The organism is Burkholderia sp. GbtcB21 (genome assembly GCF_019091065.1).
GTDB lineage: Bacteria > Pseudomonadota > Gammaproteobacteria > Burkholderiales > Burkholderiaceae > Burkholderia > Burkholderia pyrrocinia_C.
The window spans coordinates 230,687-287,135 of record NZ_JAGXKA010000007.1; the positions used below are offsets into that span (position 1 = coordinate 230,687).

General features: G+C 66.9%; 54 protein-coding genes (2 of these 54 cut by a window edge). 42 read left to right on the forward strand and 12 right to left on the reverse strand.

The window, feature by feature from the left end:
- A protein-coding gene (locus tag KVT39_RS18450; RefSeq protein WP_175748704.1) for a CoA ester lyase crosses the window boundary here: on the reverse strand, positions 1-158 show its 5' end (the start). It extends 850 nt beyond the left edge of the window; only the first 158 of its 1,008 coding nucleotides appear in the window; the start codon lies at positions 156-158; the stop codon falls past the left edge of the window.
- Between the two features lie 180 nt (positions 159-338).
- Positions 339-1,325, reverse strand: coding sequence for a malate dehydrogenase (locus KVT39_RS18455; RefSeq protein ID WP_034180017.1), 987 nt, complete (start codon positions 1,323-1,325; stop codon positions 339-341).
- A 288-nt stretch (positions 1,326-1,613) separates the two neighbouring features.
- Here KVT39_RS18455 and KVT39_RS18460 point away from each other — a divergent pair, with 288 nt between their 5' ends.
- The 7 genes from KVT39_RS18460 (at position 1,614) to gltA (ending at position 7,538) form a co-directional block, all read left to right on the forward strand.
- Positions 1,614-2,438 carry a GntR family transcriptional regulator gene (locus tag KVT39_RS18460; protein WP_081938389.1) on the forward strand — a complete coding sequence of 275 codons (825 nt, stop codon included), beginning with the start codon at positions 1,614-1,616 and terminating at the stop codon, positions 2,436-2,438.
- Between the two features lie 170 nt (positions 2,439-2,608).
- The gene (sdhC, locus tag KVT39_RS18465) at positions 2,609-3,025 is read left to right on the forward strand and encodes a succinate dehydrogenase, cytochrome b556 subunit (RefSeq protein ID WP_034180016.1); all 417 of its coding nucleotides are present in this window, start codon (positions 2,609-2,611) and stop codon (positions 3,023-3,025) included.
- 4 nt (positions 3,026-3,029) lie between these two features.
- A complete protein-coding gene (gene sdhD / locus KVT39_RS18470; protein WP_034180015.1) occupies positions 3,030-3,398 on the forward strand; it encodes a succinate dehydrogenase, hydrophobic membrane anchor protein in 369 nt (122 codons plus the stop codon).
- A 3-nt stretch (positions 3,399-3,401) separates the two neighbouring features.
- Positions 3,402-5,177 (forward strand): succinate dehydrogenase flavoprotein subunit, encoded by a 1,776-nt coding sequence (gene sdhA / locus KVT39_RS18475; protein ID WP_034180014.1) that lies wholly within the window; start codon positions 3,402-3,404, stop codon positions 5,175-5,177.
- A gap of 21 nt (positions 5,178-5,198) precedes the next feature.
- A complete protein-coding gene (locus tag KVT39_RS18480; RefSeq protein WP_011658352.1) occupies positions 5,199-5,900 on the forward strand; it encodes a succinate dehydrogenase iron-sulfur subunit in 702 nt (233 codons plus the stop codon).
- 10 nt (positions 5,901-5,910) lie between these two features.
- Complete coding sequence (locus KVT39_RS18485) at positions 5,911-6,183, forward strand: succinate dehydrogenase assembly factor 2 (protein WP_031400668.1); 273 nt, start codon at positions 5,911-5,913, stop codon at positions 6,181-6,183.
- A gap of 53 nt (positions 6,184-6,236) precedes the next feature.
- Positions 6,237-7,538 (forward strand): citrate synthase, encoded by a 1,302-nt coding sequence (gene gltA / locus KVT39_RS18490; protein WP_014899964.1) that lies wholly within the window; start codon positions 6,237-6,239, stop codon positions 7,536-7,538.
- An 89-nt stretch (positions 7,539-7,627) separates the two neighbouring features.
- Here the strand turns inward: gltA and KVT39_RS18495 are convergent, their stop codons facing one another.
- Complete coding sequence (locus tag KVT39_RS18495) at positions 7,628-8,593, reverse strand: AraC family transcriptional regulator (RefSeq protein ID WP_217589929.1); 966 nt, start codon at positions 8,591-8,593, stop codon at positions 7,628-7,630.
- A gap of 71 nt (positions 8,594-8,664) precedes the next feature.
- Here KVT39_RS18495 and KVT39_RS18500 point away from each other — a divergent pair, with 71 nt between their 5' ends.
- The 6 genes from KVT39_RS18500 (at position 8,665) to iaaH (ending at position 15,122) form a co-directional block, all read left to right on the forward strand.
- Complete coding sequence (locus KVT39_RS18500) at positions 8,665-9,054, forward strand: VOC family protein (protein WP_217589930.1); 390 nt, start codon at positions 8,665-8,667, stop codon at positions 9,052-9,054.
- A 109-nt stretch (positions 9,055-9,163) separates the two neighbouring features.
- Entirely contained in the window at positions 9,164-10,414 is a 1,251-nt protein-coding gene (locus KVT39_RS18505) for a DUF1479 domain-containing protein (RefSeq protein WP_217589931.1), read from the forward strand.
- A 209-nt stretch (positions 10,415-10,623) separates the two neighbouring features.
- On the forward strand, positions 10,624-11,382 hold the full coding sequence (locus KVT39_RS18510) for a dimethylarginine dimethylaminohydrolase family protein (RefSeq protein WP_111020487.1): 759 nt from the start codon (positions 10,624-10,626) through the stop codon (positions 11,380-11,382).
- A 105-nt stretch (positions 11,383-11,487) separates the two neighbouring features.
- Positions 11,488-11,952: an Lrp/AsnC family transcriptional regulator gene (locus KVT39_RS18515; RefSeq protein ID WP_217589932.1), complete on the forward strand. Its 465-nt coding sequence runs from the start codon at positions 11,488-11,490 to the stop codon at positions 11,950-11,952.
- A gap of 94 nt (positions 11,953-12,046) precedes the next feature.
- Positions 12,047-13,585, forward strand: coding sequence for an amino acid permease (locus KVT39_RS18520; protein ID WP_217589933.1), 1,539 nt, complete (start codon positions 12,047-12,049; stop codon positions 13,583-13,585).
- A 115-nt stretch (positions 13,586-13,700) separates the two neighbouring features.
- A complete protein-coding gene (iaaH, locus tag KVT39_RS18525; RefSeq protein ID WP_217589934.1) occupies positions 13,701-15,122 on the forward strand; it encodes an indoleacetamide hydrolase in 1,422 nt (473 codons plus the stop codon).
- A gap of 10 nt (positions 15,123-15,132) precedes the next feature.
- On the opposite strand, the gene KVT39_RS18530 is transcribed toward iaaH, so the two are convergent.
- Positions 15,133-16,038, reverse strand: coding sequence for a LysR family transcriptional regulator (locus KVT39_RS18530; RefSeq protein WP_152855590.1), 906 nt, complete (start codon positions 16,036-16,038; stop codon positions 15,133-15,135).
- A 138-nt stretch (positions 16,039-16,176) separates the two neighbouring features.
- On the opposite strand from KVT39_RS18530, the gene KVT39_RS18535 reads away from it, so the two are divergent.
- The 5 genes from KVT39_RS18535 to KVT39_RS18555 all read left to right on the forward strand — a co-directional run bounded on the left by KVT39_RS18535 (position 16,177) and on the right by KVT39_RS18555 (position 21,670).
- On the forward strand, positions 16,177-17,559 hold the full coding sequence (locus tag KVT39_RS18535) for an MFS transporter (protein WP_217589935.1): 1,383 nt from the start codon (positions 16,177-16,179) through the stop codon (positions 17,557-17,559).
- Between the two features lie 8 nt (positions 17,560-17,567).
- Entirely contained in the window at positions 17,568-17,966 is a 399-nt protein-coding gene (locus tag KVT39_RS18540) for a DUF4440 domain-containing protein (RefSeq protein ID WP_217589936.1), read from the forward strand.
- A 156-nt stretch (positions 17,967-18,122) separates the two neighbouring features.
- Positions 18,123-19,469, forward strand: a complete 1,347-nt coding sequence (locus KVT39_RS18545; protein ID WP_217589937.1) for an aromatic ring-hydroxylating dioxygenase subunit alpha — start codon at positions 18,123-18,125, stop codon at positions 19,467-19,469.
- Complete coding sequence (locus KVT39_RS18550; protein ID WP_034180004.1) at positions 19,447-19,929, forward strand: aromatic-ring-hydroxylating dioxygenase subunit beta; 483 nt, start codon at positions 19,447-19,449, stop codon at positions 19,927-19,929. The genes KVT39_RS18545 and KVT39_RS18550 overlap by 23 nt, the downstream gene beginning before the upstream one ends.
- Before the next feature lie 43 nt (positions 19,930-19,972).
- Positions 19,973-21,670, forward strand: a complete 1,698-nt coding sequence (locus KVT39_RS18555) for an NAD(P)/FAD-dependent oxidoreductase (protein WP_217589938.1) — start codon at positions 19,973-19,975, stop codon at positions 21,668-21,670.
- A gap of 12 nt (positions 21,671-21,682) precedes the next feature.
- Here KVT39_RS18555 and KVT39_RS18560 read toward each other — a convergent pair whose 3' ends face one another.
- Together KVT39_RS18560 and KVT39_RS18565 are read right to left on the reverse strand one after the other, a co-directional pair.
- On the reverse strand, positions 21,683-22,408 hold the full coding sequence (locus tag KVT39_RS18560; RefSeq protein WP_175748670.1) for a glutathione S-transferase: 726 nt from the start codon (positions 22,406-22,408) through the stop codon (positions 21,683-21,685).
- A 113-nt stretch (positions 22,409-22,521) separates the two neighbouring features.
- Complete coding sequence (locus tag KVT39_RS18565; RefSeq protein ID WP_105393650.1) at positions 22,522-22,854, reverse strand: cupin domain-containing protein; 333 nt, start codon at positions 22,852-22,854, stop codon at positions 22,522-22,524.
- Between the two features lie 398 nt (positions 22,855-23,252).
- Here KVT39_RS18565 and KVT39_RS18570 point away from each other — a divergent pair, with 398 nt between their 5' ends.
- The 8 genes from KVT39_RS18570 to asd all read left to right on the forward strand — a co-directional run bounded on the left by KVT39_RS18570 (position 23,253) and on the right by asd (position 29,942).
- Complete coding sequence (locus KVT39_RS18570; RefSeq protein WP_105393649.1) at positions 23,253-24,074, forward strand: hypothetical protein; 822 nt, start codon at positions 23,253-23,255, stop codon at positions 24,072-24,074.
- Positions 24,075-24,106: 32 nt separating this feature from the next.
- Complete coding sequence (locus KVT39_RS18575) at positions 24,107-24,865, forward strand: Tat pathway signal protein (protein ID WP_217589977.1); 759 nt, start codon at positions 24,107-24,109, stop codon at positions 24,863-24,865.
- A 233-nt stretch (positions 24,866-25,098) separates the two neighbouring features.
- A complete protein-coding gene (gene leuC / locus KVT39_RS18580; protein WP_034179998.1) occupies positions 25,099-26,508 on the forward strand; it encodes a 3-isopropylmalate dehydratase large subunit in 1,410 nt (469 codons plus the stop codon).
- Positions 26,509-26,511: 3 nt separating this feature from the next.
- Positions 26,512-26,658 (forward strand): entericidin A/B family lipoprotein, encoded by a 147-nt coding sequence (locus KVT39_RS18585; protein ID WP_034179997.1) that lies wholly within the window; start codon positions 26,512-26,514, stop codon positions 26,656-26,658.
- 68 nt (positions 26,659-26,726) lie between these two features.
- Positions 26,727-27,377: a 3-isopropylmalate dehydratase small subunit gene (leuD, locus tag KVT39_RS18590; protein WP_034179996.1), complete on the forward strand. Its 651-nt coding sequence runs from the start codon at positions 26,727-26,729 to the stop codon at positions 27,375-27,377.
- Between the two features lie 77 nt (positions 27,378-27,454).
- Positions 27,455-28,522, forward strand: coding sequence for a 3-isopropylmalate dehydrogenase (gene leuB / locus KVT39_RS18595; RefSeq protein WP_217589939.1), 1,068 nt, complete (start codon positions 27,455-27,457; stop codon positions 28,520-28,522).
- A 96-nt stretch (positions 28,523-28,618) separates the two neighbouring features.
- Positions 28,619-28,738: a hypothetical protein gene (locus tag KVT39_RS38035; RefSeq protein ID WP_021158720.1), complete on the forward strand. Its 120-nt coding sequence runs from the start codon at positions 28,619-28,621 to the stop codon at positions 28,736-28,738.
- 82 nt (positions 28,739-28,820) lie between these two features.
- The gene (gene asd, locus KVT39_RS18605) at positions 28,821-29,942 is read left to right on the forward strand and encodes an aspartate-semialdehyde dehydrogenase (protein ID WP_034179994.1); all 1,122 of its coding nucleotides are present in this window, start codon (positions 28,821-28,823) and stop codon (positions 29,940-29,942) included.
- Between the two features lie 102 nt (positions 29,943-30,044).
- Here the strand turns inward: asd and flgE are convergent, their stop codons facing one another.
- Entirely contained in the window at positions 30,045-31,289 is a 1,245-nt protein-coding gene (gene flgE / locus KVT39_RS18610; RefSeq protein WP_217589940.1) for a flagellar hook protein FlgE, read from the reverse strand.
- Between the two features lie 26 nt (positions 31,290-31,315).
- Between flgE and KVT39_RS18615 the strand changes: the two genes are divergently transcribed.
- Entirely contained in the window at positions 31,316-31,513 is a 198-nt protein-coding gene (locus tag KVT39_RS18615; protein ID WP_217589941.1) for a hypothetical protein, read from the forward strand.
- A 182-nt stretch (positions 31,514-31,695) separates the two neighbouring features.
- On the opposite strand, the gene KVT39_RS18620 is transcribed toward KVT39_RS18615, so the two are convergent.
- Positions 31,696-31,911, reverse strand: a complete 216-nt coding sequence (locus KVT39_RS18620; RefSeq protein WP_217589942.1) for a hypothetical protein — start codon at positions 31,909-31,911, stop codon at positions 31,696-31,698.
- A gap of 289 nt (positions 31,912-32,200) precedes the next feature.
- Between KVT39_RS18620 and KVT39_RS18625 the strand changes: the two genes are divergently transcribed.
- From KVT39_RS18625 to KVT39_RS18680, 12 genes are all read left to right on the forward strand, one after another.
- Positions 32,201-34,297, forward strand: a complete 2,097-nt coding sequence (locus KVT39_RS18625) for a FimV/HubP family polar landmark protein (protein ID WP_217589943.1) — start codon at positions 32,201-32,203, stop codon at positions 34,295-34,297.
- Complete coding sequence (truA, locus tag KVT39_RS18630; protein WP_217589944.1) at positions 34,297-35,109, forward strand: tRNA pseudouridine(38-40) synthase TruA; 813 nt, start codon at positions 34,297-34,299, stop codon at positions 35,107-35,109. Before KVT39_RS18625 ends, truA begins: the two co-directional genes overlap by 1 nt.
- Positions 35,106-35,804, forward strand: coding sequence for a phosphoribosylanthranilate isomerase (locus KVT39_RS18635; protein WP_217589945.1), 699 nt, complete (start codon positions 35,106-35,108; stop codon positions 35,802-35,804). Before truA ends, KVT39_RS18635 begins: the two co-directional genes overlap by 4 nt.
- A 54-nt stretch (positions 35,805-35,858) precedes the next feature.
- The gene (trpB, locus tag KVT39_RS18640) at positions 35,859-37,052 is read left to right on the forward strand and encodes a tryptophan synthase subunit beta (protein ID WP_034179990.1); all 1,194 of its coding nucleotides are present in this window, start codon (positions 35,859-35,861) and stop codon (positions 37,050-37,052) included.
- Between the two features lie 9 nt (positions 37,053-37,061).
- Complete coding sequence (locus KVT39_RS18645) at positions 37,062-37,913, forward strand: site-specific DNA-methyltransferase (RefSeq protein ID WP_217589946.1); 852 nt, start codon at positions 37,062-37,064, stop codon at positions 37,911-37,913.
- A 41-nt stretch (positions 37,914-37,954) separates the two neighbouring features.
- Entirely contained in the window at positions 37,955-38,770 is an 816-nt protein-coding gene (trpA, locus tag KVT39_RS18650) for a tryptophan synthase subunit alpha (protein ID WP_034179988.1), read from the forward strand.
- Between the two features lie 62 nt (positions 38,771-38,832).
- Positions 38,833-39,705, forward strand: coding sequence for an acetyl-CoA carboxylase, carboxyltransferase subunit beta (gene accD / locus KVT39_RS18655; RefSeq protein WP_006755101.1), 873 nt, complete (start codon positions 38,833-38,835; stop codon positions 39,703-39,705).
- Between the two features lie 100 nt (positions 39,706-39,805).
- The gene (folC, locus tag KVT39_RS18660) at positions 39,806-41,116 is read left to right on the forward strand and encodes a bifunctional tetrahydrofolate synthase/dihydrofolate synthase (protein ID WP_175748663.1); all 1,311 of its coding nucleotides are present in this window, start codon (positions 39,806-39,808) and stop codon (positions 41,114-41,116) included.
- A gap of 29 nt (positions 41,117-41,145) precedes the next feature.
- On the forward strand, positions 41,146-41,982 hold the full coding sequence (locus KVT39_RS18665; RefSeq protein WP_217589947.1) for an SPOR domain-containing protein: 837 nt from the start codon (positions 41,146-41,148) through the stop codon (positions 41,980-41,982).
- 6 nt (positions 41,983-41,988) lie between these two features.
- Positions 41,989-42,483, forward strand: a complete 495-nt coding sequence (locus tag KVT39_RS18670) for a CvpA family protein (RefSeq protein WP_034179985.1) — start codon at positions 41,989-41,991, stop codon at positions 42,481-42,483.
- A 51-nt stretch (positions 42,484-42,534) separates the two neighbouring features.
- Positions 42,535-44,067 carry an amidophosphoribosyltransferase gene (gene purF / locus KVT39_RS18675; RefSeq protein WP_034179984.1) on the forward strand — a complete coding sequence of 511 codons (1,533 nt, stop codon included), beginning with the start codon at positions 42,535-42,537 and terminating at the stop codon, positions 44,065-44,067.
- Between the two features lie 244 nt (positions 44,068-44,311).
- A complete protein-coding gene (locus tag KVT39_RS18680; protein WP_131949297.1) occupies positions 44,312-45,502 on the forward strand; it encodes an O-succinylhomoserine sulfhydrylase in 1,191 nt (396 codons plus the stop codon).
- 135 nt (positions 45,503-45,637) lie between these two features.
- Here the strand turns inward: KVT39_RS18680 and KVT39_RS18685 are convergent, their stop codons facing one another.
- Genes KVT39_RS18685 through KVT39_RS18695 form a run of 3 tightly spaced genes read right to left on the reverse strand, consistent with a single transcriptional unit; the run spans position 45,638 to position 48,732 of the window.
- Positions 45,638-46,600, reverse strand: a complete 963-nt coding sequence (locus KVT39_RS18685; RefSeq protein ID WP_217589948.1) for an NAD-dependent epimerase/dehydratase family protein — start codon at positions 46,598-46,600, stop codon at positions 45,638-45,640.
- Entirely contained in the window at positions 46,587-47,633 is a 1,047-nt protein-coding gene (gmd, locus tag KVT39_RS18690; protein WP_217589949.1) for a GDP-mannose 4,6-dehydratase, read from the reverse strand. The genes KVT39_RS18685 and gmd overlap by 14 nt, the downstream gene beginning before the upstream one ends.
- 31 nt (positions 47,634-47,664) lie before the next feature.
- Complete coding sequence (locus tag KVT39_RS18695) at positions 47,665-48,732, reverse strand: acyltransferase (RefSeq protein ID WP_105390804.1); 1,068 nt, start codon at positions 48,730-48,732, stop codon at positions 47,665-47,667.
- A 492-nt stretch (positions 48,733-49,224) separates the two neighbouring features.
- Between KVT39_RS18695 and KVT39_RS18700 the strand changes: the two genes are divergently transcribed.
- The 3 genes from KVT39_RS18700 to KVT39_RS18710 are packed head-to-tail and all read left to right on the forward strand — an operon-like array spanning position 49,225 to position 55,398.
- A complete protein-coding gene (locus tag KVT39_RS18700; protein ID WP_217589978.1) occupies positions 49,225-51,417 on the forward strand; it encodes a hypothetical protein in 2,193 nt (730 codons plus the stop codon).
- A 49-nt stretch (positions 51,418-51,466) separates the two neighbouring features.
- A complete protein-coding gene (locus KVT39_RS18705; protein WP_105390806.1) occupies positions 51,467-52,933 on the forward strand; it encodes a flippase in 1,467 nt (488 codons plus the stop codon).
- Positions 52,930-55,398 carry a glycosyltransferase family 4 protein gene (locus KVT39_RS18710; protein ID WP_217589950.1) on the forward strand — a complete coding sequence of 823 codons (2,469 nt, stop codon included), beginning with the start codon at positions 52,930-52,932 and terminating at the stop codon, positions 55,396-55,398. The genes KVT39_RS18705 and KVT39_RS18710 overlap by 4 nt, the downstream gene beginning before the upstream one ends.
- Positions 55,399-55,801: 403 nt before the next feature.
- On the opposite strand, the gene KVT39_RS18715 is transcribed toward KVT39_RS18710, so the two are convergent.
- A protein-coding gene (locus tag KVT39_RS18715) for an acyltransferase (protein ID WP_217589951.1) crosses the window boundary here: on the reverse strand, positions 55,802-56,449 show its 3' portion. 528 nt of this gene lie beyond the right edge of the window; 648 of the gene's 1,176 nt are visible here — the last part of the coding sequence; the start codon falls outside the window, past its right edge; its stop codon occupies positions 55,802-55,804.

Sequence of the window (56,449 nt, forward strand, 5' to 3'; positions counted from 1 at the left end):
CAGTCGAGCGTGATGTCGAATACGGGGCCCGTTTCGGCCTGCAGCGCGAGCGACTTGCGCATCAGCTTCTCGCTGCCCGCGTAGTGATCGCAGCATGGCAGGATCGCGGGCGGGGACGCCCCGTCGTACAGCACTTGTGCAGGAGTGAGCGCGGCCATCTCTTCTACGTCAGGGAAGCGGGTCAACGTGGAGAAAATCGGATTCGGGCGCGTTCTGGGCCGATGCGCGGGGCGCACGAGGCGGCAAAACGTGCCCGGATCGGATCGGGCGGCAGGGCCGGCGGCTTGCCGGCCCTGCGATGACGGGCTGCCCGGAGGCGGCCCGTCGCGGTGCCGAATTTAGTTCTTCAGCAGGTGGGCGACGCCATCGCGCTCTTCGAGCAGCTCGGCCAGCGTGCCGTCCATCTTCTCGCGCGAGAACGCGTCGATTTCCAGGCCTTCGACGCGCTTGTACTCGCCGTTTTCGCAAACGACCGGCACGCCGTAGATGATGTCTTCGGGGATGCCGTACGAGCCGTCCGACGGGATGCCCATCGTGACCCACTTGCCGTTCGTGCCGAGCACCCAGTCACGGACGTGGTCGATCGCCGCGTTGGCTGCCGACGCCGCCGACGACAGGCCGCGCGCTTCGATGATCGCCGCGCCGCGCTTGCCGACGGTCGGGATGAACGTGTCGCGGTTCCACACGTCGTCGTTGATCAGCTTCAGCATCGATTCGCCTTCGGCGGTCGCGAAGCGGAAGTCCGGGTACATCGTCGGCGAGTGGTTGCCCCACACGGCGAGCTTCTCGATCGACGCGACCGGCTTGCCCGACTTGGCGGCGAGCTGCGACAGCGCGCGGTTGTGGTCGAGGCGCAGCATGGCCGTGAAGTTCTTCTTCGGCAGATCCGGTGCCGACTTCATCGCGATGTACGCGTTCGTGTTCGCCGGGTTGCCGACGACCAGCACCTTCACGTCGCGGCTCGCGACTTCGTTCAGCGCAGCGCCCTGAACCGTGAAGATCTCGGCGTTCGCCGACAGCAGGTCCTTGCGCTCCATGCCCTTCGAGCGCGGACGTGCACCGACCAGCAGCGCGACGTCTGCATCCTTGAATGCAACCTTCGGATCGTCGGTGATCACGACGCCCGCGAGCAGCGGGAACGCGCAATCGTCGAGTTCCATCACGACGCCTTTGACGGCGGCTTGGGCTTGCGGGAGGTCGAGCAGTTGCAGGATGACCGGCTGGTCCTTGCCGAGCAGGTCGCCGTTCGCGATGCGGAACAGCAGGGAGTAAGCGATTTGACCTGCGGCGCCGGTGACGGCAACGCGCTTTGCGGGCTTAGCCATTGAAAATCTCCAGGACGGGTGAAGCGTTGGACGCTAGCGAAAACGCCATTCTATGCGCGTTGTGCGTAACGTTGCATTGAAGCAGGGCGGAGGACTCGCGATGGCAGACGCGGTGAACCTGGAGACGGCCGTGGCACGTAGCCTGGGACGCGCTTTTGCACCCGCGAACCCTTGCTCGACCGGGAGTGTAGGAGCCGTCACGCGCAAAGTCAAACGGTATCATATGTCTTATATAAGACAGATGTTTTGCGGAAATTGAGTGGACGAAAAAGTGCGGTTTGTGATGAAATGCGCGCCATGACATCGAACCAGGCGAATACCGCGAATCAGACCGGCGCAGGCGGCCCAGGGCAGCCGGGCGCGAGCGATTCCGCGCCTTCGCCCGCGGCGTCTGCGTCGCCGACGTTCAGCCCGTTATACCAGCAGATCAAGTCATTGATCACGCAAAGTCTCGAAACCGGCGAATGGAAGCCGGGCGAGATCATTCCGAGCGAAGTGGAGCTCGCGGCCCGTTACAAGGTCAGCCAGGGCACCGTTCGCAAGGCGATCGACGAACTGGCCGCCGAAAACCTCGTGGTCCGGCGGCAGGGCAAGGGTACTTTTGTTGCAACGCACAACGAGGATCGCGCGCAATTCCGCTTCCTGCGTCTGCTTGCCGACGACGGTGCCGAGCACCCGCACGTGAGCCGCCTGCTCGAATGCCGGCGCCTGCGCGCGCCGGCCGAGATCGCGCGGCAGCTCGACCTGAAGCCGGCCGATCCCGTCGTGCAGGTGCGCCGCCTGCTGGAGTTCGACAGCGAGGTGACGGTGCTCGACGAGATCTGGCTGCCGGGCGCGATGTTTCGCGGGCTCACGTTCGAGCGGCTGAGCGAGTACAAGGGGCCGCTCTATGCGATGTTCGAGACGGAGTTCGGCACGCGGATGATCCGCGCGACGGAGAAGATTCGCGCGGTCGCGGCGGATCCGGCGGTGGCCGACCTGCTGCACGTGCCCGCGGGTTTTCCGTTGCTGTCGGTCGAGCGCGTGTCCTATACGTACGGGGATCGGCCGGTGGAAGTGCGGCGCGGCTGGTATGTCACAACCGGGTACTACTATCAGAATGACTTGAGCTGACGACGGTTCGGCTCAAGCCGAGTGCATTCGCGTCTCCCACGCTCGCGAAGCACGTTTCGGGCCGCCTTTGTTCTCGTTCGCGCAACTATCCAGAGCAGACTTTCGCTGCAGCGCGATATAAAAAGGCGCTAAAATCGCGGATTAGTGTGACAACATAGTAGGGGTCTAGCATGACTGACGCAGTAAGAAAACCGAGACCGGAATACCGGAACATCGGATTCGGCGATATCACGATGAAATATCGCATGCCGCTGGCAGCGACTTTGTCGATCCTCCATCGAGTCAGCGGCGCGCTGCTGTTCTTGTTCCTGCCGTTCCTGCTGTTCCTCTTCGATCAGAGCCTGACGTCCGAGCTCAGCTTCGAAGTCTTCAAGGCCTTCCTCTCCAACATCGTCGTCAAGCTGATCGTCCTCGCGTTGTCCTGGGCTTTCTTCCACCATTTCTGCGCCGGCATTCGCCACCTGCTGATGGACGTCAACCACGACGCCGTCACGAAGGAAAGCGGCAAGCGGACGGCAGTCGTCGTCTTTGTCGTCTCGATCGCGCTGACGATCGCCATGGCACTCAAACTGTTCGGAGCATTCTAAGAAAATGGCAGCCAATAACCGAATCGGCTCGAAGCGCCTCGTCGTCGGCGCACACTACGGCCTGCGCGACTGGCTTGCGCAGCGCATCACCGCCACGATCATGGCGGTCTACACGGTCATCCTGCTCGTCCTGTTCTTCGGCGCGCACGACTTCTCGTACGAAGGCTGGGCGTCGATCTTCTCCGCGCAATGGATGAAGCTCGCGACCTTCGTGATGCTGCTTTCCCTCTTCTACCACGCATGGGTCGGCGTGCGCGACATCTGGATGGATTACGTGAAGCCCGTCGGTGTGCGCCTGCTGCTGCAATCGCTGACCATCGTCTGGCTGCTCGCATGTGCGGGCTACGCCGCGCAGATTCTCTGGAGAGTGTAAAGAATGGCTGCAATCAAAACTTCCCTCCCGCGTCGCAAGTTCGACGTAGTGATCGTCGGCGCGGGCGGCTCCGGCTTGCGCGCGGCGCTGCAACTGTCGCGCGCGGGCCTGTCGGTCGGCGTGCTGTCGAAGGTGTTCCCGACGCGTTCGCACACGGTGGCCGCGCAGGGCGGCATCGGCGCATCGCTCGGCAACATGAGCGAAGACAACTGGCACTTCCACTTCTACGACACGATCAAGGGCTCCGACTGGCTCGGCGACCAGGACGCGATCGAATTCATGTGCCGTGAAGCGCCGAACGTCGTGTACGAACTCGAGCACTTCGGCATGCCGTTCGACCGCAACGCGGACGGCACGATCTACCAGCGTCCGTTCGGCGGCCACACCGCGAACTACGGCGAGAAGCCGGTCCAGCGCGCTTGCGCGGCCGCCGACCGTACCGGTCACGCGCTGCTGCACACGCTGTACCAGCAGAACGTCGAGGCAAAGACGCAGTTCTTCGTCGAATGGATGGCGCTCGACCTGATCCGCGACGCGGACGGCGACGTGCTCGGCGTGACGGCCCTCGAGATGGAGACGGGCGACGTCTACATCATGGAAGGCAAGACGACGCTGTTCGCGACGGGCGGCGCAGGCCGGATCTTCGCGGCATCGACCAACGCGTTCATCAACACCGGCGACGGCCTCGGCATGGCTGCGCGTTCGGGCATCGCGCTGCAGGACATGGAGTTCTGGCAGTTCCACCCGACCGGCGTGGCCGGCGCGGGCGTGCTGATCACCGAAGGCGTGCGCGGCGAAGGCGGCATCCTGCGCAACGCGAACGGCGAGCGCTTCATGGAGCGCTATGCACCGACGCTGAAGGATCTGGCGCCGCGTGACTTCGTGTCGCGCTCGATGGACCAGGAAATCAAGGAAGGCCGCGGCGTGGGTCCGAACAAGGATCACGTGCTGCTCGACCTGTCGCACATCGGCGCCGAGACGATCATGAAGCGTCTGCCGTCGATCCGCGAAATCGCGCTGAAGTTCGCGAACGTCGATGCGATCAAGGAACCGATCCCGGTCGTCCCGACGATCCACTACCAGATGGGCGGCATCCCGACCAACATCCACGGTCAGGTCGTCGGCACGTCGCGCGATCACAAGGAACCGGTCAACGGCTTCTACGCAGTGGGCGAGTGCTCGTGCGTGTCCGTGCACGGCGCGAACCGCCTCGGCACGAACTCGCTGCTGGACCTCGTGGTGTTCGGCCGTGCGGCCGGCAACCACATCGTCGAGCACGTGAAGAACCAGAAGGAACACAAGCCGCTGCCGGCCGATGCAGGCGAATTCTCGCTGGCGCGCCTGAACAAGCTCGACAAGTCGACGTCGGGCGAATACACGCAGGACGTCGCAAACGACATCCGCGCGACGATGCAGAAGCACGCAGGCGTGTTCCGCACGTCGGCGCTGCTGAAGGAAGGCGTCGACCAGATGGCCGGCCTGGCGGCGCGCGTGGAAAGCATCCACCTGAAGGACAAGTCGAAGGTGTTCAACACCGCGCGCGTCGAAGCGCTCGAGCTGGAGAACCTGATCGAAGTCGCCCGCGCGACGATGGTGTCGGCGGAAGCGCGCAAGGAAAGCCGCGGCGCGCACGCACACAGCGACTACGAACACCGCGACGACGAGAACTGGCTGCGCCACACGCTGTGGTACAGCGAAGGCGATCGCCTCGACTACAAGCCGGTCCAAATGAAGCCGCTGACGGTCGAATCCGTGCCGCCGAAGCCGCGCACGTTCTAAGCCGAGTCAAAGGAATCCGAAATGGCAAAACGCATTTTTGAAGTCTACCGCTACGATCCGGACAAGGACGCAGCGCCGCGCATGCAGACGTACGAGCTCGAGATCCAGCACGAGCGCATGCTGCTCGACGCACTGGTCAAGCTGAAGGCAGTGGACGAGACGCTGTCGTTCCGCCGTTCGTGCCGCGAAGGCGTGTGCGGTTCGGACGCGATGAACATCAACGGCAAGAACGGTCTCGCGTGTCTGACGAACCTGAACGACCTGCCGCAGAAGATCGTGCTGCGTCCGCTGCCGGGCCTGCCCGTGGTGCGCGACCTGATCGTCGACATGACGCACTTCTTCAACCAGTATCACTCGATCAAGCCGTACCTGATCAACGACGCGCCGCCGCCGGAGAAGGAACGCCTCCAGTCGCCGGAAGAGCGCGACGAGCTCGACGGCGTGTACGAGTGCATTCTGTGCGCGAGCTGCTCGACGTCGTGCCCGAGCTTCTGGTGGAACCCGGACAAGTTCGTCGGCCCGGCCGGCCTGCTGCAGGCTTACCGCTTCATCGCGGACAGCCGCGACACGGCCACCGGCGAGCGTCTCGACAACCTGGAAGACCCGTACCGTCTGTTCCGTTGCCACACGATCATGAACTGCGTCGACGTTTGCCCGAAGGGCCTGAACCCGACGAAGGCGATCGGCAAGATCAAGGAACTGATGGTTCGCCGCGCGGTTTAAGGCCGGAGCAATGAGCGACGATTCGCATCAATCCGACCCGCACCGTCGCGCGCGCCTTCGCTGGCGCGCGCGGCGGGGTCTGCTGGAAAACGACATCATCTTCGAGCGTTTCTTCGGCAGATACGAGCATGACCTCACCGATGCAGACGTAGGCGCGTTGTCGCGCCTGCTCGATCTGAGCGACAACGACCTGATGGACTTGCTCCTCGCGCGCAAGGAACCAGAGGGCGACCTAGACAGCCCGGATATCCACCGGCTGTTGGAGATGCTGCGCAACGTGTAACGCGTTACGCCCGTTATCGAATCCCGTTTCTTTATTTCGATTGAGGATGTGCCATGACTCCGTCTGATGTTAAAGCCACGCTATCGTTCAGCGACAACTCGCCGAGCGTCGAACTGCCGATCTACAAGGGCACGATGGGCCCGGACGTAATCGACATCCGCAAGCTGTACGGCCAGACCGGCAAGTTCACGTACGACCCGGGCTTCATGTCGACGGCAGCTTGTAATTCGGCGATCACGTACATCGACGGCGACAAGGGCGAACTGCTGTACCGCGGCTACCCGATCGACAACCTCGCGCAAAACGCGGACTTCCTCGAAAGCTGCTACCTGCTGCTGAAGGGCGAACTGCCGAACGCAGCGCAGAAGAAGGAATTCGTCGACACCGTCACGAAGCACACGATGGTGCACGAGCAGATGCACTTCTTCTTCCGTGGCTTCCGCCGCGACGCGCACCCGATGGCGATCCTGGTCGCCGCGGTCGGCGCGCTGTCCGCGTTCTACCACGACTCGCTCGACATCAACGACCCGCGTCACCGTGAAGTGTCGGCGATCCGCATGATCGCGAAGCTGCCGACGCTCGTCGCGATGGCGTACAAGTACAGCATCGGCCAGCCGTTCGTGTATCCGAAGAACTCGCTGTCGTACAGCGCGAACTTCATGCACATGATGTTCTCGAACCCGTGCGAAGAGTACAAGGTCAACGACGTGCTCGTCCGCGCACTCGACCGCATCCTGATCCTGCACGCCGACCACGAGCAGAACGCATCGACGTCGACGGTCCGCCTGGCCGGTTCGTCGGGCGCGAACCCGTTCGCATGTATCGCGGCCGGTATCGCATGTCTGTGGGGCCCGGCGCACGGTGGTGCGAACGAAGCCGCGCTGAACATGCTCGAGCAGATCGGTTCGCCGGACAACATCCCCGAATTCATCAAGCAGGTGAAGGACAAGAATTCGGGCGTGAAGCTGATGGGCTTCGGCCACCGCGTGTACAAGAACTACGACCCGCGTGCGAAGCTGATGCGCGAGACGTGCTACGAAGTGCTGAACGAACTGGGCCTGCACGACGACCCGCTGTTCAAGCTCGCGATGCAGCTCGAGAAGATCGCGCTGGAAGACGAATACTTCGTGTCGCGCAAGCTGTACCCGAACGTCGACTTCTACTCGGGCATCGTCCAGCGCGCGCTGGGCATCCCGACGTCGATGTTCACGTGTATCTTCGCGATGGCACGTACGGTCGGCTGGATCGCGCAGTGGAACGAAATGATTGCGGATCCCGAGCAGAAGATCGGCCGTCCGCGCCAGCTGTTCATCGGCGATACGCCGCGCGAAGCGAAGCCGATCAACGCACGTTAAGTCGTGTGCGGCGCGACGGCCGGCAGGCCGCTCGCGTCGGGCAATCGCAACGCCACGACACCCCGACGGTTCAGCCCGTCGGGGTGTTTTCATTTGCGCGCCGGATCGGCGCGGCGCTCCAGCGACGGCGGCCGCGTATCGAGCGCCGGCGCGTCTTCGTCGGGCGCGTGGCCGTGCCGCAGGAAGAACTGCCGGTACGCGCCCGGCGTCATCCCGCGCGCGGCGAGGAACTGGCGGTTGAAGTTCGCGGCATTCGGAATGCCGCAGCGCGCGGCGACCGTCGCGATCGGCCAGTCGGTGCCGACGAGATGGCGGCATGCGTGCGCGAGCCGCAGCCGCTGCACGTAGCGACCGACGCTTTCGCCGAGATGCCGGACGAACAGGCGCTGCAGCGTGCGCTCGGACATGTGCGCGGCAGCGGCGAGTGCGTCGATACGCAGCGGTTCGTGGAAGTGCCGGTCGATCGCGTCGAGCACGCGATCGAGGCGCTCGGCTTCGGGCGCGGCCGCGTCGGCGTGCGGTGTCGTGCCGTCGGGCCCGCGGTACGCATGCGCGGTGGCGAGCGGCTCGCCGCCGGCTTCCGCGAGATCGGCGAGCGTGTCGAGCGCGGCCGCGAGTCTCACGCGCGGAGCAGGATCGAGCAACTGCGGCAGCCGTGCGCGCATCGCGCGGGCCGTGTCCGCGTCGAAGCACAGACCCGGCGCCGCGCGCCGCAGCAGCGAGCGCAGCGGTGCGTATTCGGGGCAGCAGTCGGCAAGCCGCCGCACCCAGTCGCCGTCGAACCAGACGACGAGCGCGACTTCGGGCGCATCGCGATCGATGCGCGCGTTCGACGACCAGGTGTGCGGCAGGTTGGGCGGCACGAGCACCAGATCGTCGTCCGCGTAGCGCGCGACGTGATCGCCGATGAAGCGCTGGCCGCGGCTGTTGAGCGTCAGCGTCAGTTCGTATTCGGGATGGCGGTGCCATTCGAACGGTATGCGCGCGAGCTGGCGGTGGTACACCCGGATCGAACAGCCGGGAGCGAACGTCACGTGCTCGTACTGCGGTTTCATCGCGGCCTCCGGGTGGCGCGGGCTGCGCGCCGTGGCATGATCGTGAGCGATCGTCACCACGGAGCGATGCCATGTTTTCACATGTTTGCGTGGGCGTCGGCGATACGACGCGCGCCTACGATTTCTATGCGCCGCTGTTCGCGGAACTCGGGTTGCGCCTGAAGTTCCGCGAGCCGGACGGCTGGTCGGGCTGGATGCCGGCCGACGCCGACCGGCCGCTGTTCTTCTTCGGCCATCCGCTCGACGGCCGCGCACCCGAGCCGGGCAATGGCCACACGATCGCGTTCGACGCGCCGACGCGCGCGCACGTCGACCGCTGCCACGCGCTCGCACTGCGACAAGGCGGCACCTGCGAAGGGCCGCCGGGCCTGCGGCCGCATTACCACCGCAACTACTACGGCGCATATTTCCGCGACCCGGACGGCAACAAGCTCTGCGTGGTCTGCCATCGTCCCGAGTAACGTACGGTTGTCAGGATTGTATCGATAGTTGGCCGGATAGCGGTGATGGCGGTCGTGCGCCGGCCGTACGCTGGCAGCACATCACGACACGCTTCAGCGAGGAGACACGATGCAACTGACGATTGACGATCTGCCCGCCGCGATCCGCGCGGCGAAACAGGCGCTGCGCGCCGACCTGCCCGGTTATGCGGCCACGTTCCGCGAGCTGGAAGGCGACATCGCGCGGCAGGTCGACGCGATCCGCCGCGCGCATGCGCATGGCCTCGACGTGATTCCGGTCGTGCCGTTTGCGGATATTGCGGGCGGCGCCGTCGATCCGCACGCGATTGCCGCGATCCGCGCGCATGGTGCGGTCGTGATTCGCGGCGTGTTCGATGCGCGGCAGGCGCGCGACTGGAACGACGAGATCGGCGCGTATCTGGATTCGAACCGTTTCACCGACCGGCTGCATGCGCGCGCCGAGGATCGCTATTTCGGCAATCTCGCGTCGGGCAAGCCGCAGATCTACGGCGTCTACTGGTCGAAGCCGCAGGTGGCCGCGCGCCAGTCGCCGGCGCTCACGCAGGCGCGCGTGTTCCTGAACCGCCTGTGGCGGCATGCGGACGGCGCGCGCACGCATTTCGATCCCGACCAGGTGCCCGCCTACGCGGACCGAATTCGCCGCCGGCCGCCGGGATCGACGTCGCTCGGGCTGTCGCCGCATGTCGACGGCGGCTCCGTCGAACGCTGGCTCGGCGCGAACTTCCGCCAGGTCTATCGCCACGTGCTGGCCGGCCGCTGGCGCGATTACGACCCGTTCGATGCCGCATTCCGTCCCGACGTCGAGGAGATTCCGTCGCCGGCCGTGTGTTCGATGTTCCGCACCTTCCAGGGCTGGACCGCGCTGACACCGCAGGGGCCCGGCGACGGCACGCTGCAACTGATCCCGGTCGCGAACGCGATGGCCTATGTCGTGCTGCGCGCGCTGCAGGACGACGTCGCCGACGACGATCTGTGCGGCGCGCGTCCCGGCCGCGCGCTGTCGATCCGGCCCGAATGGCACGCGCTGCTGCTCGACGGGCTGGTGCCGATCCCGCACATGGAGCCGGGCGACGCGGTGTTCTGGCATGGCGACGTCGTGCATGCGGTCGAGGATGCGCATCGCGGCAGCGGCGACAGCAACGTGATGTACATCGCGGCCGCGCCAGGCTGCGCGAAGAACGACGCGTACCTGCGGCGCCAGTTGCCCGCGTTCTTGCGCGGCGAGAGCCCGCCCGATTTCCCGGCCGATCATTTCGAGATCGAATTCGACGGGCGCGGCGGGGAGGGCGATCTCACGGCGCTCGGCCGTTCGCAGATGGGGTTCGGGCCCGGCGCGTAACGGGCGCGCCGCATACGAAAGCGGTCGTTCGCGATGCGGCGAACGGCCGTCTGCCGAATCCGCTGCGTGCCGCGCGCAATTCGACGCAATCGGCTGTCGGCGCAGCCGAAATCGACGCGAATTGCGCAATTTGGCTTCCGATAATGGTCCGGACACAATGCCGCTGCCCCGTGCGCCGCACGGGCGTGGCGATGACCAAGGAGGAGTCGATGCAATTCACGCAAGCGATCGTTCGCCGTCCCGCGCCGTCCTGTGGCGCGGGCCTGACCACCGCCGAACTCGGCGCACCCGACTACGACAAGACGCTCACGCAGTTCCACGCGTATTGCGACGCGCTGCGCACGCTTGGCGTCGAGCTGACCGAGCTGCCGCCGCTGGACGCATTCCCCGATTCGCATTTCGTCGAGGACGTGGCCGTCGTGACGCCGGAATTCGCGGTGATCACGCGTCCCGGCGCGCCCGCGCGGCGCGGCGAGACGGCGCACATCGAAGCGGCGCTCGCCGCGCATCGCGACCTGCTGCCGATGCAGGACGGCCGTCTCGACGGCGGCGACGTGATGCTGGTCGGCAAGCGCTTCTACATCGGCCTGACCGGCCGCACCGACGCCGAAGGCATTGCCGCGTTCGAAGCGCTCGTGTCGCGCTACGGCTATTCGGTCGTCGCGGTGCCGGTCGGCGCCGGCCTGCACCTGAAGTCGGTCGTCAACGCGCTCGGCGACGACACGCTGCTCGTGACCGAAGCGCTGGCCGCGCACCCGGCGTTCGCCGACTACCGCCGGATCGCGATTTCGGCCGCCGACGAATACGCGGGCAACACGCTGCGCGTGAACGGCACGCTGATCACGCCGGCCGGCTATCCGCGCGTGCACGATGCGATCGCGTCGCTCGGGCTGCCGCTGCACGTGATCGACACGAGCGAGTTCCGCAAGATGGACGGCGGCCTGACCTGCCTGTCGCTTCGGTTCTAGCCGATTGGCGATTGGTGTGCAGCCGCTTCGGCCGGATAATGTGGCCCCCGCGCGGACAAGGAGACGTTCCGCGCACCAGCCACGACCCGACCGGAGCGAACGCGGATGACCGACAAGAAGATGCAGCTCGACAAGATCGATCTCCGGATCCTCGACATCCTGCGCACCGACGGGCGGATTTCATACCGGAAGCTGTCGGAGCTCGTGAACCTCACGCCGCGGCCCTGCCAGGCGCGCGTGGAGCGGCTCGAGGCGCTCGGCGTGATCGAAGGCTACCGCGCGGTGATCAACCCGCCGCGCGCGACCAAGCCGATCGTCGTGATCGCGCAGATCGTGCTGGCCGATCACGGGCGTTCGCAGGCGCCGTTCGAGGATGAAATGCGGGCGAATCCGGCCGTACTCGATTGCTGGCTCGTCAGCGGCACGTTCGATTTTCTCGTGCGGCTCGCATGCGAGGATCTCGACGAGTACCGTCGGATCGCGAACGCGTGGCTGGAAAGCCCGCGGTACCGGATCGAGAAGATCGTGACGACGGCCGAACTGCAGGCGATCAAGCGCAGCGTCGTTTGACGCGGCCCGGGTAGGCCCGACCACGCAAGCCAGGCTTCAATGCGAATGACTGGCTCAATCGTTTTGCATTCCGAATAAAATCAGGATGAGCACTATGGATGCTTTGCAAGCGGCAGCGCAGACGGCCGCGCCGTCCGGGACGACGCTGAAGCGCCGTCTGCAGGGCCGCCACATCGCGATGATCGCGATCGGCGGCTCGATCGGCACGGGGCTGTTCGTCGCGTCGGGCGCGTCGGTCGCGCAGGCGGGGCCGGGCGGCGCGATCGCCGCGTATCTCGCGATCGGGATCATGGTCTACTTCGTCGTCACGGGGCTCGGCGAGATGGCGGCGCTGATGCCAGTGTCGGGCTCGTTCGCGATCTACGGCGAAAAGTACGTCGACGAAGGCTTCGGCGTCGCGCTCGGCTGGACCTACTGGTATAGCTGGGCCGTGACGATCGCGATCGAGCTGGTCGCTGCGCAGATCGTGATGCGCTACTGGTTTCCGGCCGTGCCGGGCGTATGGTGGGGCGCGACCTTCCTCGTGCTGATCTTCCTGCTGAATACGCTGTCGGTCCGTGGCTTCGGCGAATCGGAATACTGGTTCTCGCTGATCAAGGTCGTCACCGTGATCGCGTTCATCGCGGCCGGGCTGCTGATCGCGGCCGGCGTGCTAGGCAGCGGGCATCCGGTCGGCTGGCGCAACTTCACGACGGGCGACGCGCCGTTCGTCGGCGGCGTGCACGCGATGATGAGCGTCGCGCTGATCGCGGGCTTCTCGTTTCTCGGCACGGAACTGGTCGGGATCACGGCCGGCGAATCGGAAAACCCGCGCAAGACGATCCCGCGCGCGGTGAAGCAGATCTTCTGGCGGATCATGCTGTTCTACGTGCTCGCGATCTTCGTGATCGGCCTGCTCGTGCCGTACACGGATCCGAACCTGCTGAAGAGCGACGTGACCGACATCGGCGTGAGCCCGTTCACGCTGGTATTCGGCCACGCGGGCTTTCCGCTCGCGGCCGGCGCGATGAATCTCGTGATCCTGACGGCCGTGCTGTCGGCCGGCAATTCCGGCACCTACGCGGCGACGCGGATGCTGTACAACCTCGCATCGGAAGGCCGTGCGCCGGCGATGTTCGCGACGCTGTCGCCGGGCGGCGTGCCGCGCAACGCGCTGTACGCGACGATGGCCGTCGGCGGGCTGTGTTTCCTCACGTCGCTGACCAACAACCAGAGCATCTATCTGTGGCTGTTGAATACGGTGGGCATCACGGGTTTCATCGCGTGGCTCGGCATCGCGGTCTGCCATTACCGGTTCCGCAAGGGCTTCCTGAAGCAGGGCTACCGGCTCGATCAACTTCCGTATCGCGCCAGGTGGTTTCCGTTCGGGCCGCTGTTCGCGATCGCGATCTGCATCGTGATCTCGCTCGGGCAGGATTACCAGGCGTTCTTCGCGGCCCGCATCGACTGGATGGAAGTGCTGTCGATCTATGTGTGGATTCCGCTGTTCGTCGCGATCTGGTTCGCGTATCGCCGTGCACGCAAGAGCCGGCTCGTGCGCTACGAGGAGATGGACATCGGGCCGTGGCTGACGCGCTCGGTCGAGGCCGTCGACGCGGCTGCGGACCCGCGCGAGCGATCGCGCGGCGCGTAGTGCGCGGCGTGCGGCCGGCCGCACGCCGGGATACCATCGCGGTTCGCGCGGCGTGTCGCTCAGGGCCTGCGGCACGCCGCGTATTTCCCGATCGATTCCGCGTCCAGCACACAACATGACAACACAGCCGAACCGCGTTTCTTCCCAGTCACTTGCTTCCGGCGCCAGCGTGCGCGAGATAGCCGATGCGGTGCGCACGGCCGGACGGCGTGCCGTCGATGTCGCCGGCGACGCACTCGCGCGTCTCGCGGCGATCGCGCCGCTCAATGCGATGGTGCACGTCGATGCCGATCTCGCGCGCCGCACGGCCGAGCGTGTCGATGCGCGCGTCGCGCAAGGCGACGCGCTGCCGCTTGCCGGCGTGCCGTTCGTGATCAAGGACAACCTCGATACCGTCGCGATGCCGACGCTCGGCGCGAGCCCGGCGGTGAGCGGCTATCGTGCGGCGGAAGACGCGCTCACGGTGCGGCGCCTGCTCGACGCCGGCGCGGTGCCGCTGGGCAAGGCGAACATGCATGAACTCGCATTCGGCATCACGAGCGGCAACGGGCATTTCGGCGCGGTCGGCAATCCGCATGACCCGCGGCGCATCGCCGGCGGGTCGAGCGGCGGCACGGCGGCGGCCGTCGCGGCCGGCATCCCGTTCGGTCTCGGCACCGACACGGGCGGCTCGGTGCGGATTCCGGCGGCCTTCTGCGGCGTGTACGGGCTGCGGCCGTCCGCGCAGCGCTATTCGCCGCACGGCGTGCTGTCGCTGTCGCCGACGCGCGATACGGTCGGACCGATCGGCCAGGGCATCGACGACCTGCTGCTGCTCGACGCCGTGCTGACGCGCGACGACAGCACGGCCGTCGCGCCCGAATGGCACCGCCTGCGCATCGGCGTGCCCGGCGCGCCTTACTTCGACGCGCTCGACCCGGGCGTCGCGGCCTGCATCGAGCATGCGCTCGCGTCGTTCGCAGCGGCCGGTGCGACACTCGTGCCGCTGCCGGCGACGCCGCTGCACGAGGCGAGCGACGCATGCGGCTTTCCGATCGCCGCGTTCGAGGCGAACCGGTACTGGCGCCGTTTCGCGGCGGAACGCCTCGGCATCCCGTTCGAGAGGTTCGTCGAGCGGATCGCGAGCAACGACGTGCGCGACATCTTCCGGTCGTTCGTGTCCGCGCCGATCGATGCCGGCGCCTATGCGGAAGCGATCGTGTGCCGCCGGCATCTCGTGCACTGGTACGACGACGCATTCGGCACGCCGGTCGACTGCATCGCGATGCCGACGGTGCCGGGCGAGCCGCCGTCGCTCGACGACGTGGCCGCGATGACGGCCGGGCAGGGCGCGGCGCTGTTCGAGCACGTCGCGCGCCAGACGTCGCCGGCGACACTCGCCGGCGTGCCGTCCGTGTCGATCCCGGCCGGGCGTTCCGCGCAAACGGGGCTGCCGGTCGGACTGATGCTGGAAGGGCCGTGGGGCAGCGATCGCCGCCTGCTGGCGATCGCGCGCCGGATCGACGCGCGGCTGCGGGAGCACGCGACGGCCGCCTGAGCCGCCGCGCTCAGGCCAGGTAGGCCTTCATGAAGTCGACCCACGCGCGCACCTTCTGCGGCACGTGCGGGGTCGACGGGTACAGCGCGTAGACAGCCTGTGGCGGAAACCGGTAGTCGGGGAGCGCGTCGACCAGCGCACCGCTCGCGAGGTCGTCGCGCACGAGCCATTCGGGCAGCAGCGCGACGCCGCTGCCTTGTCGCGCGAGCACGCGCAGTACCGACGCGTTGTCGACGACCACGCGCGGCTTGGCGCCCGGTTGAAATGCGTGCGGGTTGCCGTCGCGATCCGCGAGCGTCCAGGTGGCGATCCGCTCGAGCCGCGTGTGGCCGAGCTGCGGCAGGCGCGCCAGCACGTCGGGCGAATCGATGCGCGACAGGCCGGCAGCGGCGAGCAGCGACGGGGCGATCACGGGCCGCACTTCGTAGGTCGCAAGGCACGCGCCCCGGTACGGCAGGTCCTGGAACTGTTCGAGGCGCCCGAGCCGGATCGCGACGTCGACGCGCTCGCGCACCAGATCGACCTGCGACGCATGCGTCTCGAGCCGCACGCGCAGCGCGGGATGGCGCTGCATGAATTCGTGCAGCGCCGGCGCGACGACCATCGTCCCGTACTCGACGGTCGACGTCACGCGCAGCACGCCGTGCATCCCGCCATGCTCGCTGCGGGCGTCGTCGATCGCGCTCTCGGCTTCCTCCAGCACGCGCAGGCAACGCGCATAAAAGCGCTCGCCCGCGTCGGTCAGCTCGACGCGCCGCGTCGTGCGCGTGAGCAGCGTGACGCCGAGCTCGGTTTCCAGCTGCTTGATGTTGAAGCTGACCGCGGCCCGGGCCTGATTCAACTGGGCGGCGGCGGCCGTAAACGACCCCGATTCCACGACGGCGCGGAAGACGGCGAAACGATCGAGACTCACCATGGCATGTCGGCTGCTCTGCGGAAAACCGACATGTTGCCCTGATTGTCAAAATTTTTCGACCAGTCTTGCCGGCCGGGCGGTCTTATCGACGCGTGCGGCGAACCTTACACTGCGGCGTTTCGTTCGTCTTCCGCCGTCATGACCGATCGCTCGAAAATTGCCGCTGTCTACCTGCTCGGGTTCGCGATCGACCTCGCCAACATGTTCGTCATCAATGCCGCGTATCCGACGATCCAGCGCGAGCTGCACGCATCGGTCGCCCAACTGGCGTGGATCGGCAACATGTACGTGCTCGGGCTGACCGTCGTGATCCCGCTCGGCACGTGGCTCGCGCGGCGTTTCGGCGAGCGCCGGCTGCTGATCGCGTCGCTGCTGCTGTTCGCGCTCGGCAGCCTCGGGGTCGGGCTGTCGGCGTCGATCGGCGCGCTGCTGGCGTGGCGGCTGATCCAGGGGCTCGGCGGCGGGCTGCTGATTCCGGTCGGGCAGACGATGGCTTATCGTGCGTATCCGCCCGATGCGCGCGCACACCTGACGTCGATCGTGATGATGGTTGCGCTGCTCGTGCCGGCGTTGTCGCCGGCGCTCGGCGGCGTGATCGTCGATCGCGCGTCGTGGCGCGCGATCTTCTTCGGCATGCTGCCGCTGGCCGCGGCCACCAGCGTGCTCGCGCTCGCGTGGCTGCCGCCCGACGACGCGAGCGAACGCCCGGCGGCGCTCGATGTGCGCGGCCTCGCGTTGAGCGCCGTGGCGCTCGTCGCGCTGCTGCTCGGCCTGACGTTCGCGGGGCAAGCGGGGGCGGCCCGCCAGGCGATCGCGCCGCTCGCGATCGCGCTCGTCGCCGCCGGCGCATACGTCGCGCATGCGCGACGCGCGGCCGCGCCGCTGCTCGACCTGAGCCTGGTCGCGCAGCCACTGCTGCGGATCGGCCTGATCGTCTATCTGTGCGTGCCGGGCGTGTTCACCGGTGTGAACCTGGTCGCGGCGCTGTATCTGCAGAACACGCTGGGGCTCAGCGCGACGCATACGGGCGCGCTGATGGTGCCGTGGGCGATCGCGTCGTTCGTCGCGATCGCGACGACGCGCCGCTGTTTCCCGAAGTGGGGTGCGAGGCCGCTGTTCATGTGCGGGATCGTGATCGACGGGATCGGCATCGCGCTGCTCGCGACCCCGCTCGCCGGTTTCGAGGCCGGGCGCGTGCTGGCTTTCGTCGCGATGGGGCTCGGCGCCAGCATGTGCACGAGCACGTCGCAAAGCGCGGCGTTCCTCGACGTGCCTGCCGCGCGGATGGGCGATGCGAGCGCGCTCTGGAACATCAACCGGCAGTTGAGCTTCTGTCTCGGCGTCGCGGTGCTGGGCAGCGCACTGAATTTCCTGCTGTCGATGCACGGCGACGACGCGCGGCTGCCGTACCAGCAGTGCTTCGGCCTGGCCGCGTTGCTGACGCTGCTGCCGCTGCCGTTCGTCGCGCGCGTCGCGGGGCGCCGCGCGCCTGCCGGGCAGCCGGTTTCCCAACGTTCGTGAGTGTCGAGATGAATTCGTCAAACCCGTATTTCCAGGAAGTCGTCGGCGCGCATGTCGACATCGAGCAATGGCTGTCCGGCAGCGCCGCACGCGAGGCCCTCGCGCCGCTGCTCGCGCGTTTTTCGCGGCGTTTCTCGATGATTTCGCTGCAGGGGCATGCGCTGGACTTCGCGGACATCGACGTCCTGTTCTCGCGCGGCTTCGGCGCGCGTCCCGGCCTGCGGATCGCGATCGACGAACTGCACGAAGTGAGCGCCTGGCAGGGCGGCGCGGCGATCGCCTATCGCGAGACGCAAGTCGACGGAGAGGGGCGGCGCAGCGTCCGCCGTTCGACCGTCGTGTTCGAGCGTGACGCGAGCGGCCGCATCGGCTGGCTGCGCCTGCACGAAACACCGGTGACGGGCTGACCGTCACCGTCACGCCAGCCGCCGGGTGCCCGGCGGCTGGCGCACGCTGCCCGAGCAGCACCCAAGACCAGAAACCTGAGAGATGACCATAAAAGCAATCGAATCCGCGCGCCGCGAGGGCGCGCGGCGGCAGCGCGTCCGCGGCCGGAGGTGTGCATGACGGCGCAACCGTTCAACGATGCGGTGGCGGCGCTCGTGCGCGAGACCGAGGTGCACAAGGATCTCTACCTGTCGCCGCGGATCTTCGAACTGGAGATGCGCCACCTGTTCGCGAACACGTGGGTCTATGTCGGCCACGTCAGCCAGATTCCGGATACCGGCGACTACGTGACGACGACCATCGGCGCCGAGCCGGTCGTGATGGTGCGCCACGTCGACGGATCGGTGCGCGTGCTGCACAACCGCTGTTCGCACAAGGGCACGCAGCTCGTGACCGATGCATGCGGCAACACGGGCACGTTCTTCCGTTGTCCGTACCACGCATGGTCGTACCGGACCGACGGCAGCCTCTATGCGATCCCGCTGCGGCGCGGCTACGAGAACACCGGCTTCGAATCGTGCGAGGCGAGCAAGGGCATGCAGGCGGTCGGCGCGACCCATGACCATCGCGGCTTCGTGTTCTGCCGCCTGAATCCGTCGGGTGTCGATTTCCACGACTATTTCGGCGATGCGCTGTCGTCGCTCGACAACCTGGTCGACCGCTCGCCGGAAGGGCGTGTCGAGGTCGCGGGCGGCGTGTTCCGGTACGTGCACGCGTGCAACTGGAAGATGCTGGTCGAGAACCAGACCGACACCTGCCATCCGATGGTCGCGCACGAGTCGTCGGCCGGCACGGCCGTGCGCGTGTGGGAGCGCGACGGCGCGGAAGGTGCGAAGCCGATGGCGGTCGAGCTGCTGGAGCCGTTCATCCAGCCGCATGCGTTCTTCGAGCAGATGGGGCTGCGCGTGTGGCCCAACGGGCACGGCCACACCGGCACGGCCGATTCGATCCATGCGCGCTATACGCCGATTCCCGGGTATCACGAGAAGATGGTGGCGGCCTACGGCGAAGCGCGTGCGGCGCGCATTCTCGGCGAGGTTCGTCACAACACGGTGCTGTTTCCGAACGCGATGGTGAAGGGGCCGATCCAGATCCTGCGCGTGTTCAAGCCGCTCGCGGCCGACTGCACGCTGGTGGAGTCGTGGTCGTTCCGCCTCGTCGGCGCGCCCGATTCGCTGTTCGAGCGCACGCTTGCGTACAACCGGCTGATCAACGCGCCGACGTCGATCGTCGCGCACGACGATCTCGAGATGTACGAACGCGCGCAGCGCGGCCTCGCGACGCAGTCGCGCGACTGGGTGCACGTGGGACGGCTGTTCGATCCGCAGGAGTTCGCGCAGCCGACGTCGGAAACGAACGGCACCAGCGAGCAGCAGATCCGCAACCAGTTCCGTGCGTGGCTGCGCTACATCGCGCCCGCAGCGACGAAGGAGGCGGCCGATGCGCACCTTTCCGCACGATGAACTCGCCGCGTTCGTCTACCGCGAGGCGCGCCTGCTCGACGAGCGGCGCTACGACGACTGGCTTGCGCTCTACGCGGACGACGCGCGCTACTGGATGCCGCTGTCGCCGGACCAGCCCGACACCGGGCTGCACGGCGCGCTGATGGACGAGGACCGGCTGCTGCTGCGCATCCGCATCGAACGCCTGGCCGGCCGCCGCACGTTTTCGCAGCAGCCGGCGAGCCGCGGCCACCATCTGCTGCAGCAGCCGCAGGTCGAGCGTGCCGACCGCGAGCGCGGCGTGTACGTACTGCGCACGCCATTCCATTACGTCGAAGCGCGGCGCGACGAGCAGACCCTGTTCGCCGGCTGGTACACGCATGAACTCGCGGTGCGCGACGACGCGTTGCGCATCCGCGTGAAGCGCGTCGACCTCGTCAATGCCGACGCACCGCTCGGCAGCATCCACCTGCCCGTATGAGCGCGGGCTCGCGCATCCGGCTTCCACCTTTGATCCCGATTCCATGAACGCCCCTGAACGCCTGCCGCACACGCTACCGTACATCGACACGCTGTACGACTATGGCGCTTTCCTGTCCCGCACCGGCGGCCGTCTCGGCACGCTGCCGGCCGAAGGCGCGCACGATGCACGGATCGCGATCGTCGGCGCGGGCGTCGGCGGCCTCGTCGCGGCGTGCGAACTGCTGCGTGCGGGTGCCCGGCAGGTCGTCGTGTTCGAGGCGAATCGTGCGCGCGTCGGCGGCCGCCTGCTGACCCAGTCGATCAATCCCGATCATCCGCATCTGCTCGCCGAAATGGGTGCGATGCGCTTTCCGCCGTCGCAGGCCGCGCTTTACCACTACCTCGACCGGTTCGGCGTCGACAGCGCATCCGCGTTTCCCGACCCGGGCATCGTCGATACCGAGATCCACTACCAGGGCCACGCGTATCGCTGGCCGGCCGGCGATGCACCGCCCGCACTGTTCGAGCGCGTCGACCGCGGCTGGCGCGCGTTCATTCGCGACGGCGTGCGGCTCGACGACGGCACGCTGCTGCCCGCGCCGGCCGAACTGACGGCACTGCTGCGCGCGCATCGCTACGACGACGCGCGGCGCGGCTGGCAGCAGTACATCGACCGGTTCGGCGACGAGTCGTTCTATTCGGCGATCGTGAAGATCTTCACGGGCGCAACGCCGCCCGGCGGCGTGCGCTGGCGCAGGGGCGAGGACCTGCGCCTGTTCGGCACGCTCGGCATCGGATCGGGCGGCTTCCAGCCGGTCTATCGCGCGTCGTTCCTCGAAATCCTGCGGATCGTCGTCAACGAGCTCGAGGTCGACCAGCGGCTGATCCCGGCCGGCATCTTCGCGCTCGCGCAGGGGCTGCTGGACGACGGCGCCGACGGCGCGCACGTGCGCGACTGCATCGTTTACGCGGCCGTGCGCGGCGTGACGAAGCAGCCCGACGGCACGTTTGCGCTCGCGCTCGACGACGGATCGACGCGCGTGTTCGACCGCGTGATCGTCGCGACGACGACGCGCGCGATGCAGGTCGGCATGGGCATGACGGGCATCGCGAACCTGTTCGCGCCGGACGTCGTCCGCGCGATCAACGAGACGCACATGGTCAGTTCGTCGAAGCTTTTCGTGCTGACCCGCGACAAGTTCTGGCTCAAGCACGGGCTGCCGCACAACATCCAGACCGATACGCTCGCGCGCGGCATCTACTGCCTCGACTACGCGCCCGACGATCCCGACGCGCATGGCGTCGTGCTGATCAGCTACACGTGGGAGGACGATTCGCACAAGATCCTGTCGCTCACCGACAAGATCGAGCGTTTCAAGCGGCTCGTTGCCGAGATCGGCGTCGTGTCGCCGGCGTTTGCCGCACACCTGCGCCCGCTCGACGACGACTACGCGCGCAACGTCACGAGCCACGACTGGCTGTCGGACCGCTACGCGCTGGGCGCGTTCAAGCTGAACTATCCGGGTGAGGACATCCACTCGCAGGCGCTGTTCTACCAGTTCCAGACGGCGGCCGATCCGTCGACCGACCGCGGGATCTATCTGGCCGGCTGCTGCTGTTCGTTCACGGGCGGCTGGATCGAGGGCGCGGTGCAGACCGCGATCAACGCGGCGAGCGCGGTGATCCGCAGCCTCGGCGGCACGCTCGCCGACGGCAATCCGCTCGATGCGATGCGCAGCCGCTATCGGTACGGCGACTGATGCGGCACGCCGCTATTGGTCCAGCTCCGGATAGTGCCGGAAGATCCCCATGTCGTTGAACGGGATGCGGCGCTCCGAGTCGAGATAACGCGCGACGGGCGGATGCCGCGCGACGCGGTCGTGCAGTGCGACGAGCGCCGCGACCTTCCGCTCGGCGCGCTTCATCGCCTTCGGAAACGCGTAGCGCAGCCCGTCGATCAACTGGAACATCGACAGGTCCGCATAGCTGAGCGCGCTGCCGGCGATATAACCGCTCTTGTGCGGATTCTGTTCGAGCACGCGATCGAAATAGCCGAGGAATTTCGGTAGCCGATTCTCGAGGAAATCGGCCGCGCGCTCGGCCGCTTCCGCTTTCTGGTCCTCGTAGTACAGGCCGCTTGCGATCGGATGATGCGTGTCGTGGATCTCGGTGACGAAATCGGCGACGGTCAGCTGGAGCTGGTGCACCCACAGCCGGCCGGCCTCGTCGTCGGGCGCGAGCCCGAGCCGCGCACCGAGGAACAGCAGGATATTTGCGGTCTGCCCGACGACCACGTCGCCGGCCTTCAGGAACGGCGGCGCGAACGGCACGCATTCCGCTTTCGTGCTGTCCATCATGCGCATCATCGCCGACACGCCCATGCCGCGCCCCGATTCGCGCGCGACGTCGACATAGTCGGCTTCGGCCGCCTCGAGCGCGAGCCGCACATATTCGCCGCGACCCTGGATCTCGGGCCAGTAATAGAGTTCGTATCGCATGCTGTTCTCCTGTCCAGTTGAACCGGATGCTTGAGCTATCGTGATGACCGGGCGGCCGTGCGCGGTCCGCCGCGAATTGACAGTCCAGGCAATCGCAAGAAAAGTGCTGCGCGTCATGCGCCGCGGTTGCCGCGTTCGCCGCCTTCGGGGCCGTAGAAGAACACCCAGGTCGAGAAGTCGTCGGAGAAACCGACGAAGCGGTGCTCCGCGTGCGCAGGGACGAACAGCGCGTCACCGGCTGCGACGTCGCATTCGCGTCCGTCGACGACGAAGCGCGACGTGCCGGTGGCGATCACGTAAACCTCGTCGCGCGTATGCGGCTTCTGCTTGTCCTCGATGCGCGGCCGGTACAGCTCGACGTCGAGCGTGCCGTGCTGAAACAGCGTCGTGAACAGCGTGCCTTCTTCGTCGAGGCGAGCAAGCGATTCGTTCAGGCCGAGCTTCATCGTGGTGGGCTCCGGGTCGGATCGTGGGGGCGTGCGTTGCGCCATCGTAACGCGAAATCCGGAGATCACCGTGCAGTGCGCGACCATGCGCGCGAATCGCATGCTCGCCACCGGTGAAACGGCGGCTGCGTTCGCTCGCCACGGATGAAACGCACTCGTCCATCGATGAAACGGCTTGGCAATCGCCTGCATTTGATCGACAGGTTCACCGCAATTTAATAAACGCCCACTACGATCCAGCATCGTCGATCGACAGAGTGCAGCGATCCGATCCGCGCGTCGATCCCGTCGCCCGTCTCCCAGCCGCGCGACGTGCCCGATTGTCATTCTCCCCTGAACCCGCGATTTGCAACGCCGCGACGAGCCGCCGGCGTTGTTCGCATCGCTTCGTATCTCTTATGAATCTGAACCCGTCGGCTGCTTCACGCAGAAAATTTCTTGCCGCCGCACCCGCCGTCGCGGCAGCACCGCTGCTGAGCGCATGCGGTGGCGACGACGTCACATCGGCGCCCATCACCGATAGCGCACTTGCCGCGCAGATGTCCGCGAAGCTGAACGCGCAGCTCGGCGATGCGGCGACGGTCAATGCAATCATGCCGGCACTGACCGATGTCGGCTTCACGTGGGATCTGCCGACGGTGCCGGCCGCGCAGGTCGGCGCGATCGTCGCATACAGCTTCGGCAACCGTCCGAACGCGGCGAGCGGCAACACGTCGAGCACGGGCGGCAACCAGTCCGCGCTGCCCGATCCGGGGCCGGTCAACGAAGCGCTCGCGGACGCCGTGTACCGCATCCGCCAGTTGAAACCCGTCAAGGTCTACGCGCAGTGGGAAATCGCGCGCTTTCTCGTGTCGAAATACGGGATGGGCGCCGACGTGCTGTCGTCGATCGAACCGGTGATCGCGAGCGACGGCACGATCGTGTACCTGAGCACGGCAGGCGTCGCCGCCGTGGCCGTGTCGCGCGCGGGCGGCGCGGCCGCGATGGGCAGCGTCGCGGTGGTCGGCCATCGCGATCACGCGAAGCGCTGCATCCAGACCTCGCAGCAGGCGGGCATGAAGGCGGCTGCCGTTGCCGAGGTGCCGCTCCCGACGCTCTACGACCCTCAATCGGGCCAGCCATGGACGCGCAACCGCAGCCTGTATCTCGTGCACGACATGTATGCGCAGATGCTTGGCCGCGCGATGACCGCCACGACGCAGGCCTTCCCGAAAGGCTGACGATTCCCGCTTTCCACACGATTTCGATGACCATGACGACCCGCCGCCATTTCCTGGCTTCCACTTCCGTACTCGCCGCATCGTGCGCGGCCGCCGCGCCCGTGTTCGCAAGCGACGCACCGGCATCCGATGCCGAACTGCAGCGCCAGATGCTCGGCAAGCTGACGAACGAACTGAACGATCGCGCGACCGCCGCCGACGAGACGGGTTACCTGTTCGACACGTTTTTCTCATGGGCGCCGCCCACCGTCGCGGCGGCCGGCATCAATGCGATCGCCGCGTTCAGCTTCGGCAGTCGCGCCGCGGCATCCGGTGCCGCGCCGGTGCCGGGCCCGGTGAACGAGGCGATTGCCGACGCCGTGTTCGCGCTCCGGCAGAAGGTCGCCGTGCCGGTCTTCGCGCAGCAGGAAGTCGCGAGCGTGCTCGCGTCGAAATACGGGCTGACGGCCGGCGTGACGTCGATCGCGACGCCAGCGGCGGTCGCCGGCAGCCCGATACCGACGCCCGCCGGCGTCGCCGCCGCGATCGTCAAACAGGCCGGCTCGGCCGCGGCGCTCGGCAAGGTCGCGGTCGTCACGCACGCGGATCAGGCGTCGATCGCCGTGCGCGTGTCGAATGCGGCGGGGATGCAGGCGGCGGTGCCGGCCGGGCTGGTGCTGCCGGTCGCCTACGACACGTCCGCGCAGCAGCCGGCGATGCGCCGCCGCGATCTCTACCTGATGAGCAACGCCGGCATGCAGCTTGCGATGCTGCGGCTCGACCTGATCAACCGCGAATATCCGAACGGCTGAGGCCGCCGGGTTCCGGCCCGTCGCGCCCGGTCCGGGCGACGCGATCCGCGATCGCGGTCATCCGGACCCGGCGTGCCCCATTTGCCGGGTAATGCCGATACAGGTATTGGCACTACCAGCCAAACCACTGTTTTTAATGGGTTTTTTCGCGTCCGGCCTGCGCCGCGACGCGTTCTGCGTGGCATAATCGACCGCATCCGCAAGGCTTGTAGTCACAACGACCCCGCATACCCATGGCACAGACTCTCTACGACAAACTGTGGAATACCCACGTCGTCCACACCGAGGATGACGGCACGACCTTGCTGTACATCGACCGTCAGCTGCTGCATGAAGTCACGAGCCCGCAGGCGTTCGAAGGGCTGAAGATGACGCAGCGTCCGGTGTGGCGCATCAGCGCGAACCTGGCCGTGTCGGATCACAACGTGCCGACGACGGACCGCAGCCACGGCATCGCCGATCCCGTCTCGAAGCTGCAGGTCGACACGCTCGACTCGAACTGCGATGCATTCGGCATCACGCAGTTCAAGATGAACGACGTGCGCCAGGGCATCGTCCACATCATCGGGCCGGAGCAGGGTGCGACGCTGCCGGGCATGACGATCGTGTGCGGCGATTCGCATACGTCGACGCACGGCGCGTTCGGCGCGCTCGCGCACGGCATCGGCACGTCGGAAGTCGAGCACGTGCTGGCGACGCAGACGCTGCTGCAGAAGAAGAGCAAGAACATGCTCGTGAAGGTCGAGGGCGCACTGCCGCGCGGCTGTACCGCGAAGGACATCGTGCTCGCGATCATCGGCAAGATCGGCACGGCCGGCGGCACGGGCTACGCGATCGAATTCGGCGGCTCGACCATTCGCGCGCTGACGATGGAAGGCCGCATGACGGTCTGCAACATGGCGATCGAGGCCGGCGCGCGCGCGGGCATGGTCGCGGTGGACGACACGACGATCGATTACCTGAAGGGCCGTCCGTTCGTGCCGACCGGCGCGGAATGGGATCAGGCCGTCGAATACTGGCGCCAGTTCAAGTCGGACGAAGGCGCGCAGTTCGACCGCGTCGTCGAGCTGAACGCAGCCGAGATCGTCCCGCAGGTCACGTGGGGCACGTCGCCGGAAATGGTCACGTCGATCGACGGCCGCGTGCCCGATCCCGAGCGCGAGAAGGATCCGGTCAAGCGCGACGCGATGGAGCGTGCGCTGGCCTACATGGCGCTCGAGCCGAACACGCCGATCGAATCGATCAAGGTCGACAAGATCTTCATCGGCTCGTGCACGAACGCTCGGATCGAGGACATCCGCGCGGCCGCGTATGTCGTGAAGAAGCTGAACCGTCGCATCGCGTCGAACGTGCGGCTCGCGATGGTCGTGCCGGGCTCGGGCCTCGTGAAGGCGCAGGCCGAACGCGAAGGGCTCGACAAGGTGTTCACCGACGCCGGTTTCGAATGGCGCGAGCCGGGCTGCTCGATGTGCCTCGCGATGAACGCCGACCGGCTCGATCCGGGCGAGCGTTGCGCGTCGACGTCGAACCGCAACTTCGAAGGCCGGCAGGGCGCGGGCGGTCGCACGCACCTCGTGAGCCCCGCGATGGCGGCGGCCGCGGCGATCGAAGGCCATTTCGTCGACATTCGCAAGCTGGGGTGACGCGTGACGGCATCGAAGATCATTGCGCGGCTGGTTGCCGCGCTGGCGCTCGCGGGGCTGGGCTTCGGCCTCGCGGGCTGCAATACCGTCCAGGGCTTCGGGCAGGACGTCAACGCCGCCGGCAACGCGCTGAAGCGCGCCGCGGAGTGACGTTTCCCGCCGAGAATTTGTCGATGTGCGCCGGCTGAACGCCGGCCCTCCAACCGGATAGACGGATCATGGAAAAATTCACAGTACATACCGGCGTCGTGGCGCCGCTCGATCGCGAGAACGTCGACACCGACGCGATCATCCCGAAGCAGTTCCTGAAGTCGATCAAGCGCACGGGCTTCGGTCCGAACGCGTTCGACGAGTGGCGTTACCTCGATCACGGCGAGCCGGGCCAGGACAACTCGAAGCGTCCGCTGAATCCCGATTTCGTGCTGAACCAGCCGCGCTACCAGGGCGCATCGGTGCTGGTCGCGCGCAAGAACTTCGGCTGCGGCAGCTCGCGCGAGCACGCGCCGTGGGCGCTGCAGCAGTACGGTTTCCGCGCGATCATCGCGCCGAGCTTCGCGGACATCTTCTTCAACAACTGCTACAAGAACGGCCTGCTGCCGATCGTGCTGACCGAGCAGCAGGTCGATCACGTGTTCAACGACACGTACGCGTTCAACGGCTACCAGCTGACGATCGACCTCGACGCGCAGGTCGTGCGCACGGGCGACGGCCGCGAGTATCCGTTCGAGATCGCCGCGTTCCGCAAGTACTGCCTGCTGAACGGCTTCGACGACATCGGCCTCACGCTGCGCCATGCGGACAAGATCCGCCAGTTCGAAGCCGAGCGGCTCGTGAAGCAGCCGTGGCTCAACACCAAGCTGGTCGGCTGATAGATCGCCTTCGAGGCGGGCGCGCTATCCGCGCGTTCGCCGGCCTGCTCCATAACCTACCCAGTCAGGAATAACGCATGAAGATTGCAGTGCTGCCCGGCGACGGCATCGGTCCGGAAATCGTCAACGAAGCGGTCAAGGTGCTGAACGCACTCGACGAGAAGTTCGAACTCGAGCACGCGCCGGTCGGCGGCGCGGGCTACGAGGCGAGCGGCCATCCGCTGCCCGACGCGACGCTGAAGCTCGCGAAGGAAGCCGACGCGATCCTGTTCGGCGCCGTAGGCGACTGGAAGTACGACTCGCTCGAGCGCGCGCTGCGCCCCGAGCAGGCGATCCTCGGGCTGCGCAAGCATCTCGAGCTGTTCGCGAACTTCCGTCCGGCGATCTGCTATCCGCAGCTCGTCGATGCTTCGCCGCTCAAGCCCGAGCTCGTCGCGGGCCTCGACATCCTGATCGTGCGCGAACTGAACGGAGACATCTACTTCGGCCAGCCGCGCGGCGTGCGTGCCGCACCGGACGGCCCGTTCGCCGGCGAGCGCGAAGGCTTCGACACGATGCGCTACTCGGAACCGGAAGTGCGCCGCATCGCGCACGTCGCGTTCCAGGCGGCACGCAAGCGCGCGAAGAAGCTGCTGTCGGTCGACAAGTCGAACGTGCTCGAAACGTCGCAGTTCTGGCGCGACATCATGATCGACGTGTCGAAGGAATACGCGGACGTCGAGCTGTCGCACATGTACGTCGACAACGCGGCGATGCAGCTCGCGAAGGCGCCGAAGCAGTTCGACGTGATCGTCACGGGCAACATGTTCGGCGACATCCTGTCGGATGAAGCGTCGATGCTGACGGGCTCGATCGGCATGCTGCCGTCGGCGTCGCTCGACAAGAACAACAAGGGCCTGTACGAACCGTCGCACGGTTCGGCACCGGACATCGCGGGCAAGGGCATTGCGAACCCGCTCGCGACGATCCTGTCGGCCGCGATGCTGCTGCGCTACTCGCTGAATCGCGCGGAGCAGGCCGATCGCGTCGAGCGCGCGGTGAAAACGGTGCTCGAACAGGGCTACCGCACGGGCGACATCGCGACGCCGGGCTGCAAGCAGGTCGGTACGGCGGCGATGGGCGACGCGGTGGTCGCGGCGCTGTAAGCAGGCAGTAAAGGGTGCGAACGCGGCCGGTAAAAACGGCGGGTTCGCACCGGGTTGGCCGTTGTGCGGCCGAATAGGTTTGTGTAGACTCGAACGATGGCGCAAATTTCCCTGATCTCCCCGGTCTTGAAACTCCACGGCAACATTGCCCGTGCGGGTGCGCGCGCCATCGTCATCACGAAAACCATTACCACGAAAACGATCATTAAACGCTGATCGTCCGTCGTGCCCGCCTTTTTCCCCGCGCGGTCACAGCGGGGACGGAAATGGCGGGGAAGCTCCATTCAAAGGGTTAGTCATGAACGTAGGTCTCGTAGGTTGGCGCGGCATGGTCGGCAGCGTCCTGATGCAGCGCATGCAGGAAGAGGGCGATTTCGACCTGATCGAACCGGTGTTTTTCAGCACCAGCAACACGGGCGGCAAGGCGCCGTCGTTCGCGAAAAACGAGACTACGCTCAAGGACGCGACCAACGTCGACGAGCTGAAGAAGTGCGACGTGATCATCACGTGCCAGGGCGGCGACTACACGAACGACGTGTTCCCGAAGCTGCGCGCGGCCGGCTGGAACGGCTACTGGATCGATGCGGCATCGTCGCTGCGGATGAACGACGACGCGGTCATCATCCTCGATCCGGTCAACCTCGACGTGATCAAGGATGCGCTCGTCAAGGGCACGAAGAACTTCGTCGGCGGCAACTGCACGGTCAGCCTGATGCTGATGGCGCTCGGCGGCCTGTTCCGCGAGAACCTCGTCGACTGGATGACGGCGATGACCTACCAGGCCGCCTCGGGCGCGGGCGCGCAGAACATGCGCGAGCTGCTGTCGCAGATGGGCACGCTGAACGGCGCGGTGCAGGAACAGCTCGCCGATCCGGCTTCCGCGATTCTCGACATCGACCGCCGCGTGCTGGCCGCGATGAACAGCGACGCGATGCCGACCAGCAACTTCGGCGTGCCGCTCGCCGGCTCGCTGATCCCGTGGATCGACAAGGATCTCGGCAACGGGATGTCGAAGGAAGAGTGGAAGGGCGGCGCGGAAACCAACAAGATCCTCGGCAAGCCGGCGATGGGCGAGCCGGGTTCGATCCCGGTCGACGGCCTGTGCGTGCGGATCGGCGCAATGCGCTGCCACTCGCAGGCGCTGACGATCAAGCTGAACAAGGATGTGCCGCTCGACGAGATCAACGGCATCCTCGCATCGGCGAACGACTGGGTGAAGGTCGTGCCGAACGAGCGTGAAGCATCGATGCGCGACCTGTCGCCGGCGAAGATCACCGGCACGCTGACGGTGCCGGTCGGCCGCCTGCGCAAGCTCGCGATGGGCGGCGAATACCTGTCGGCATTCACGGTCGGCGATCAGCTGCTGTGGGGCGCGGCCGAGCCGCTGCGCCGCATGCTGCGCATCCTGCTCGACAAGTAAGCCCGTTTGCGTGCCCGGCCCGCGGGCCGGGCTGCACAAGATGACGCGCCGCGTCGGCCTTGACGATGTCAAGGCTGGCGCGGCGCGTTTTTCATGCGCGGATCAGCGCAGGTTCAGCAGCGTCTGGTCGACCGTCTGCTGGGTCTTGATCGTCTGCGCGTTGGCCTGGTAATTGCGCTGCGCGGTGATCAGGTTCACGAGCTCCGTCGTCAGATTGACGTTCGAGTTCTCCAGCGCGCTGCCCTGCAGCGTGCCGTGGTTCGTGCTGCCCGGCGCGGAGATCTGCGGCACGCCCGACGCAGAGGTCTCCGCATACTGGTTGCCGCCGATGTTCACGAGCCCGTTCGGGTTGTTGAAGTTCGCGAGCGCGATCAGGCCGAGCACCGCGCTCTGGCCGTTCGAGTAGTTGCCGGTCAGCTTGCCGTCGGCGCCGATCGAGAACGTCGTCAGCGTGCCGCTCGCGAAACCGTCCTGCGCGAGGTTGTTCACGCCATCCTTCCCGCCATACTGTGTCGTGCCGGTCAGGTCGAGCGTCAGGTTCTGCGGGTTGGCGCCGCCCGTCGTGTTGGGGATCGAGAACGCGAACTGACCGAGGCTCGGCGTGGGCAGGCCGGTGGCGGCCGACGTCGTCGAGCTGATCCGGCCCGACGCATCGAACGTGACGGTGCCGAGATTCGTCGGCGTCTGGCCCTGTACGCCCGCATAGGCCTGCCAGGTGCCGGCGGCGCTTTTCGCGAAATACATCGTGACCTGCTGCGAGCCGCCGAGCGTGTCGTAGACCTGGATCGACGAATTGTAGTTGTATGTCGTGTTGTCGCTCGCGTTGAACGGCGTCTTGGCCGGCACCTTGTCCTGCGAGTTCAGGTTGAACTGGCCGGTGATCTTGCTCGTCGCCTGCGGCGCGATGTTGCTGGTCGGCGCCTGCAGCGGCACGGTCTGCGCGGTGTTGATCACGCCGCCCGCGCCTGCCGCATAACCCATCAGGTTGCGGCCTTGCGAGTCGACGATGGCGCCGGTCTTGTCGCGGTGGAACGTGCCGTCGCGCGAGTACGTCGTCGCGCCGTTGCTCGACATCTGGAAGAAGCCGTTGCCGTTGATCGCGATGTCCAGCGACGAGTGGGTCGTATTGATCGTGCCCTGGCCGAATTGCTGCTGCACCGACGCGAGCCTCGTGCCGATGCCGATCTGCGTATTGACCGACGTCGCGACCGAATTCGCATACATGTCGGAGAAGTTCGCGCGGCCCTGCTTGAAGCCGGTCGTGTTTGCGTTCGCGATGTTGTTGCCGATCACGTCGAGATTGCTCGACGCGCCGGCCAACCCGCTCAAACCCTGCTGATAGCCCATGTTCGATCCCCGTAACGAGCTGGTGAGTGAATGCAGTCTTGCAACTGCGCGATGACCCTCTGGCGCCTCACGGCGTCAACCCGGCCGATCGCAGTCCCGCCTTTCCGGCATGTGCGAACGCGATGGCCGGATTGCGCCGATTCCTGTTTGAAGTCGATCGTAGCGACAGCAATTATTTGATCTGTGTAATTTTGTGTAATGTAATTGAATTGTTGTCGGGATGATCGCTTTTGTATGAGTAATGGTTTGTGCTGTCAGGTATGTAAGCCTTGTGGGGCGGGGATTTGGCGGGAGGGATGTTCAATTCGACGATAAGAGGTGGGAATTGCCTTCTTATCGTTCAATTGAAATTGATTTGAGTGAGATTGGCGGGGCAGCGGGTTTTATTTGAAATGTTGGCTGTTAATCAATTAACGGCAGGTAATGCGAATTGTTGAGCGAACGCGCCCGATTCTCCGGTCGTGGTTCGGCGCCGGAACGGGCCGGCGGAAACATGGAAGCGCCGAATCGCTTGCGCGGTCGTTCCTGCATCGCATCGTTTGGCGCGAGTAGAGGAAGCGGCGCGGCGTAAAGCCTTGCCATTCGTTCCGGATGAGATGTTGTCGCAAGGATTCTCATCCATTGATGCCTATCCTTTCGATCGATCCGGCGTGCCGGCTGCAGTGTGCGAACCGGTGCGGCAGCCCGACGCGATCGCTGCGTGCGCCGCGACGCGCGAGCGCGGCCGGTTGCACCCGCAGCCGATGAATTCGGCCCGAACGCGAGCACGTGAAGTAAACTACGCGGTTACGACGCACAGACCCGCCGAAAGCGTCGCGTTCCGCGCGACGCTTTTGCATTTCTGCGGCAACTTTATTGACGCTTCCAACCGTGAATCCGAGCCGCGCCCGCGCGCGGCGATAGAGCCTACGATGTCCCGAATTTCCTTGTTTCCGCGTCAGTCCCGTCTGTCGCGCGCCGTGCGTGGCGCGCTGGCGATCCTGGCGCTCGGCGCAGCCGCGTCGGCCTGGGCGGCCGGCACTGGCGAACTGCCGGCGTCTGCTGCCGGCGCCGCCGCGCCGCTTACCGTGACGGTCCAGCCGGGCCAGTCGCTGAACGACATCGCGAAAGCGGCGACGCAATCGCACGATCCCGGCGTGCTCGCGCGTGCCGGTCGCGCGCTGTTCGACGCCAATCCGCAGGCGTTCATGAAGCGCGACGCGAGCCGCCTGAAAGTCGGCGCGACGCTGACCGTGCCCGCGCTCGACGCAACGGGCGCGGCGCTTGCGCCGGCTGGCGCATCCGGTGCATCCGGTGCGGCGGCTGCCTCCGCGCCCGTCGCTGCGTCGGGCGGTGCGGCGCTCGCGCAGCCCGGTGCGTCCGCGCCGCATCCGGGGTCGGCCGTGCAATCCGCGCCGGTGGCGCCGGCCGTGCATGCGGCGCCGGTGAGCGGTGCGAGTGTCGCGACGGCAGCAGGGGCGTCGGCTTCGGTCGGCGCTTCGGTCGCGCACGGCGCTTCGGCTGTCGAAAACATGCAGCCGGCGGCGCCTGCTGCCGGCGCCAGCGGCCCGCATGTGTGGAGCGGCGCGATCCAGTCGGCACCGTCGTCCGCGAGCGAGGCCGCTGCCCAGCCTGCGCCGGGCAGCCAGGTTTCGGGCACGAACGAACCGGCTGGTGCGGCATCCGCCACGGGGGCATCGCAGCCGCGGCCGTCGAGCCTGCAGCAACTGCTGGCATTGAAGAACCGCGTGCTGATGGAGTTGCAGAAGCACGGCATCGGCAAGCCGGCCGCGACGAACAACGTCGCGCCTGCGCCGGCGCCTGCCGCGCCGCGTCCGGCCGCGAACGATGCGGGTGCACCGTCTGCCGCATCGCCAGCAGCTGAAGCGGCGTCCGGCGTGGCCGCCAGCGCTGCGCCGCCGGTATCGGCGCCCGCGCAGCCGGTCGCACCCGTGACGGCGCCTGCGCGCGCTGCGGATCAGATGGACTGGCGTCCGGTCGCAGCGGCCGGCGCGGCCGTGATCGTCCTCGCGGCCGGGTTCGCGTGGCGCAGGCGCCGGAAGGGTCGGCACACGGACGCTGCGGACACGACGGCTGCAGCCGCTGCAGCGGGCGGTGCCGAGGCTGCCGAAGCAGAAGCGGCGCCGTCCGTCGAACGTGAACTGCCGATCCTGCCCGAGATGCCGGTTGCCCGCGACGCGGCTGCCGACATGAATCTCGCCGCGGCGACTGCCGCAGCGGCGGAGACGGTCGCGCCGCCCGAGGTGGATGCATCGCCGGCGCCCGAAGTAACGAAGCCGCATGACGGCCAGCCTGAATTGCCGCCTGCGCCTGCCCACGCCGCAGTACCGCCGGAGAACGATGCGACTTCGGCCCCGGTCCCGGCCCCGCACGACGCAGAACCGGTAGAACAGGCGGCCGCCGACAAGCCTGCCGAGACACTCGCCGAGCCTTCGGCGACCGAAACGCAGCATGCGGCGCTGATGCAGAACGCGATCAGTGCGCTCAGCAGCCTCGATATGCCGCTGCCGCCGCGCACGCAGGACGATCCGTCGCTGACGGCGGACGAGTCGGCCGCACGAGCAGGGCAGTCCGACGCCGATAAAATTGCAACTAACGGTCAATCCGCGTCGCACCCGCCAATTGGCTCGAACGATCCGGCCCCGGAACACCCGGCCGACCAGGACGACGAGTTCGAATGGGATCCGGACGCGACGACACCGGCCGACCACGTGGGCAGCCCGTCCGCGACGTCGTCGCTGCCGCCGCTCGGCGGCGCGCAGTTCGGCGCGCTGAAGCTCGATTTCGACCTCGACCTGCCGTCCGCGCCGGGCGCCGCGCTGCCTGCGCTGACGCCGGACGAACTCGCGCGTATCGCACGCAACAAGCTCGACCTCGCGGCCGAGTACGTCGAACTGGGCGACCTGTCCGGCGCGCGGACGCTGCTGCAGGAAGTGGTCGACGCGAACGACGCCGCGACGCGCGACGATGCGCGTGCGCTGCTCGCGAAACTCGCGGACGAGGCGTGATGCGGATCGCGCTGGGCATTCAGTACGACGGCGCGGCATTTTGCGGCTGGCAGGCGCAGCCGCACGGCAAGACCGTGCAGAACGCACTCGAGCATGCGCTGGCCGAGTTCGCGCGGGTGCCGCTGCATACGACGGTGGCCGGGCGGACCGACACCGGCGTGCACGGGCTCGGGCAGGTCGTGCACTTCGACACGGATCTCGACCGCGAGGCATTCTCGTGGGTGCGCGGCACCAACGCGTTCCTGCCGTCGACCGTGTCGGTGCAATGGGCGAAGCCGATGCCGGAGACGTTCCACGCGCGTTTCTCGGCGTTCGAGCGCACCTATTACTACGTGCTGTACGTGCACCCCGTGCGCTCGCCGATGCTGGCCGGACGCGCGGGCTGGATCCATACGCCGCTCGACGACGACGCGATGCGCGCCGCCGCCGCGCACCTGATCGGCGAGCACGATTTCTCGTCGTTCCGGTCGTCGGAATGCCAGTCGAAGACGCCGGTCAAACACCTGTACCAGATCGACGTGCGGCGCGCGGGCCATTTCATCCATTTCCGCTTCCGCGCCAACGCGTTCCTGCACCACATGGTGCGCAACCTGATGGGCTGCCTCGTCGCGGTCGGTCGTGGCCGCTATCCGGCCGACTGGGTCGCCGACGTGCTGGCAGGGCGCGACCGCAACCTCGCGGCGCCCACGTTCATGGCCGACGGGCTGTATCTCGCCCACGTCGGCTACCCGGCGGAATTCGCCGTCCCGCCCGCGCAGCTCGGCGGCGTGCCGTGGAGCAGCGTCTGGGCCGATCTGGACCCGCAATCATGACGGATCACGCCGTGTCTCCTTCGACTTCCGCCGCCGGCCTGCCGCCGCGCACGCGCATCAAGCTGTGCGGGCTGTCGCGCCCCGAGGACGTGCTGCACGCAGCGGCGCTCGGCGCCGATGCGATCGGCCTCGTGTTCTACCCGAAGAGCCCGCGCGCGGTGACGCTCGCGCAGGCGGCCGAGCTCGCGCGTCTCGCGCCGCCGTTCGTGTCGGTGGTCGGGCTGTTCGTGAATGCGACCGCAGCCGAGATCGAAGCCGTCGTGCGCGACGTGCCGCTCACGCTGCTGCAGTTCCATGGCGACGAGACGCCGGAGCAATGCGACGCGCTCGGCCGCGCGGCACACCTGCCGTGGTTGCGCGCAGTGCGCGTCGGGCCCTCGACGCAGCCGTCCGATTTGGTAGAATCGGCTCTTCATTATTCGAAAGCGCGCGGCCTCCTGTTCGACACCCTGGTGCCGGACTACGGCGGTAGCGGCAAGGTCTTCGATTGGTCTCTTATTCCCGCAGAGCTCGCGCATCGGGCCGTTTTGAGTGGTGGCTTGAGCGCGCAAAACGTCGGTGATGCGATCCGCCAGTTGCGCCCGTTTGCTGTCGATGTCTCGAGTGGCATCGAAGTGGAGGGCGCGAAGGGCGTGAAGGATCACGCCCGGATGGCGGCGTTCGTACGCGCGGTGCGCGAAGCGGACGCCGGGTGATGCAAGCCGGTGCGGCCCCGAAAGCGGGCGCATCGACCGATCGAGAGAGACACCATGTACAACCTTCCTGATGCTCGCGGCCACTTCGGCCCGTACGGCGGCACGTTCGTCGCCGAGACGCTGATTCACGCGCTGGACGAACTGCGCGCGGCGTATGAAAAATTCCAGCACGATCCCGACTTCGTCGCCGAATTCGAGCGCGAGCTGAAGCATTTCGTCGGCCGTCCGTCGCCGATCTACCACGCGCAGCGCTGGAGCGAGACGCTCGGCGGCGCGCAGATCTACCTGAAGCGCGAGGACCTGAACCACACGGGCGCGCACAAGATCAACAACGTGATCGGCCAGGCGCTGCTCGCGAAGCGCATGGGCAAGAAGCGCGTGATCGCCGAGACGGGCGCCGGCCAGCACGGCGTCGCGACCGCGACGATCTGCGCGCGCTTCGGGATGGAGTGCGTCGTCTACATGGGTTCCGAGGACGTGCGCCGGCAGGCCGCCAACGTCTACCGGATGAAGCTGCTCGGTGCGACGGTCGTGCCGGTCGAGTCGGGTTCGCGCACGCTGAAGGACGCGCTGAACGAAGCGATGCGCGACTGGGTCACGAACATCGAGAGCACGTTCTATATCATCGGCACGGTCGCGGGCCCGCACCCGTACCCGATGATGGTGCGCGACTTCCAGCGTGTGATCGGCGACGAGTGCAAGGTGCAGATGCCCGAGCTCGCGGGCCGGCAGCCCGACGCGGTGATCGCTTGCGTCGGCGGCGGCTCGAACGCGATGGGCATCTTCTATCCGTATATCGACGATGCGTCGGTGCAGCTGATCGGCGTCGAAGCGGCCGGCGACGGGCTCGACACCGGCCATCACGCGGCATCGCTGATCGCCGGCAGCCCGGGCGTGCTGCACGGCAACCGCACGTACCTGCTGCAGGACGACAACGGCCAGATCATCGAGACGCATTCGGTGTCGGCGGGCCTCGACTATCCGGGCGTCGGCCCCGAGCATGCATGGCTGAAGGACAGCGGCCGCGCGCAGTACGTCGGGATCACCGACGAGGAAGCGCTGAAGGCGTTCCACGACTGCTGCCGGATCGAGGGGATCATTCCCGCGCTCGAGTCGAGCCACGCGATCGCGTATGGCGTGAAGCTCGCGCCGACGTTGCCGAAGGACAAGATCCTGCTCGTCAACCTGTCGGGCCGCGGCGACAAGGACATGCACACGGTCGCCGAGCGATCGGGCATCGAGCTCTGACCCCGACCGATGCGTGACCTGATCGAAGAGCCGGGCGGCGGTGCCGCGAGCGAGGCGGAGGCGGTTCAGCCCGCCGCCGTCGTGCCGCGCGCGCTGCCGTCCGGTATCGAACTGCATAACCGCGATTTCCTGACCGATGCCGCACACCTGCCGGATGCGTCGATCGACCTGATCGTCGCCGATCCGCCGTACGGGCTCGGCAAGGACTACGGCAACGACTCGGACAAGCGTTCGGGCGACGACTTTCTCGCGTGGACGCGCGAGTGGCTCGAGCTCGCGATTCCGAAGCTCAAGCCGAGCGGGTCGATGTACATCTTCTGCACATGGCAGTACGCGCCGGAAATCTTCAGTTTCCTGAAGACGAAGCTCACGATGGTCAACGAGATCATCTGGGACCGGCGCGTGCCGAGCATGGGCGGCACGACGCGCCGTTTCACGTCGGTGCACGACAACATCGGCTTTTTCGCGGTTTCCAAGGCGTATTACTTCGATCTCGATCCGGTCCGCATCCCGTACGACGCCGACACGAAGAAGGCCCGCTCGCGCAAGCTGTTCGAAGGCAGCAAGTGGCTGGAGATGGGCTACAACCCGAAGGACGTCTGGTCGGTCTCGCGCCTGCACCGGCAGCACGCGGAGCGCGTCGATCATCCGACCCAGAAGCCGCTGGAAATCGTCGAGCGGATGGTGCTCGCAAGCTGCCCGCCGGGCGGCCGCGTGCTCGATCCGTTCATGGGCAGCGGCACGACCGCGGTGGCCTGCGCACGGCAGGGGCGCGACTTCGTCGGCTACGAGATCAACGAAAGTTATTGTGCGATCGCGCAAGAGCGCGTGAGCGCGCTCGCCGCGCCGGCATGCGCGTGAATCGCGTAGCCGCATCGCCGAACGCATCAAGGAAAATAGCCATGTCCCGTATTCAGCAGACCTTTGCCGCGCTCGCCGAACAAGGCCGAAAGGGCCTGATCCCGTTCATCACGGCCGGCGACCCCGATCCCGCGAAGACCGTCGAATTCATGCATGCGCTCGCCGCAGGCGGCGCGGACGTGATCGAGCTCGGCGTGCCGTTCTCGGACCCGATGGCCGACGGCCCCGTGATCCAGCGCTCGTCGGAACGCGCGCTCGCGCGCGGCGTCACGCTGAAGAGCGTGCTCGCCGACGTGAAGCGCTTCCGCGAAACCGACGCGAAAACCCCCGTCGTGCTGATGGGCTATGCGAACCCGATCGAGCGGATGGGCGTCGACGCGTTCGCGGCCGAAGCGCAGGCGGCCGGCGTCGACGGCGTGCTCGTCGTCGACTATCCGCCTGAAGAGGCGGGCGTATTCGCCGAAAAGATGCGCGCCGCGCAGATCGATCCGATCTTCCTGCTCGCGCCCACGTCGACCGACGAACGTATCGCCGACGTCGGCAAGATCGCGAGCGGCTACGTGTATTACGTGTCGCTCAAGGGCGTGACCGGCGCGGGAAATCTGGATGTTTCGAACATTGCGGGTAAAATCCCGGCCATCAAGTCGCGCGTGCCGGTTCCGGTGGGCGTCGGCTTCGGCATCCGCGACGCCGAAACGGCGCGCGCGGTGGCCGAGGTGTCGGACGCCGTCGTGATCGGCAGCCGCCTCGTGCAGCTGCTCGAAAGCGCCGCGCCGGAAGGCGCCGCCGCCGCGCTGAAGGCGTTCATCGCCGAGCTGCGTGCCGCGCTGGACGGCGCAGGCAAGGTGGCGCGATAAACACAACACAGGGAGCGGGCGGGCCATGCGGCCCGGCCCGCCACGGAACAGGAAACCATACGATGAGCTGGCTCGACAAACTGTTGCCGCCGAAGATCAAGCAGACCGACCCGAAAAGCCGCAAGGGCATTCCGGAAGGCCTGTGGGTCAAGTGCCCGTCCTGCGAGGCCGTGCTGTACCGCAACGACGTGGACGCGAACCTGCACGTGTGCCCAAAGTGCGATCACCACATGCGCATCGGCGCGCGCGAGCGCCTCGACGGGCTGCTCGATCCGGAAGGCCGCTACGAGATCGGCCAGGAAATCGTGCCGGTCGACTCGCTGAAGTTCAAGGACAGCCGCAAGTACCCCGATCGTCTGAAGGAAGCGATGGACGAGACGGGCGAGACCGACGCGATGGTCGTGATGGGCGGTGCGATCCACACGCTGCCCGTCGTCGCGGCCTGCTTCGAGTTCTCGTTCATGGGCGGCTCGATGGGCTCGGTCGTCGGCGAGCGCTTCGCGCGCGGCGCGCAGAACGCGCTGGAACAGCACGTGCCGTTCATCTGCTTCACGGCGTCGGGTGGCGCACGGATGCAGGAAAGCCTGCTGTCGCTGATGCAGATGGCGAAAACCACCGCGATGCTGACCAAGCTGGCCGAAGCGAAGCTGCCGTTCATCTCGGTGCTGACCGATCCGACGATGGGCGGTGTGTCCGCGAGCTTCGCGTTCCTCGGCGACGTCGTGATCGCCGAACCGAAGGCGCTGATCGGCTTTGCCGGCCCGCGCGTGATCGAGCAGACGGTCCGCGAGAAGCTGCCGGAAGGCTTCCAGCGCGCCGAATTCCTGCTGACCACGGGCGCGATCGACATGATCGTCGACCGCCGCAAGATGCGCGACGAGATCGCGCAACTGCTCGCGCTGCTGCAGCGACAGCCGGCCGACGCGCTGGCCTGACCGGCGCGAGGTGGTGAACTCTGCGCGTCGCCTGGCTTCAGCGTCAGGCGGCGCGCTTCGTTTTTTGGCGTAGTGGCGGTACCGATCCAGATTTGATCCGATGAGCACTTTTCCCACTCTCGACGCGTGGCTCTCGCACCTCGAACGCGCGCACCCGGTCGGCATCGACATGGGCCTGACCCGCATCGGGCAGGTCAAGGCGGCGCTGCAGCTCGAATTCGCGTGCCCCGTCATCACCGTCGGCGGCACGAACGGCAAGGGCTCGACCTGCGCGTTTCTCGAGACGATTCTCGTGCGCGCGGGTTACAAGGTCGGCTGCCACACGTCGCCGCACCTGCTCGAATTCAACGAGCGCGCGCGCGTGAACGGGCAGAACGTCACCGATGACGAACTGCTGCCTCACTTCGAGGCCGTCGAAGCCGCGCGCACGTCGCTGCCCGAGCCCGTGTCGCTCACGTACTTCGAATTCACGACGCTCGCGATCCTGCATCTGTTCGCGTCGCGCGGGCTCGATGCGGTGATCCTCGAAGTCGGCCTCGGCGGCCGGCTCGATGCGGTCAACATCATCGATACCGATTGCGCGATCGTCACGAGCATCGACATCGACCACACCGAATACCTCGGCGACACGCGCGAGAAGATCGCGTTCGAGAAGGCCGGGATCTTCCGTGCCGGCAAGCCGGCGATCTGCGGCGATCCGGCCGCGCCGCAAACGTTGATCGACCATGCCGAAGCGATCGGCGCCGACCTGTGGCTCGTCGGCCGCGATTTCCGCTACGAGGCGCAGGCGGGCGCGGAGCGCCAGCAGTGGAGCTACCTCGGCCGCGAGAAGCGCTATCCGGCGCTTGCGTATCCGGCGCTGCGCGGCGCGAATCAGCTGATCAATGCATCGGCCGCGCTCGCCGCGCTCGAGGCGCTGCGCCCGGTGCTGCCGGTATCCGCGCAGGACATCCGGCTCGGGCTCGCGAACGTCGAGCTGCCGGGGCGCTTCCAGGTGCTGCCCGGCAAGCCGGCGATCGTGCTCGACGTCGCGCACAATCCGCACGCGGCGGCCGTGCTCGAGCAGAATCTCGGCAACATGGGCTTTTTCCCGTACACGTACGCGGTGTTCGGCGCGATGCACGACAAGGACATCGACGGCGTGCTGCGGCATCTGAAAGGCGAGATCGACCACTGGTGCGTGACCGACCTGCCGCTGCCGCGCGCGGCCTCCGCGGAGCAGCTCGAAGCCGCGCTGCGCAAGGCTGGCGTGGAGGACGGGGCCGATTCGAGCGTGACGCGTTACGCGTCGCCCGCCGAAGCGTTTCGCGATGCACTAAAAAGAGCATCCGAGAATGATAGAATCGTGGTTTTCGGCAGTTTCCATACGGTTGCCGGCGTGCTGGCCTACCGTAAATCGCAGCAACACTGACTGACGGGCAGTTTCGGACTCAGCCATTCATGGGAATTTTCTCGTTCGGCAAAAAAGACGACGACGCGCCCACGCGGCGCGGCGGTCGCACCGGGACCTCCCGGAACGTGCGCACGGAGCGCACTGAACGCGTCGAGCGGCGCCCGCGCCGCACCGAGCGTCCGGAATCGGACGCGCTGCTCCTCGATCCGACCCTTCCAGAAAAGCAACGCGCGCGCCGTCGCCTCGTCGGCGCGATCGCGCTCGTCGTGGCCGCCGTGATCGTGCTGCCGATGGTGCTCGATTCGCACCCGAAGCCAGTCACGGACGATATCGCGATCGACATCCCGAACCGGCCCGCGCACCAGGCAGTCGCGCCGCGTGACGACGACGCTTCCGACGTGCAGGCAGGTGTCGCGCACGACGAGCCGCCGGCATCCGACGCCGCCGTCGCGGCGGTCCCGGCGCCTGCGCCGAAGGAGGCCGCCAAGCCGGCCGCGAAACCCGATACGACGACCACGGCGAGCGTGACGCCGCCGAAGCCCGCGCCGAAGCCGGCTGCTCCCGCGGCGAAACCGGCCGCGCCGAAGCCGGCGCCCGCGACCGTCGCGAATGCCGACGGCGCGAGCCCGGACAGCGGCGATGCATCGTCGCCGTCGTCGCCGGCCGGTGCGCGCTTCGCGGTGCAGCTCGGTTCGTTCAAGGATGACGCGACGGCCCGTTCGTGGGCGACCAAGTTGAAATCGGCGGGCGTGCCCGCATATGTCGAGCATCGCAAGCAGGCAGACGGTGGCACGGCTACACTGTTGCGTGCCGGCCCGTTCGCGGATCGCGCGGCGGCTTCCGCCGCGATCGCGAAGGTGCGCGAAGCCGGCCTGACGCAGTAACGCACGATGCTGACCGCTTTCGACTACGCTGTATTGGCGGTGATCGTGTTGTCGGCGCTGCGCGGTGCGTGGCGCGGCTTCGTGTCCGAGATTTTCGGGCTGATCGGCTGGATTGCGGCGATCGTGATCGCGGGCCGCTACGTCGGGCTGGTCGTACCGTATATTCCGGCGAACTGGCCGGGCGGCGCGCTGACGCAGTGGGTGATCGCCTTCGCATTGCTCGTGATCGGCGTCGTGCTGGTCGCCGGCGTCGCGAACGCGCTGCTGTCGCGGATCGCGCAGGCGAGCGGCCTCGGCGGTGTCGATCGCTCGCTGGGCATGATGTTCGGACTGGTCCGCGGCGGCGTGCTGGTGGTGCTGCTGGTCGCGGCGGCCGGGCTGACCGAACTGCCCAAACAGGATTTCTGGCGCAATGCGCTATTGCGTCCTTTCGCCGAACAGGGCGTGCATGAGCTGAAGCAGCTCCTGCCCGACGGCATGGCCCAGTACGTACGCGTGTGACGACGCGGCCGGGCAGGACGTAACCGATTTTGTCATTCTGAAGGACATGCCATGTGCGGCATCGTAGGCGTTATCTCCCAATCTCCGGTCAACCAGCTGATCTATGACAGCCTGCTGCTGCTGCAGCATCGCGGTCAGGACGCAGCGGGCATCGCGACGGCGGACGGCAGCAATTTCCACATGTACAAGGCGAACGGCATGGTGCGCGACGTGTTCCGCACGCGCAACATGCGCAGCCTGCCCGGCACCTACGGCATCGGCCAGGTGCGCTACCCGACGGCCGGTTCGGCGTCGAGCGAAGCCGAGGCGCAGCCGTTCTACGTGAACGCGCCGTTCGGGATCATCCTCGCGCACAACGGCAACCTGACGAACTGGCAGCAACTGAAGGACGAGATGTTCCGGATCGACCGCCGGCACATCAACACCAATTCCGACAGCGAAGTGCTGCTCAACGTGTTCGCACACGAGCTGCAGCTGTCGACCACGGGCCTCGAGCTCGATCCGGCCTCGGTGTTCAAGGCGGTCTCGGGTGTCCATCGCCGCCTGCAGGGTTCGTATGCGATCGTGTCGCTGATCGCCGGCTACGGCCTGCTCGCATTCCGCGATCCGTTCGGCATCCGCCCGCTCTGCATCGGCAAGCTCGAAACCGAGCACGGCACCGAGTGGATGGTCGCGTCGGAGTCGGTCGCGGTCGAAGGCATCGGCTTCGAATTCGTGCGTGACCTGGAGCCGGGCGAAGCGATCTTCATCGACAAGGCCGGCAACTTCCACAGCCAGCAGTGCGCGGAGAACCCGACGCTGAACCCGTGCATGTTCGAATACGTGTACCTCGCGCGTCCGGATTCGTGCCTCGACGGCGTGCCCGTCTACAACGTGCGCCTGCGCATGGGCGACTATCTCGCCGAGAAGATCAAGCGCGAACTGCCGAACGTGCCGATCGACGTCGTGATGCCGATTCCCGATTCGTCGCGCCCGGCTGCGATGCAGGTCGCCGCGAAGCTCGGCGTCGAGTATCGCGAAGGCTTCTTCAAGAACCGCTACGTCGGCCGTACGTTCATCATGCCGGGGCAGGCCGTGCGCAAGAAGTCGGTGCGCCAGAAGCTCAACGCGATGAGCATCGAGTTCAAGGACAAGCACGTGCTGATCGTCGACGATTCGATCGTGCGCGGCACGACCTCGCATGAAATCGTGCAGATGGCGCGCGATGCGGGCGCGAAGTCGGTGATCTTCGCGTCGGCGGCGCCGCCCGTGAAGTTCCCGAACGTGTACGGTATCGACATGCCGACGCGCGGCGAGCTCGTCGCGCACGGCCGCACCGACGACGAAGTCGCGAAGATCATCGGCGCCGATCACCTGATCTACCAGGACGTCGACGACCTGCGCCGCGCGGTGCGCGACATCAACCCGAAGCTCGAACGCTTCGAGGCGTCGTGCTTCGACGGCAACTACATCACCGGCGACGTGACGCCCGAGTATCTCGACGCGATCGAGCGCGCGCGCCTCACGCCGGCGTCGCAGGCCGATCGCGACACGGCCGGCGACACCGGGCGCTCGCAGATGAACCTGCAGCTGTCGGTCGAGTGACACCGGCGTACGCTTTTGCCGAAGCGTGATAGGATGTGGCCTTGCGTCGATTTGATATCAGCTTGCGGACGCGGGGCGACTTCCCAAAACAGCTAAAGCGAAGGCCGGCGGCAGTCGGCCCGAGTCGATCGCTGTCGTACCGCCCGAAGCCCGCTGATGCCGACGCATAGCGGGCTTTTTGTTTTGGCCTGGTTTTGACTTGGCCTGCGCGACACGCGCGGCCATCGAATACGGAAAACGGAACATGGACGACTCCCTCAACTTCGACACGCTTGCCGTGCGTGCGGGCACGCTGCGCAGCGACTTCAACGAGCACTCGGAAGCGCTGTTCCTCACGTCGAGCTTCTGCTTCCAGAGCGCGGCCGACGCGGCCGAGCGCTTCGCGAATTCGGAAGACTACTTCACCTATTCGCGCTTCACGAACCCGACCGTCACCATGTTCCAGGAGCGTCTCGCGGCGCTCGAGGGCGGCGAGGCGTGCATCGCCACCGCGTCGGGGATGGCCGCGATCATGTCGGTCGTGATGTCCGCGCTGCAGGCGGGCGACCACCTCGTCAGCTCGCGCAGCCTGTTCGGCTCGACGCTCGGGATGTTCTCGCAGATCTTCAGCAAGTTCGGGATCACGACGACCTTCGTCGATCCGACCGACCTGAACGCATGGCGGGAAGCCGTGCGGCCCGAAACGAAGATGTTCTTCCTCGAGACGCCGTCGAACCCGCTGACCGAACTCGCCGACATCGAGGCGATCGGCAAGATCGCGAAGGCCGCGAACGCGCTGTTCGTCGTCGACAACTGTTTCTGCAGCCCGGTGCTGCAGCAGCCGCTGAAGCTCGGCGCGGACGTCGTGATGCACTCGGCGACGAAATTCCTCGACGGGCAGGGCCGCGTGCTCGGCGGCGCGCTGGTCGGCTCGAAGGAATTCATCATGGGCAAGGTATTCCCGTTCGTGCGCAGCGCGGGCCCGACGCTGTCGGCCTTCAACGCGTGGGTGCTGCTGAAGGGGATGGAGACGCTGTCGCTGCGCGTCGAGAAGCAATCGGCGAACGCGCTGGAAATTGCGCGCTGGCTCGATTCGCATCCGGCGGTGGCACGCGTGTTTCATCCGGGCCTCGAGTCGCACCCGCAGTACGAACTCGCGAAGCGTCAGCAGAAGGCGGGCGGCGCGATCCTGTCGTTCGAGCTGAAGGGCGACACGCCCGAGCAGCAGCGCGCGAACGCATGGCGCGTGATCGACAACACGAAGCTGATCTCGATCACCGGCAACCTCGGCGATACGCGCACGACGATCACGCATCCGGCGACCACGACGCACGGCCGCATCACGCCGGAAGCGCGCGCGGCGGCGGGGATCACCGAAGGTTTGATCCGCTTGTCGGTCGGCCTCGAGCACGCGGGCGACCTGCGTAACGATCTCGCGCGCGGCCTGGAGGGCTGAGCGACGCGGTGCTTTCGCCGCATCGACATCGACGCATCAACGACGACGGGCCGCCTGCAAAACAGGCGGCCCGTTGTTTTTTCCGCATGAAGGCATTACGTCCGGCGCACCGCGCTCGCGCATGCACCGCGTGATTCAGCCGCCGTGCCCTTGCGGCGCGGCGCGCATCGCATCCACCATCCACCGCAGCGTTTCGTCGAGCGGCGTGACGGGCAGCTCGCCCACCGCGCGCCGCAGCTTGTCGCGCGACCCGCTCAGGCTTTTCACCTCGTTGTGCCGCACGAAACGCGGATCGACCGTCACGTCGATCACGTAACCGGCGATGCGCGACAGCATCGCCAGCACCTCCTTCAGCGAATACGCGCGCTCCGAGCAGACGTTGAACGTCTCGCCGGTCGGCGCCGCTTCGAGCAGCTTCAGATAGGCGGTTGTCACGTCGCGCACGTCGGAGAAATCGCGGCTCACGTCGAGATTGCCGAGCGAGATGCGCGGTTCGTTGCGCGCGTAGTGCGCGGCGAGCTTCGGCAGCAGATACGCTTCGCCCTGGCCGACGCCCGTGTAGTTGAACGGCCGCGCGATCACGATCGGCAGCCGGTCGGCCCACAGCTTCGCCGCGTATTCCATCGCGAGCTTGCTGACCGCATAGTCGTTGGCGGGGGCGGGCGAGACGGTCTCGTCGAGCACGCCGGCCGTCGAATTGCCGTAGATGTTCGCGCTGCTCGCGAGCAGCACGGCCGACGGACGTTGGTCGAGACCCGCGAGCGAGGCCAGCAGGTTGCGCGTGCCGACGATATTGACTGCGTAGGTCTGCGACGGCTCGTCCTGCGCGACATGCGCGCGCGCGGCGAGATGCACGACCGCATCGGGCCGTGCATCGGCGGCCGCCGCACGCACCGCGTCCGCGTCGAGCAGGTCGACGGGCAGCAGCGTGCAATGCGCGAAGGCCGGATCGTCGGGCCGCGGCGCGCCGGGCGCGATCGTGCCCCAGACGTCATAGCCGGCCGCCTGCAGGCGTTCGGCCATGTAGCGGCCCGTGAAGCCCGTCAGGCCGGTGACGAACGCACGGCGCGACGGGCGTCCGGCTTCAGAACGTGTCATGGTGCTGGTTCCGCATCAAATCCGCTTCGACCATCATCTGGCAAAGTTGTTCGAGCGTCGTCTCCGGCACCCAGCCGAGCTTGGATTTAGCCTTGTCCGCGCAGCCGATCAGCAGGTCGACCTCGGCGGGGCGGTAGAACTTCGGGTTCACTTCGACGAGCACGTTGCCGTTCGACGCGTCGAGGCCGCGTTCCTGCTCGCCCTTGCCGGTCCATTCGAGCTGGTAGCCGGCAGCCGCGAATGCCATCTGCACGAAGTCGCGCACGGTCTCGGTGCGATTGGTCGCGAGCACGTAGGTGTCGGGCTCGTCGGCCTGCAGCATGCGCCACATCCCTTCGACGTATTCGAGCGCGAAGCCCCAGTCGCGCTTTGCGTCGAGGTTGCCGAGCTCGAGGCGGGTCGCCTTGCCGAGCTTGATCTTCGCGACGGTGTCGGTGATCTTGCGCGTGACGAACTCGCGGCCGCGCAGCGGCGATTCGTGGTTGAACAGGATGCCGCTGCTGCCGAACAGGCCGTACGACTCGCGGTAGTTCACGGTCATCCAGTGCGCGTACAGCTTCGCGACGCCATACGGGCTGCGCGGATAGAACGCGGTCGTTTCGGTCTGCGGAATCGCCTGTACCTTGCCGAACATCTCGGACGTAGACGCCTGGTAGAAGCGCGTTTTCGGGCTCACCACGCGGATCGCCTCGAGCAGGTTCAACGGGCCGAGGCCCGTTACTTCGGCAGTCGTCGTCGGCTGGTCGAACGACACGCCGACGAAACTCTGCGCGGCCAGGTTGTACAGCTCGTCGGGCTGCGTGCGTTCGAGCAGGCGCAGGCTCGAGCCGGCGTCGGTCAGGTCGTGTTCGACGAGCGTGAGGTTCGGGTGCGTGTCGACGCCGAGCTCGGCGATGCGCCAGAAATTGACCGAACTGGTGCGGCGATAGGTGCCCGTGACCTCGTAGCCCTTGTCGAGCAGCAGTTTGGTCAGGTAGGCGCCGTCTTGCCCCGAGATCCCGGTAATGATGGCCTTTTTGCGAGTTTGGCTCATGGCGTTGTCCTGGTAGAAGCGAAAGGGAAAATCAGGCGGTCGTGCTGGTGGCGGCAGTTGGCAGCGCCCGGCGTGCGGGGCTGCGCGTCAGGCGCCGTTCGAAGCCGTACCAGCTCAGGGTCGCGTAGGCGAGCGTGATCGCGAGCGCGAGCGCGGCCGTGACGAAGCGGTTCAGGTGCAGCGGCCAGAGCGCGTACAGCACGCTCAGGTGGATCAGGTACACGGTGTAGCTGACGGTGCCCACGTAGACGAGCATCGGGTTCGTCAGCACGCGTTGCACGATGCCGCGGCCGCGCAGTGCGATCACGACGATCGACGTGCACAGCAGCAGCGAGATGCTGTAGAGCGCCGCATTCGACAGCGGCGTGTTCGCGGCGCGAAAGCGCGGGAACGACAGGTGCAGCCAGCCGAGGATCGCGAGCGACACGAGCGCGCCGACGATCGCGAGCGGGTAGAACGGCTCCAGCGCGCGCCGGTCGCGGCGCAGCACGATCGCGAGCAGCGCGCCCGCGGCGAGCAGGTCCATCCGGAACGGCGTCAGGTAGTAGATCGGCCAGAACGAGTCGAACCACGGCGTCGCGATCGCGCGCAGCACCGGCGCTGCGACGATCAGCGCGGCGGCGACCCACAGCAGCACGCGCTCCGAACACCACAGCACGACGAACGGCCAGAAGATGTAGAACTGCTCCTCGACCGCGAGCGACCACAGCACGTTCAGGCTGTCGTGGCCGATGCTGCCGAGCGACAGCCCGATATTGGTCGAGAAGAACGCGAACCACGGCCAGTGCGGCAGCCAGCTCGCGCCGAACAGGATCGTCGACACCACCAGCAGCAGCACGTACGGCGGCAGGATGCGTCGCACGCGACGCGCGTAGAAGTGGCTGAAGTACGACTGCCCGCGCGCCTTGCGATCGAGCAGGATGCCGGTGATCAGCAGGCCGCTCAGCACGAAGAACAGGTCGACACCCATCCACAGCGGCGCCTTCAGCGCGTGCTGCAGGAACACGGCGCCGACCGCGATCGCGCGCAGCCCGTCGAGCTGCACGATGCGGCCGTGTTGCGGCGGGGCCAGGTCGGCGGATCGCGAGATGCCCGTCATCGCGCCGCTCCTTCGCGACGCGCGGCGGGGGCCGCGGCGTGTCGCACATCCGATGCGTGAACGTAATGCATGCCTTTAAATGAAATATCGAATCGAAAACGATTCTAGGGAAAAGAAATCGGCAAAAAAACGCGCGCCATTTATCTGACGACAAACATTCAAATACCGATTATTCCGGTCGTGAGATGAAAGGTTGATGCCCGGGCAGCCGCGACAGGCGGTGCGGGGCGGCATTTTCTACAGGGCGGCGCGTGAAAGGCGGTCGTTATTGCCGTTTCCGGGTGCCATTTTCGGCCTGTTCCGGTTCGATATTTCAGGCGGAAACATCCCCAAATATTTCCAAATTTCTTGTGATTATTTTTGCTTGTAACCTGCATCGCGACGTTTGAAACCCATTTAGCGACAGGGTGCGCCGGCGGCAGTCCGCGGCGTCGCCGGTCGCTGTTGCATCGAGTCTGGAGAAGCGCATTGCGACGTCTGATTCTGGTAGGCATGACGGTATGCGCGACGCTGCTGACGAGCGCCGCACCGGCCGAAACGGTGTTGCCCGCGACGACGTCGTGGATCGGCAACACGTTCGGCTATGGCGACGGCAGCTGGACGCAGATCGACATCCGAGCGATCGCGGTGACGCCTGAAGGCAAGGTATATACGAATGCGCCATGGGACGAAAGCGGCGCCGAGGCGAGCGTCTACCAGGACGGCAAGATGCTCGGCTTCGCCGGCGGCACGCACGGCTGGGGCAATCTCGGCGGCAATGCGATCGCCGTGAACAGCAAGTACGCGTATGTCGCGATCGGCGTCGGCAACGAACGCGGCCACCTGCAGTCGCCCGGCATCTGGCCGGACAAGGGCAAGCAGTGGTTCGGCATCTCGCGGCGCACGATCGGCGACATGAAGCAGCCCGCGCCGTTTCGCGCGGCACCGCAGGTCGCGCCGGGCGGACGCGCCGATGCCGGCCGCGCGCGCATGGCCGCGAGTTTCATGATGATGAACGAGGTGCCGGCTCCCGCGCGCTCGGAAGTGGGCGAGGTGAAGGCGGAAGTGGGCGGTCTCGCGGCTGACGACAAGACGCTGTTCGCGACGAATCCGTCCCACGACGTGGTGGACGTGTACGACGCGGAGACGATGCAGCAGAAGGGCACGTGGAGCGCGCACGAACCGGGCCGCATCGCGCTCGCGGGCGACGGCACGCTGTGGTTGCTCACGGACACGCTGAACGGCCCCGCGCACCTCGTGCACGTGCGTGCGGACGGCCGCAAGCTGGACGACGCGCCCGCGCTGCCGGAAGGCACCGACGCGGTGGACGTGGCGGTCGACGCGAAAGGGCGCGTGCTCGTCGCGGACAACGGGCCGCGCCAGCAGATCCTGATCTTCTCGAAAGGCGGCAAGGGTTATGCGCAGTCCGGCACGCTCGGCGAGCGCGGCGGCATCTTCGCCGGCCCGGTGCCGGGGCGGCCGGGGCCGCAGCGCTTCAACGGGCTGACGGGCGTCGGCGTCGATCGCGCGGGCAACGTGTATGTGTCGATGAACGGCATCGGACCGCGCCACGACACGATCGGCGCGGGGCTCGGCGCGGTGCTCGAAAGCTACACGCCGGACGGCAAGCCGCGCTGGCAGGTGCAGGGGCTGCTGTTCGTCGACGGCGCGTGGCTCGACCCCGCGCGGCCGAACAGCGTGTACACGGGCAACAAGCGCTTCGAGCTCGACCTGTCGAAGCCGCCGGGCCAGGACTGGAAATACGTCGGCTTCCTGTCGAACCGCTTCAAGTATCCGGACGATCCCGTGTTCCACACGGACCAGTGGCCGGGCATGCCGATCGCGCGCCGCGTCGACGGCCGTACGTTCCTGTACCTGACCGACATGTACGCCGATCACCTGAAGATCTACCGCTTCGACGCGAAGCGCGACGGCGAGGTCGCGATTCCGTCGGGCCTGATCGCGGGCCGCGCGCGACCGGTCGACAAAGTGCCGAACAAGCCGCCCGGCGGCGACTGGCTGTGGCGCGACGCGAACGGCAACGGCCGGCTCGACGCCGACGAGTTCGAGATCAACACGACCGGCAAGGCGAAGGCGGGCGGTTGGGGCTGGTGGGTCGACACGAAGGGCGACATCTGGCGCACGAGCGACGTGCGCGGCATCCACCGCTTCCAGTACGGCGGCGTCGACAAGGCCGGCAACCCGGTCTACTCGTACGACAAGGTCACGACCTACCCGATGCCGCAGCCGTTCACGCAACTGCGCCGCTCGATCTACGACGCGCAAGCCGACACGCTGTACGTGACCGGCTACACGGCCGACGCGCCGCCGCAGCCGGGCATCAACAAGGAAGTCGGCCGCGTGCTGGTGCGTTTCGACAAGTGGTCGACCGGCTCACCCGTCGTGCGCTACACGGTCGCGCTGCCGTGGCAGCTCGACGCGAAGCCGATCCTGGACCTGATCGGGATCACGGTCGAGGGCCGCTACATCTTCACCGTGGAGCCGGTCGGCAAGATCCACGTGTACGACAAGGACACCGGCAAGGAAGTGGGCGTGATGAGCCCGGGCACCGAGGTCGGCAAGGCATCCGGCTGGGTCGACGTGCCGTTCGGCATCAGTGCGTTCCGGCGCGAGAACGGCGAATACCTCGTGTTCGTCGAGGAAGACGCACGCGGCAAGGTGCTGATGTATCGCTGGAAACCGTGACGGGCGGCGCGCCGTTAACGACGTCGTCGCCGTCACATAAGGCACAAGCATGGACAAAGGCATACTCAAGAACGTTTCGATCAATTTCATCGGGCTGATCCTGCCGACCTTCGTGTCGCTGGTGACGGTGCCCGCTTATATCCACGCGCTCGGCGTCGAACGCTATGGCGTCGTCAGCCTCGTGTGGACGCTGATCGGCTATTTCGGGATCCTCGATCTCGGGATGAGCATGGCCGCGCAGAACCACATCTCGAAGGCGCTCGCGAGCGGCAACGACGACGAAAGCGCGCGCGTGTTCTGGAGCGCGTTCTGGCTGAATCTCGGCACCGGCGTCGTGGGCGGGCTGCTGATCTATTTCGGCGCGTTCGTCTACACCGCGTATTTCACGAAGGTGTCGGCCGCGATGCAGCACGAGGTGTATCTCGCGCTGCCGTGGCTCGCGCTCGCGATTCCGCTCGCGAACGTGTCGTGGGTGTTCGCCGGCGCGATCAACGGCGCCGAACGGTTCGGCGTGTTCAACACGAACCAGACGATCGGCACGTTCCTGTTCCAGTTGCTGCCGCTCGGCGCCGCATGGTGGATCGCGCCGAACCTGCAGACCGTGCTCGCCGCGGCAGTCGTCGCGCGGCTGATCGCGGCGGTGATGCTCGGCCACGCCAGCATCAAGGTGCTCGGCATCCGCCGCATCGATCCGCCGCAGTGGGGCACCGCGAAGGGGCTGTTCAACTTCGGCGGCTGGATGCTGATCGCGAGCACGACGAGCATGATCGCGGACACGCTCGACCGCGTGATGCTCGGCGCCGGAATGGGCGCGAAGTTCGTCACCTACTACACGGTGCCGCAGAACCTCGTCACGCGCCTGAACATGCTGCCGAACGCGCTCGTGCGCACGCTGTTCCCGCGCCTGTCGGCGGTCGGCCGCGATCACGCGGACACGCTCGCGCGCCAGTCGCTCGAATTCCTGAACGGCGTGTTCACGCCGGTCGGCATCGTCGCGATCTTCGCGCTCGCGCCGTTCCTCACGCTGTGGGTCGGCGCCGATCTCGCCGCGCATTCGGCGCCGGTCGGCCGCGTGCTGGTGATCAGCGTGTGGCTCGTCGGCCAGGCGAGCGTGACGCGGATCCTGATCCAGTCGCAGGTCAACCCGGCCCGCGCGGCGTTCGCCGGGCTCGTCGAGATGCCGTTCTTCGTCGGCGGCCTGTGGTTCGGCATTCATCACTTCGGGCTGATCGGCGCGGCGGTGGTCGTCGCGGCGCGTGCGTTCGTCGACTACGGCGTGCTGCTGTATCTGTCGGCGATCCGGATGCGCGCGATCGTGCTCGACATGCTGGCGCACCTGGCCTTCCTGCTCGCGAGCCTGTTTCTCGCGCAGGCGTGGCCGGGGCTCGGCGAATCGATCGGCATGTGCGCGATCGTGCTGGTGCTGAACGTCGCGTGGTCGCTCACGATGACGCCGGGGCTGCGTGCGCTCGTGCGTGACCTGTTTGTCCGTCTCAATGCGAGGAAAACGATATGAATCGCGATCTGGCGGAACACGCCATCCTGAACCTCGCCACCGCCGATGCGGCTGCGGCCGAAGCGGGCGATGCCGCCGCGCTGCGCCGGTCCATGCCGGCCGAGCGGGCCAGCGCGCGCCAGCCGGCACGCGCGCTGCGCGTGGCGATCGTCCACGACTGGCTCGTCACCTATGCAGGCGCCGAGCGCGTGCTCGAACAGATCGTCGCGTGCTTTCCCGACGCGGACCTGTTCAGCCTCGTCGATTTTCTCGACGACCGCGCGTTCGTGCGCGGCAAGCCGGTGACGACGTCGTTTATCCAGAAACTGCCGTTCGCGCGCACCAAGTACCGCAGCTACCTGCCGCTGATGCCGCTCGCGATCGAGCAGCTCGACGTGTCCGACTACGATCTCGTGATCTCGAGCAGCCACGCGGTCGCGAAGGGCGTGCTGACAGGGCCGGACCAGGTGCACATCAGCTACGTGCATTCGCCGATCCGCTATGCGTGGGACCTGCAGCACCAGTACCTGGAGCAGTCGAACCTCACGCACGGGCCGAAATCGCTGCTCGCGCGGATGATTCTTCACTACATCCGCAACTGGGACACGCGCACCGCGAACGCGGTGGACGGCTTCGTCGCGAACTCCGCGTTCATCGCACGGCGCATCAAGAAGGTCTACCACCGCGACGCGGCGGTGATCTTCCCGCCGGTCGACGTCGACGGTTTCTCGCTGAACGCGGTCAAGGACGATTTCTACCTGACCGCGTCGCGGATGGTGCCGTACAAGAAGATCGACCTGATCGTCGAGGCGTTCTCGAAGACGCCCGAGCGCAAGCTGGTCGTGATCGGCGACGGCCCCGAGATGCAGAAGATCCGCGCGAAGGCCGGCCCGAACGTCGAGATCATGGGCTACCAGCCGTTCGCGGTGCTGCACGACCGGATGCGGCGCGCGAAGGCGTTCGTGTTCGCGGCCGAGGAGGATTTCGGGATCTCGGTCGTCGAGGCGCAGGCCTGCGGTACGCCGGTGATCGCATACGGCAAGGGCGGTGCGCTCGAAACCGTGCTCGACCCGCAATCGGGCGCGAATCCGACCGGGCTGTTCTTCGACGAGCAGACGCCGCACGCGATCGTCGCGGCCGTCGACGATTTCGAGCGCGCGCCGCAGCGCTTCACGCCGAACGCATGCCGTGCGAACGCGGAGCGGTTTTCCGCCGATACGTTCCGGCGGCGCTTTCTCGACTATGTGGAAACCGCGCTGCCCGGCTCGACCGCGCAGCGCGGCACGGCCGTCGCGCCGATGCCGGCCGCGCGCGGCCCGGCGACGCTCGTGCTCGACCAGAGCGGCGTGCTCGGCGGCGCCGAGCTGTCGCTGCTCGAGATCATGAAGCACATGCGCGCGAACGCCGACGTGCTGCTGTTCGACGACGGCCCGTTCCGCGCGGCGCTCGACGAGATCGGCGCGCGTGTCGACGTGGTCGACCAGGGCGCGCTGGCGGCCGTGCGCAAGCAGGGCGGCGTGTCGGCCGGCGCATTGAAACAGCTCGTGCGGCTCGTGCGCGACGTCGCGCGGCGCGCGCGCCGTGCCGAGGTGATCTACGCGAACACGCAGCGCGCGATGGTGGTCGCCGCGCTCGCCGGGCGGCTCGCGCGCAAGCCGGTGGTCTGGCATCTGCGCGACATCGTCAGCACCGACCATTTCGGCAGCAAGCAATTGCTGGCGATCAAGTACTGCGCGCGGCTCGGCGTCACGCGCGTGATCGCGAACTCCGATGCTTCCGCGCAGGCGTTCCGCACGCTGACGGGCTTCACGCCGCAGCACGTCGACGTCGTGTTCAACGGCATTTCGGCCGAGCCGTTCGATGCGCTGGAAGGCGTCAGCCAGGCTGCGCTGCGCGCGCGCCTCGGGTTGCCGCAGGATGCGTGGCTCGTCGGCTCGTTCAGCCGTCTGGCGCGCTGGAAGGGGCAGCACGTGCTGCTGGAGGCTGCCGCGCGGCATCCCGACATGCACGTGGTGCTGGTCGGCGCGCCGTTGTTCGGCGAGGACGAATACGCGGCGCAACTGCACGAATACGTCGCGCGGCACGGGATGGGCGCGCGCGTGCATTTCCTCGGGTTCCAGCGCGACGTGGCCGCGTGCATGACGGCGGTCGACGTCGTCGCGCACACGTCGATCACGCCGGAGCCGTTCGGGCGCGTGATCGTCGAAGGGATGCTCGCGCGCCGGCCGGTCGTCGCGGCCCGCGCGGGCGGCGTCGTCGAGATCATCGAGGACGGCGACAACGGGCTGCTCTGCGAGCCGGGCGATGCGACCGCGCTGGCCAATGCGCTGGATACGCTGAAGCGCGACGGCGCGCTGCGCGAGCGGCTCGTCGCGAGCGGGCGCGTGACGGCGGTGCGCCGGTTCGGCACCGAGACCTACGTGGAGCGGGTCGAGAAGATTCTCGCTGATACGGCGAAGGCTGCGAAGGCGAAGAAGCGGGCGTAGCAGACGGCGCCAGCCGGCGGGAAACGAAACGAGCCCTCATGCGGTGTTGTGCCGCGTGGGGGCTTCGTATTTCAGCGGGTGCGTTTGGTCGGGCGAGTGGCGGGTGGGCTGGTGCGGGCCGTGTCGTGCACGGGCGTGGGATCGACCGGTTGCCGTTTCGATCGGGATCGTGCGGCTGACGGGGCGGCAAGGCGGCCAGGTGGCCAGGCGGCGCCGGGACGAATCCGATAGGGGGCAGCCCAGGGCCGGTGCATTGCGACCGGACAGGCGGCCGTCACGCGCGCCGGCATACAGGGTTGGTTGTGTATCCTCCTGACCCGCCATGCAACCGCGCTTCGGTCGTGAAAAAGCCCCCGCGCAGCAAGGCGCTGCACGGGGGCTTCGAAACCGGTCCGGCCGTGGATCAGACGGCCCGCTCGGGCGCCTGCGCGACGACTCGGGCAGTGCGCGTCGGCTTGAAACTGGCCGACCACGTCATCGCCGGCCGTTCGAACATCCGGTAGAACAGGTACGCGACCGGAATCGCGGCGGCCATGAACGCGATCGACGGCCAGATCGACAGTTGCAGTTCGGAGTGGAACAGCACCGAGCCGAGGCACACGAACAGCGGCAGGTGGATCAGGTACAGCGAGTAGCTGAAGTCGCCGAACCAGCCGAGCACGCGCAGCGGCGGCGTCGGGCGCGGCGGGCGCGCGAGCGCGCGGTACAGGAAGCACGCGAAGCCGGCCGACCACAGCTGGAACGCGCCGTACTGGCCGAAACGGAACGCGCCGCAACCGGCGGCCAGCAGCACGGCGGCCGCGACGTACCACGCGCGCGACGGCACGGCGGCCGCGCCGCGCGCCTGCTGAGCCCGCACGTCGGCGATCCATGCGCCGATCGTCCAGGACAGCCAGTACGACGTGAAGAACTGCAGGTCGTGCCGTTCGAGCAGCCACGCCGACGCGACGTTGACGAGCGCGACCGCGGCCACGACGGCCGGCATGCCGATGCGCCGGCGCAGCGCGAACAGCAGCGGGTAGATCGCGTAGAACTGCACTTCGAGCGACAG

Coding starts and splice junctions, on each gene's coding strand:
- KVT39_RS18635 (WP_217589945.1), top strand. CDS start 35,106: ATGACGGATCACGCCGTGTCTCCTTCGACTTCCGCCGCCGGCCTGCCG.
- KVT39_RS18455 (WP_034180017.1), bottom strand. CDS start 1,325: ATGGCTAAGCCCGCAAAGCGCGTTGCCGTCACCGGCGCCGCAGGTCAA.
- KVT39_RS18460 (WP_081938389.1), top strand. CDS start 1,614: ATGCGCGCCATGACATCGAACCAGGCGAATACCGCGAATCAGACCGGC.
- KVT39_RS18500 (WP_217589930.1), top strand. CDS start 8,665: ATGTTTTCACATGTTTGCGTGGGCGTCGGCGATACGACGCGCGCCTAC.
- KVT39_RS18705 (WP_105390806.1), top strand. CDS start 51,467: ATGGACAAAGGCATACTCAAGAACGTTTCGATCAATTTCATCGGGCTG.
- KVT39_RS18710 (WP_217589950.1), top strand. CDS start 52,930: ATGAATCGCGATCTGGCGGAACACGCCATCCTGAACCTCGCCACCGCC.
- KVT39_RS18670 (WP_034179985.1), top strand. CDS start 41,989: ATGCTGACCGCTTTCGACTACGCTGTATTGGCGGTGATCGTGTTGTCG.
- KVT39_RS18510 (WP_111020487.1), top strand. CDS start 10,624: ATGCAATTCACGCAAGCGATCGTTCGCCGTCCCGCGCCGTCCTGTGGC.
- KVT39_RS18520 (WP_217589933.1), top strand. CDS start 12,047: ATGGATGCTTTGCAAGCGGCAGCGCAGACGGCCGCGCCGTCCGGGACG.
- KVT39_RS18540 (WP_217589936.1), top strand. CDS start 17,568: ATGAATTCGTCAAACCCGTATTTCCAGGAAGTCGTCGGCGCGCATGTC.
- KVT39_RS18545 (WP_217589937.1), top strand. CDS start 18,123: ATGACGGCGCAACCGTTCAACGATGCGGTGGCGGCGCTCGTGCGCGAG.
- KVT39_RS18700 (WP_217589978.1), top strand. CDS start 49,225: ATGACGGTATGCGCGACGCTGCTGACGAGCGCCGCACCGGCCGAAACG.
- sdhA (WP_034180014.1), top strand. CDS start 3,402: ATGGCTGCAATCAAAACTTCCCTCCCGCGTCGCAAGTTCGACGTAGTG.
- KVT39_RS18535 (WP_217589935.1), top strand. CDS start 16,177: ATGACCGATCGCTCGAAAATTGCCGCTGTCTACCTGCTCGGGTTCGCG.
- KVT39_RS18645 (WP_217589946.1), top strand. CDS start 37,062: ATGCGTGACCTGATCGAAGAGCCGGGCGGCGGTGCCGCGAGCGAGGCG.
- gmd (WP_217589949.1), bottom strand. CDS start 47,633: ATGAGCCAAACTCGCAAAAAGGCCATCATTACCGGGATCTCGGGGCAA.
- KVT39_RS18480 (WP_011658352.1), top strand. CDS start 5,199: ATGGCAAAACGCATTTTTGAAGTCTACCGCTACGATCCGGACAAGGAC.
- KVT39_RS18485 (WP_031400668.1), top strand. CDS start 5,911: ATGAGCGACGATTCGCATCAATCCGACCCGCACCGTCGCGCGCGCCTT.
- KVT39_RS18575 (WP_217589977.1), top strand. CDS start 24,107: ATGACGACCCGCCGCCATTTCCTGGCTTCCACTTCCGTACTCGCCGCA.
- folC (WP_175748663.1), top strand. CDS start 39,806: ATGAGCACTTTTCCCACTCTCGACGCGTGGCTCTCGCACCTCGAACGC.
- KVT39_RS18515 (WP_217589932.1), top strand. CDS start 11,488: ATGACCGACAAGAAGATGCAGCTCGACAAGATCGATCTCCGGATCCTC.
- sdhC (WP_034180016.1), top strand. CDS start 2,609: ATGACTGACGCAGTAAGAAAACCGAGACCGGAATACCGGAACATCGGA.
- purF (WP_034179984.1), top strand. CDS start 42,535: ATGTGCGGCATCGTAGGCGTTATCTCCCAATCTCCGGTCAACCAGCTG.
- KVT39_RS18555 (WP_217589938.1), top strand. CDS start 19,973: ATGAACGCCCCTGAACGCCTGCCGCACACGCTACCGTACATCGACACG.
- KVT39_RS18565 (WP_105393650.1), bottom strand. CDS start 22,854: ATGAAGCTCGGCCTGAACGAATCGCTTGCTCGCCTCGACGAAGAAGGC.
- leuC (WP_034179998.1), top strand. CDS start 25,099: ATGGCACAGACTCTCTACGACAAACTGTGGAATACCCACGTCGTCCAC.
- KVT39_RS18625 (WP_217589943.1), top strand. CDS start 32,201: ATGTCCCGAATTTCCTTGTTTCCGCGTCAGTCCCGTCTGTCGCGCGCC.
- KVT39_RS18680 (WP_131949297.1), top strand. CDS start 44,312: ATGGACGACTCCCTCAACTTCGACACGCTTGCCGTGCGTGCGGGCACG.
- KVT39_RS18570 (WP_105393649.1), top strand. CDS start 23,253: ATGAATCTGAACCCGTCGGCTGCTTCACGCAGAAAATTTCTTGCCGCC.
- KVT39_RS18620 (WP_217589942.1), bottom strand. CDS start 31,911: ATGGATGAGAATCCTTGCGACAACATCTCATCCGGAACGAATGGCAAG.
- accD (WP_006755101.1), top strand. CDS start 38,833: ATGAGCTGGCTCGACAAACTGTTGCCGCCGAAGATCAAGCAGACCGAC.
- sdhD (WP_034180015.1), top strand. CDS start 3,030: ATGGCAGCCAATAACCGAATCGGCTCGAAGCGCCTCGTCGTCGGCGCA.
- KVT39_RS18495 (WP_217589929.1), bottom strand. CDS start 8,593: ATGAAACCGCAGTACGAGCACGTGACGTTCGCTCCCGGCTGTTCGATC.
- leuD (WP_034179996.1), top strand. CDS start 26,727: ATGGAAAAATTCACAGTACATACCGGCGTCGTGGCGCCGCTCGATCGC.
- flgE (WP_217589940.1), bottom strand. CDS start 31,289: ATGGGCTATCAGCAGGGTTTGAGCGGGTTGGCCGGCGCGTCGAGCAAT.
- gltA (WP_014899964.1), top strand. CDS start 6,237: ATGACTCCGTCTGATGTTAAAGCCACGCTATCGTTCAGCGACAACTCG.
- KVT39_RS18560 (WP_175748670.1), bottom strand. CDS start 22,408: ATGCGATACGAACTCTATTACTGGCCCGAGATCCAGGGTCGCGGCGAA.
- KVT39_RS18685 (WP_217589948.1), bottom strand. CDS start 46,600: ATGACACGTTCTGAAGCCGGACGCCCGTCGCGCCGTGCGTTCGTCACC.
- KVT39_RS18550 (WP_034180004.1), top strand. CDS start 19,447: ATGCGCACCTTTCCGCACGATGAACTCGCCGCGTTCGTCTACCGCGAG.
- KVT39_RS38035 (WP_021158720.1), top strand. CDS start 28,619: ATGGCGCAAATTTCCCTGATCTCCCCGGTCTTGAAACTCCACGGCAAC.
- trpB (WP_034179990.1), top strand. CDS start 35,859: ATGTACAACCTTCCTGATGCTCGCGGCCACTTCGGCCCGTACGGCGGC.
- trpA (WP_034179988.1), top strand. CDS start 37,955: ATGTCCCGTATTCAGCAGACCTTTGCCGCGCTCGCCGAACAAGGCCGA.
- KVT39_RS18665 (WP_217589947.1), top strand. CDS start 41,146: ATGGGAATTTTCTCGTTCGGCAAAAAAGACGACGACGCGCCCACGCGG.
- truA (WP_217589944.1), top strand. CDS start 34,297: ATGCGGATCGCGCTGGGCATTCAGTACGACGGCGCGGCATTTTGCGGC.
- iaaH (WP_217589934.1), top strand. CDS start 13,701: ATGACAACACAGCCGAACCGCGTTTCTTCCCAGTCACTTGCTTCCGGC.
- asd (WP_034179994.1), top strand. CDS start 28,821: ATGAACGTAGGTCTCGTAGGTTGGCGCGGCATGGTCGGCAGCGTCCTG.
- KVT39_RS18530 (WP_152855590.1), bottom strand. CDS start 16,038: ATGGTGAGTCTCGATCGTTTCGCCGTCTTCCGCGCCGTCGTGGAATCG.
- KVT39_RS18505 (WP_217589931.1), top strand. CDS start 9,164: ATGCAACTGACGATTGACGATCTGCCCGCCGCGATCCGCGCGGCGAAA.
- KVT39_RS18695 (WP_105390804.1), bottom strand. CDS start 48,732: ATGACGGGCATCTCGCGATCCGCCGACCTGGCCCCGCCGCAACACGGC.
- leuB (WP_217589939.1), top strand. CDS start 27,455: ATGAAGATTGCAGTGCTGCCCGGCGACGGCATCGGTCCGGAAATCGTC.